53 protein-coding genes and 1 tRNA gene (1 of these 54 running past the window's edge) are annotated in these 57,671 nt (G+C 41.0%); 32 read left to right on the top strand and 22 right to left on the bottom strand.

Going from position 1 to position 57,671, the window contains the following annotated elements; genetic code table 11:
- Positions 1–86, top strand: partial view of a toxin-antitoxin system YwqK family antitoxin gene (locus tag LU635_RS06220; protein ID WP_341482117.1) — the 3' end only. Its footprint begins 268 nt before the window's first position; only the last 86 of its 354 coding nucleotides appear in the window; its start codon lies beyond the left edge, outside the window; its stop codon occupies positions 84–86.
- Positions 87–143: 57 nt separating this feature from the next.
- Here LU635_RS06220 and LU635_RS06215 read toward each other — a convergent pair whose 3' ends face one another.
- From LU635_RS06215 to LU635_RS06200, 4 genes are read right to left on the bottom strand one after another with little or no spacing between them, the layout of a single operon-like run.
- On the bottom strand, positions 144–3,626 hold the full coding sequence (locus tag LU635_RS06215) for an efflux RND transporter permease subunit (protein ID WP_240097278.1): 3,483 nt from the start codon (positions 3,624–3,626) through the stop codon (positions 144–146).
- Complete coding sequence (locus tag LU635_RS06210) at positions 3,619–4,800, bottom strand: efflux RND transporter periplasmic adaptor subunit (RefSeq protein ID WP_240097276.1); 1,182 nt, start codon at positions 4,798–4,800, stop codon at positions 3,619–3,621. The genes LU635_RS06215 and LU635_RS06210 overlap by 8 nt, the downstream gene beginning before the upstream one ends.
- A gap of 25 nt (positions 4,801–4,825) precedes the next feature.
- Complete coding sequence (locus LU635_RS06205; RefSeq protein ID WP_240097274.1) at positions 4,826–6,265, bottom strand: TolC family protein; 1,440 nt, start codon at positions 6,263–6,265, stop codon at positions 4,826–4,828.
- On the bottom strand, positions 6,258–6,860 hold the full coding sequence (locus LU635_RS06200) for a TetR/AcrR family transcriptional regulator (RefSeq protein WP_240097272.1): 603 nt from the start codon (positions 6,858–6,860) through the stop codon (positions 6,258–6,260). Before LU635_RS06200 ends, LU635_RS06205 begins: the two co-directional genes overlap by 8 nt.
- Before the next feature lie 140 nt (positions 6,861–7,000).
- On the opposite strand from LU635_RS06200, the gene LU635_RS06195 reads away from it, so the two are divergent.
- The 3 genes from LU635_RS06195 to odhB all read left to right on the top strand — a co-directional run bounded on the left by LU635_RS06195 (position 7,001) and on the right by odhB (position 12,253).
- On the top strand, positions 7,001–7,975 hold the full coding sequence (locus tag LU635_RS06195; RefSeq protein ID WP_240097270.1) for a polyprenyl synthetase family protein: 975 nt from the start codon (positions 7,001–7,003) through the stop codon (positions 7,973–7,975).
- Between the two features lie 178 nt (positions 7,976–8,153).
- Entirely contained in the window at positions 8,154–10,934 is a 2,781-nt protein-coding gene (locus LU635_RS06190) for a 2-oxoglutarate dehydrogenase E1 component (RefSeq protein ID WP_240097268.1), read from the top strand.
- A 50-nt stretch (positions 10,935–10,984) separates the two neighbouring features.
- Positions 10,985–12,253: a 2-oxoglutarate dehydrogenase complex dihydrolipoyllysine-residue succinyltransferase gene (gene odhB, locus LU635_RS06185; protein ID WP_240097267.1), complete on the top strand. Its 1,269-nt coding sequence runs from the start codon at positions 10,985–10,987 to the stop codon at positions 12,251–12,253.
- Positions 12,254–12,490: 237 nt separating this feature from the next.
- Here the strand turns inward: odhB and LU635_RS06180 are convergent, their stop codons facing one another.
- On the bottom strand, positions 12,491–12,925 hold the full coding sequence (locus LU635_RS06180) for a retropepsin-like aspartic protease (protein ID WP_240097773.1): 435 nt from the start codon (positions 12,923–12,925) through the stop codon (positions 12,491–12,493).
- A gap of 163 nt (positions 12,926–13,088) precedes the next feature.
- Here LU635_RS06180 and LU635_RS06175 point away from each other — a divergent pair, with 163 nt between their 5' ends.
- Positions 13,089–13,817: a CPBP family intramembrane glutamic endopeptidase gene (locus LU635_RS06175; protein ID WP_240097265.1), complete on the top strand. Its 729-nt coding sequence runs from the start codon at positions 13,089–13,091 to the stop codon at positions 13,815–13,817.
- A 109-nt stretch (positions 13,818–13,926) separates the two neighbouring features.
- On the top strand, positions 13,927–14,160 hold the full coding sequence (locus LU635_RS06170; protein WP_240097263.1) for a hypothetical protein: 234 nt from the start codon (positions 13,927–13,929) through the stop codon (positions 14,158–14,160).
- Between the two features lie 74 nt (positions 14,161–14,234).
- Here the strand turns inward: LU635_RS06170 and LU635_RS06165 are convergent, their stop codons facing one another.
- The 3 genes from LU635_RS06165 to ahcY all read right to left on the bottom strand — a co-directional run bounded on the left by LU635_RS06165 (position 14,235) and on the right by ahcY (position 18,222).
- Positions 14,235–14,717, bottom strand: a complete 483-nt coding sequence (locus tag LU635_RS06165) for a YybH family protein (RefSeq protein WP_240097262.1) — start codon at positions 14,715–14,717, stop codon at positions 14,235–14,237.
- Positions 14,718–14,985: 268 nt separating this feature from the next.
- Positions 14,986–16,785: a DUF885 domain-containing protein gene (locus tag LU635_RS06160; protein WP_240097260.1), complete on the bottom strand. Its 1,800-nt coding sequence runs from the start codon at positions 16,783–16,785 to the stop codon at positions 14,986–14,988.
- 120 nt (positions 16,786–16,905) lie between these two features.
- On the bottom strand, positions 16,906–18,222 hold the full coding sequence (ahcY, locus tag LU635_RS06155; protein ID WP_240097258.1) for an adenosylhomocysteinase: 1,317 nt from the start codon (positions 18,220–18,222) through the stop codon (positions 16,906–16,908).
- Between the two features lie 63 nt (positions 18,223–18,285).
- On the opposite strand from ahcY, the gene LU635_RS06150 reads away from it, so the two are divergent.
- The 10 genes from LU635_RS06150 (at position 18,286) to LU635_RS06105 (ending at position 26,501) form a co-directional block, all read left to right on the top strand.
- On the top strand, positions 18,286–18,933 hold the full coding sequence (locus LU635_RS06150) for a 4'-phosphopantetheinyl transferase family protein (protein ID WP_240097256.1): 648 nt from the start codon (positions 18,286–18,288) through the stop codon (positions 18,931–18,933).
- A complete protein-coding gene (locus LU635_RS06145) occupies positions 18,930–19,649 on the top strand; it encodes a phosphoglycerol geranylgeranyltransferase (RefSeq protein ID WP_255749470.1) in 720 nt (239 codons plus the stop codon). Before LU635_RS06150 ends, LU635_RS06145 begins: the two co-directional genes overlap by 4 nt.
- A gap of 299 nt (positions 19,650–19,948) precedes the next feature.
- Positions 19,949–20,335 carry a VOC family protein gene (locus tag LU635_RS06140; RefSeq protein ID WP_240097253.1) on the top strand — a complete coding sequence of 129 codons (387 nt, stop codon included), beginning with the start codon at positions 19,949–19,951 and terminating at the stop codon, positions 20,333–20,335.
- Positions 20,336–20,595: 260 nt separating this feature from the next.
- Positions 20,596–20,856, top strand: coding sequence for a thiamine-binding protein (locus LU635_RS06135; protein WP_240097252.1), 261 nt, complete (start codon positions 20,596–20,598; stop codon positions 20,854–20,856).
- Positions 20,840–21,472 carry a nicotinamide riboside transporter PnuC gene (gene pnuC, locus LU635_RS06130; protein WP_240097251.1) on the top strand — a complete coding sequence of 211 codons (633 nt, stop codon included), beginning with the start codon at positions 20,840–20,842 and terminating at the stop codon, positions 21,470–21,472. The genes LU635_RS06135 and pnuC overlap by 17 nt, the downstream gene beginning before the upstream one ends.
- Positions 21,433–22,011: an AAA family ATPase gene (locus LU635_RS06125; RefSeq protein ID WP_240097250.1), complete on the top strand. Its 579-nt coding sequence runs from the start codon at positions 21,433–21,435 to the stop codon at positions 22,009–22,011. The genes pnuC and LU635_RS06125 overlap by 40 nt, the downstream gene beginning before the upstream one ends.
- Positions 22,001–23,539, top strand: coding sequence for a DUF4301 family protein (locus LU635_RS06120; RefSeq protein ID WP_240097249.1), 1,539 nt, complete (start codon positions 22,001–22,003; stop codon positions 23,537–23,539). The genes LU635_RS06125 and LU635_RS06120 overlap by 11 nt, the downstream gene beginning before the upstream one ends.
- 1 nt (position 23,540) lies before the next feature.
- Complete coding sequence (gene arfB, locus LU635_RS06115; RefSeq protein ID WP_240097248.1) at positions 23,541–23,942, top strand: alternative ribosome rescue aminoacyl-tRNA hydrolase ArfB; 402 nt, start codon at positions 23,541–23,543, stop codon at positions 23,940–23,942.
- Between the two features lie 501 nt (positions 23,943–24,443).
- On the top strand, positions 24,444–24,794 hold the full coding sequence (locus tag LU635_RS06110; RefSeq protein WP_240097247.1) for a hypothetical protein: 351 nt from the start codon (positions 24,444–24,446) through the stop codon (positions 24,792–24,794).
- A 345-nt stretch (positions 24,795–25,139) separates the two neighbouring features.
- Complete coding sequence (locus tag LU635_RS06105; protein WP_240097246.1) at positions 25,140–26,501, top strand: sigma-54-dependent transcriptional regulator; 1,362 nt, start codon at positions 25,140–25,142, stop codon at positions 26,499–26,501.
- Here LU635_RS06105 and LU635_RS06100 read toward each other — a convergent pair.
- The gene (locus tag LU635_RS06100; RefSeq protein WP_240097245.1) at positions 26,491–28,935 is read right to left on the bottom strand and encodes an ATP-binding protein; all 2,445 of its coding nucleotides are present in this window, start codon (positions 28,933–28,935) and stop codon (positions 26,491–26,493) included. The genes LU635_RS06105 and LU635_RS06100 overlap by 11 nt on opposite strands.
- Before the next feature lie 288 nt (positions 28,936–29,223).
- Between LU635_RS06100 and LU635_RS06095 the strand changes: the two genes are divergently transcribed.
- Positions 29,224–31,605 carry a TonB-dependent receptor gene (locus LU635_RS06095; RefSeq protein WP_240097244.1) on the top strand — a complete coding sequence of 794 codons (2,382 nt, stop codon included), beginning with the start codon at positions 29,224–29,226 and terminating at the stop codon, positions 31,603–31,605.
- Positions 31,606–31,670: 65 nt separating this feature from the next.
- Here the strand turns inward: LU635_RS06095 and LU635_RS06090 are convergent, their stop codons facing one another.
- Complete coding sequence (locus LU635_RS06090) at positions 31,671–32,099, bottom strand: Rieske (2Fe-2S) protein (RefSeq protein ID WP_240097243.1); 429 nt, start codon at positions 32,097–32,099, stop codon at positions 31,671–31,673.
- A 256-nt stretch (positions 32,100–32,355) separates the two neighbouring features.
- On the opposite strand from LU635_RS06090, the gene greA reads away from it, so the two are divergent.
- From greA to LU635_RS06075, 3 genes are all read left to right on the top strand, one after another.
- Positions 32,356–32,832, top strand: a complete 477-nt coding sequence (gene greA, locus LU635_RS06085) for a transcription elongation factor GreA (protein ID WP_240097242.1) — start codon at positions 32,356–32,358, stop codon at positions 32,830–32,832.
- A 95-nt stretch (positions 32,833–32,927) separates the two neighbouring features.
- Entirely contained in the window at positions 32,928–33,323 is a 396-nt protein-coding gene (locus LU635_RS06080; RefSeq protein WP_240097241.1) for an HIT family protein, read from the top strand.
- The gene (locus tag LU635_RS06075) at positions 33,320–33,733 is read left to right on the top strand and encodes an acyl-CoA thioesterase (RefSeq protein WP_240097240.1); all 414 of its coding nucleotides are present in this window, start codon (positions 33,320–33,322) and stop codon (positions 33,731–33,733) included. The genes LU635_RS06080 and LU635_RS06075 overlap by 4 nt, the downstream gene beginning before the upstream one ends.
- On the opposite strand, the gene LU635_RS06070 is transcribed toward LU635_RS06075, so the two are convergent.
- Positions 33,730–34,878: a sensor histidine kinase gene (locus tag LU635_RS06070; protein WP_240097239.1), complete on the bottom strand. Its 1,149-nt coding sequence runs from the start codon at positions 34,876–34,878 to the stop codon at positions 33,730–33,732. The genes LU635_RS06075 and LU635_RS06070 overlap by 4 nt on opposite strands.
- 114 nt (positions 34,879–34,992) lie before the next feature.
- On the opposite strand from LU635_RS06070, the gene LU635_RS06065 reads away from it, so the two are divergent.
- The 3 genes from LU635_RS06065 (at position 34,993) to aat (ending at position 36,960) form a co-directional block, all read left to right on the top strand.
- On the top strand, positions 34,993–35,865 hold the full coding sequence (locus LU635_RS06065) for a flavin reductase family protein (protein ID WP_240097238.1): 873 nt from the start codon (positions 34,993–34,995) through the stop codon (positions 35,863–35,865).
- A 5-nt stretch (positions 35,866–35,870) separates the two neighbouring features.
- A complete protein-coding gene (locus LU635_RS06060) occupies positions 35,871–36,242 on the top strand; it encodes a DUF3127 domain-containing protein (protein WP_240097237.1) in 372 nt (123 codons plus the stop codon).
- Positions 36,243–36,321: 79 nt separating this feature from the next.
- Complete coding sequence (aat, locus tag LU635_RS06055; protein ID WP_240097236.1) at positions 36,322–36,960, top strand: leucyl/phenylalanyl-tRNA--protein transferase; 639 nt, start codon at positions 36,322–36,324, stop codon at positions 36,958–36,960.
- Here the strand turns inward: aat and LU635_RS06050 are convergent.
- Genes LU635_RS06050 through LU635_RS06025 form a run of 6 tightly spaced genes read right to left on the bottom strand, consistent with a single transcriptional unit; the run spans position 36,953 to position 40,977 of the window.
- Positions 36,953–37,546 (bottom strand): DNA-3-methyladenine glycosylase I, encoded by a 594-nt coding sequence (locus LU635_RS06050; protein ID WP_240097235.1) that lies wholly within the window; start codon positions 37,544–37,546, stop codon positions 36,953–36,955. The genes aat and LU635_RS06050 overlap by 8 nt on opposite strands.
- A gap of 3 nt (positions 37,547–37,549) precedes the next feature.
- A complete protein-coding gene (locus tag LU635_RS06045; protein ID WP_240097234.1) occupies positions 37,550–38,266 on the bottom strand; it encodes an energy transducer TonB family protein in 717 nt (238 codons plus the stop codon).
- A 22-nt stretch (positions 38,267–38,288) separates the two neighbouring features.
- Complete coding sequence (gene truB, locus LU635_RS06040; RefSeq protein ID WP_240097233.1) at positions 38,289–39,005, bottom strand: tRNA pseudouridine(55) synthase TruB; 717 nt, start codon at positions 39,003–39,005, stop codon at positions 38,289–38,291.
- Positions 38,995–39,789, bottom strand: coding sequence for an undecaprenyl-diphosphate phosphatase (locus LU635_RS06035; RefSeq protein WP_240097232.1), 795 nt, complete (start codon positions 39,787–39,789; stop codon positions 38,995–38,997). Before LU635_RS06035 ends, truB begins: the two co-directional genes overlap by 11 nt.
- A gap of 5 nt (positions 39,790–39,794) precedes the next feature.
- Positions 39,795–40,052 carry a DUF3098 domain-containing protein gene (locus tag LU635_RS06030; RefSeq protein ID WP_240097231.1) on the bottom strand — a complete coding sequence of 86 codons (258 nt, stop codon included), beginning with the start codon at positions 40,050–40,052 and terminating at the stop codon, positions 39,795–39,797.
- Positions 40,053–40,098: 46 nt separating this feature from the next.
- Entirely contained in the window at positions 40,099–40,977 is an 879-nt protein-coding gene (locus LU635_RS06025) for a cell division protein FtsX (protein ID WP_240097230.1), read from the bottom strand.
- 501 nt (positions 40,978–41,478) lie between these two features.
- Between LU635_RS06025 and LU635_RS06020 the strand changes: the two genes are divergently transcribed.
- The 3 genes from LU635_RS06020 to ald all read left to right on the top strand — a co-directional run bounded on the left by LU635_RS06020 (position 41,479) and on the right by ald (position 46,590).
- A complete protein-coding gene (locus tag LU635_RS06020; RefSeq protein ID WP_240097229.1) occupies positions 41,479–42,411 on the top strand; it encodes a ketopantoate reductase family protein in 933 nt (310 codons plus the stop codon).
- A gap of 161 nt (positions 42,412–42,572) precedes the next feature.
- A complete protein-coding gene (leuS, locus tag LU635_RS06015) occupies positions 42,573–45,386 on the top strand; it encodes a leucine--tRNA ligase (RefSeq protein WP_240097228.1) in 2,814 nt (937 codons plus the stop codon).
- Positions 45,387–45,489: 103 nt separating this feature from the next.
- A complete protein-coding gene (gene ald / locus LU635_RS06010) occupies positions 45,490–46,590 on the top strand; it encodes an alanine dehydrogenase (protein WP_240097227.1) in 1,101 nt (366 codons plus the stop codon).
- A gap of 15 nt (positions 46,591–46,605) precedes the next feature.
- On the opposite strand, the gene rimM is transcribed toward ald, so the two are convergent.
- Together rimM and LU635_RS06000 are read right to left on the bottom strand one after the other, a co-directional pair.
- Complete coding sequence (gene rimM / locus LU635_RS06005) at positions 46,606–47,133, bottom strand: ribosome maturation factor RimM (protein WP_240097226.1); 528 nt, start codon at positions 47,131–47,133, stop codon at positions 46,606–46,608.
- A gap of 13 nt (positions 47,134–47,146) precedes the next feature.
- Positions 47,147–47,728: a 30S ribosomal protein S16 gene (locus LU635_RS06000; RefSeq protein WP_240097225.1), complete on the bottom strand. Its 582-nt coding sequence runs from the start codon at positions 47,726–47,728 to the stop codon at positions 47,147–47,149.
- 268 nt (positions 47,729–47,996) lie between these two features.
- Here LU635_RS06000 and LU635_RS05995 point away from each other — a divergent pair, with 268 nt between their 5' ends.
- The 5 genes from LU635_RS05995 (at position 47,997) to LU635_RS05975 (ending at position 54,913) form a co-directional block, all read left to right on the top strand.
- Positions 47,997–48,443: a ferritin-like domain-containing protein gene (locus LU635_RS05995; RefSeq protein ID WP_240097223.1), complete on the top strand. Its 447-nt coding sequence runs from the start codon at positions 47,997–47,999 to the stop codon at positions 48,441–48,443.
- 470 nt (positions 48,444–48,913) lie between these two features.
- Entirely contained in the window at positions 48,914–53,299 is a 4,386-nt protein-coding gene (gene dnaE, locus LU635_RS05990) for a DNA polymerase III subunit alpha (RefSeq protein WP_240097221.1), read from the top strand.
- Positions 53,300–53,420: 121 nt separating this feature from the next.
- On the top strand, positions 53,421–53,741 hold the full coding sequence (gene trxA / locus LU635_RS05985) for a thioredoxin (protein WP_240097219.1): 321 nt from the start codon (positions 53,421–53,423) through the stop codon (positions 53,739–53,741).
- Between the two features lie 82 nt (positions 53,742–53,823).
- Complete coding sequence (locus tag LU635_RS05980; RefSeq protein ID WP_240097217.1) at positions 53,824–54,753, top strand: DUF58 domain-containing protein; 930 nt, start codon at positions 53,824–53,826, stop codon at positions 54,751–54,753.
- A gap of 86 nt (positions 54,754–54,839) precedes the next feature.
- Positions 54,840–54,913 (top strand) — tRNA-Asp (locus tag LU635_RS05975).
- Between the two features lie 200 nt (positions 54,914–55,113).
- Here the strand turns inward: LU635_RS05975 and LU635_RS05970 are convergent.
- A complete protein-coding gene (locus tag LU635_RS05970) occupies positions 55,114–55,452 on the bottom strand; it encodes a hypothetical protein (RefSeq protein ID WP_240097215.1) in 339 nt (112 codons plus the stop codon).
- A 340-nt stretch (positions 55,453–55,792) separates the two neighbouring features.
- On the opposite strand from LU635_RS05970, the gene LU635_RS05965 reads away from it, so the two are divergent.
- The gene (locus LU635_RS05965) at positions 55,793–55,960 is read left to right on the top strand and encodes a hypothetical protein (protein ID WP_240097213.1); all 168 of its coding nucleotides are present in this window, start codon (positions 55,793–55,795) and stop codon (positions 55,958–55,960) included.
- A 704-nt stretch (positions 55,961–56,664) separates the two neighbouring features.
- Here the strand turns inward: LU635_RS05965 and LU635_RS05960 are convergent.
- Positions 56,665–57,408: a LytR/AlgR family response regulator transcription factor gene (locus tag LU635_RS05960; protein ID WP_240097211.1), complete on the bottom strand. Its 744-nt coding sequence runs from the start codon at positions 57,406–57,408 to the stop codon at positions 56,665–56,667.
- The coding region (locus LU635_RS05955) for an ATP-binding protein (RefSeq protein WP_240097208.1) at positions 57,408–57,671 on the bottom strand (264 nt) is incomplete at its 5' end. The genes LU635_RS05960 and LU635_RS05955, both read right to left, overlap by 1 nt.

Below are 57,671 nucleotides of genomic sequence, written 5' to 3'. Positions count from 1 at the left end.
GTGATCAACTTACTGAAGTAGATTATGAAAACAACCGGATCGCTTCCGTAAGGAATTGGGAAACTAAAAACTCAATTCAAAAATGAATAGAAACTAATTTATATTAAAAAATAACCCCCCGAAGTAATACGGGGGGTTATTTTTTAGGCATTTACAAGTTCTTTCTCTTTCTTCTCTTTTCTTTCAATTCTTTTGTCCTTGAGCCTCACCTTTGCCCGGTTAACCAGGTAGAACATCACTGGTACAACTACCAGGGTCAGGAAAGTGGCGAATACCAGTCCGAAGATCACGGTCCAGGCAAGAGGTCCCCAGAAAATCACGTTGTCTCCCCCTATATAGATTCCCGGGTCATAATCCGTTATCAGGCCAAAGAAGTCTATGTTCAGCCCAACAGCTAATGGGATTAGCCCTAATACGGTGGTGATCGCTGTTAACAGTACAGGTCTTAACCTTGATTTTCCTCCGGCAACTATCATATCAAAATATTGTTTTCGGGTAAGGAGATCTTCCTTTTCAATACCCAACTCGATTTTCTTTCTGTCTATAAGGATTTGGGTATAATCTATCAATACGATAGCATTGTTCACTACAATTCCCGCAAGGGAAATAATACCCATCATGGTCATTATGATGATAAAGTCCATCTGGAATGTAATCAGCCCTAAGAAAACTCCAATCATACTCAGAACAACCGCCATAAGAATAATAAAAGGTTTGGTGATCGAGTTGAACTGGGCAACCAGAATAAGGAGTATCCCTCCAATTGCAATCAGGAGTGCCTTGAGAAGGAAGTTCATATTCTTTTGCTGTTCTTCCTGCTCCCCGGTAAATGCCAGGGTCATACTTTCAGGGAGTTCATAATTCTTCAAGGCATTTTGCAGTTGCTCAACAATCTGGTTCCCGTTATAATCCTGAAGCACATTTGAATAAATAGTGATCACTTTCTTAAGGTCCCTTCTTTTGATCGAACTAAATGAAGAGGCAACCTCAGTCTCTATCATCGATGAAATGGGTACCTGCCTTAATTCTCCTGAGTTCTGGTCTCTGAAGGTAATAGGCTGATTAAAAAGTGCATTTTCATTATACCTGTATTCATCGTTGAACCTAACATTCACTTCATAGTCTTCTTCGCCATCTTTATAGGTGGAAACCTCTTCACCATAGATGGCACGTCTTAGGGTCTGGCCGATCTGTGAAGTGGAGATTCCCAGCTGTCCTGCTTTACGGCGGTCTACCGTCACGTCAAGTTCCGGTTTAGATTTATTCACATCTATTTTAAGCTCTTCGATCCCTGGAAGGTTAAGCTCGTTGATATAGGACCGGATATTTTCCGCTTCGGCCAGCATCTCCTCATAATCTTCACCTTTGAGCTCTATATTTATGGGATATCCTGAAGGTGGGCCTGCCGCATCCTTTTCAACGATAATGGAGGCACCGGGGAATTGGTTTACAGCTTCCCGCACTTCACTAAGTACCTGTGCGCTTTCAACACCCCGCCTTTCCTTGAACTCACGCATTACTATGGTTACTTTGCCCTTGTGAGGCATGGCATTCTGCTGGCCGCCATCGGTTTGGGGGTTTCCGGCACCTTCGCCAACCTGTGAAATAACCGACTCAACCATAAAATTATAGCCATCTTCATCTTCATATTTTTCGATAACCTCAAAGATCTGCTGCTCTACTTTTTTCGTGAGCTCATTGGTTTTCTTGATATCAGTTCCTTCCGGATATTCGATATAAGTAATTACCTGTTTAGGCTGGTTTTCCGGAAAGAATAACACGTTTGGCTGAACCACTGCCATCAGAATAAAAGAAAATATCAGCAATCCGATAGTCCCAAAAAAGAATACATAAGATTTTCTGCCTCTAAGGGCGAATTTCAGAAAACGCTCGTAATTGGATTCCAGTTTCTTTAGAGCCTTGAACTGGAAGTAGTCTACAGCCTGTGAGAGTACATATTTATAGAACCACAGGAGGAGTACGGCAAGTAGAAACAGGTTGCCCAATGCTCTTAGCACTCCTAAAGGCAGCACATAGCCTGCAGTAAGCAGGATAAAACCAATCCCGCTCATTATAATGCTTACTCGTATCAATCTTTTCTTTGATATTTTACCTTCTTCAGTCTTCATGAACTCTGAGGTAAGCATGGAGTTGATTATCAGGGCCACAAATAGTGAAGACCCTAATACTATTGAAAGAGTAATGGGGAAGATCACCATGAATTTTCCAATAGTTCCCGGCCAAAGCCCCAACGGGAAAAATGCCATAAGCGTGGTTGCAGTGGAAGCGATGATAGGCCAGGCGATCTCGCCAAGCCCCTGTTTGGCTGCTTTAATCCGTGGCATGCCTTCGTCCATAAGACTGTACACATTTTCCACTACTACAATCCCGTTATCTACCAGCATCCCCAGCCCCATAACCAGTGCAAAGAGCACCATGGTATTAAGGGTGTAGCCCAGACTGGATAAAATGACATACGACAGGAACATTGATAATGGAATTGCAAGACCCACAAATAATGAGTTACGGAATCCCAGGAAAAACATAAGTACCAGGACTACCAGGATCACCCCGAAAATGATATTGTTTACCAGATCGTTCACCTGGTTTCTGGTATCAGTGGAAAGGTCATTGGTAAGGCTTATATGCAAAGATCCGGGCAGGTATTCTTCCTGTTCTTTTGCAATAATTTCCTTAATCTGATCTACCGCCTCGATCATATTTTTTCCACTACGCTTTTTAACATCCAGCATCACCACGGGTTCCCCATATTCCCTTGCATAAGTTGTAGGGTCTTTCTCTTTGAACCTTACCTCTGCAATATCTTTCAAAAAGATATTACCACCTTCCTGTTTTACCACTACATTTTCCAGTTCTTCAGGATCTTCAATCTCACCAATGATCCTGATATTCTTCTGGGTGCCACTGGTAATAATGTTTCCCCCTGAAATAGTACGGTTCTCCGAGCTAACCGCACTTATAATATCATTGAAACTAACCTTGGAAGCCGTCATTTTATAGACATCTACGGCTATCTCCACCTCCATATCTTCAGCTCCGCGAATACTTGCCTCCTTGATCTGGGGCAATAATTCTATTTTTTCCTGAAGATGTTCAGCATAATCCTTAAGTTGCTGTACGGTATAATCACCGGTAAGATTTATGTTCAGTATTGGCTGTTCTTCTGAGATGTTAAGATCGAACACGTTGGGTTCTACTTTCGCCCCGTTATCCAGAGTGGGCCAGGTGGTTTCAGCCTTTACAAGATCCACCTTGTCTTTGATCTTTTGCTTGGCCACATCAACATTTACTTCTTCTTCAAATTCAACGATTACAAGGGAATAATCCTGAAGGGTAGTGGAGGAGATCTCCGTTACTCCCCCAACATCGTTGAATTCTTCCTCCAGTGGTTCGGTGATGAATTTTTCGACATCCTCTGCCGAGTTCCCGGGATTAATGGAGCTAATGTAGATCTTTGTCTCAATGACTTCCGGGAATGATTCCCGCGGCATACTATAGTAGGAAAGCAATCCCCCGACCAGTAATATGGCAACGATGACGTAGACCGTCATCTTATTGTCAATGGCCCAGGATGAAAGTTTAAATTCTCTGTCTATCTTATTCATTATCCTCAGCTCTTTTGGTTCTTACTTCCTGACCATCTCTCAGATTCTTTGCTCCTTCTGTGATGAGAATATCCCCGGTATTAATGCCATTCTTCACCTCAATGCTATCATTATAGGTGTAGCCAACTTCAACGACGGCTTTCTCTGCTGTACCAATGCCGGAATTTCCATTAGGTTTATAAAGGTATACCAGGCTTTCACCCATTGCATTTTTCTGAATACTGCTTTCAGGGATAACAATGGCCGTATCTGAGGTGTAATCGTTCAGTTTTATGGTGGCAATCTGGTTTGGTTTGATCATGCCTTTTTCGTTAGGTACCGAAACCTCAATGCGAAAAGTCCGGTTGTTGGGATTAATATTATTGCCTACCTGGCTAACCTGTCCTTCAAATTCCTTTCCAACCGAAGAGATCTGAACCTTTACATCAGTCCCTTTCTGAATTTTACTCAGATAATTTTCAGGAACCTCTGCTTCAACATACATCTTGTCCAGGCTTATCAGTCTGAACAGCTGATTTTGCCCCGGATTCACCACCTCGCCCTGCTCGCTTATCACATCGTCTATCACTCCACTGAATGGGGCTCTTACCACCGTTTTGGCAAGCTGGGATTTAAGCTGGTTAACGGAACTCTCAAGAGCTTCGTAATTGGTTTTGGCTTCCAGGTACTGGATCTCAGATCCAATATTCTGCTCCCATAATCTTTGCTGGCGCTCATAGGTGGTCTTCGCGAGCCTGGCCTGCGCTTCCATCTGAGCTAACTGGTTCTTCAAACCGCCGTCATCAATCACTGCCAGTATCTGGCCTCTGGAAACTCTTTCTCCTTCATTTACCTTCACACTGGTAAGAATACCTGAATATTCGGGATAAATTATGATGTTCTCATCGGTAGCGACATTGCCCTGAACTTCGGCATAATGCTTGAATTTTTGCTGGTTCAGGGTGTCGATGCTTACAAGTGCAAAATTTCGATTTTTATCAAGTTTCTTAATGGCCTCGTCCAGCTGATCGATCTCTTTGGAGAGCTCGCTCTGCAGGTTGCTCAACTCGGCCTTTTTGGCTCTTATTTCGCTAAGGTCTTGTGTGGATATCACATCTTCTATCGATCTTTCTTCATTGTTCCCACAAGCAACAAAAAGGCCTATGATTCCTGTTAGCAGAATAAATTTTTTCATTGTATGAATTGTATGAAAGGAGTGTTTAGTTTTCATCGTTATAGGTTCTGGTATCAAGTAGATTTTCAAGTTCAACTTTGGCGGTGATCACATCCAGCATGGATTGCAGATAATTTTGCTGCGCAGAATACAGCTGCCGCTGTGCTTCGCTTAGCTCAAAACTGCTGGCGATTCCTTCAAAGAATTTCACCTGATTCTTGGTTTCGATCCTTTCAGCCAGATCGAGATTTCTTATTGCATTCTGGTAATTCTCCAGACTGAACTCGTATTCGCTTTTTGCCATATTTATCTGGCGTTTCACCTCATTTTCTGTCTCTTCCAGTTCCAGGAGAGCCTGTTCGTATTCTATTTCTCTTTGTTTGGTCCTTGAGCTTCTCATCCCGCTGCTGAAAATCGGGATATTCAGACTTACGCCCAGGATGGACTGGCCAAAATATTCCTGCTCGCTGTTAAGGAAGGTGAACTTATCACTGTAACCCTGATAACCATAATTCACAAATCCCGTAAGTGTGGGAAGGGCTTTTGCCTTTTGAAGCTTTACCTGGATCTGAGCAGATTCGGCCGAATTCTTTGCAATGCGATAATCTATGTTCTCTTCTATTGGGATTTCGTCCTGTAACAGGGAAATATCGTAATATTTCATTGCCAGCTCATCAAGATCGTTAGTGAGGGTGACCTTGTTTTCAACCGGAATTCCCAGACTGAGGTTCAGCATTTCATAAGCGATATTGCGCATTCTCTTGCTTCGGCTCATGTCATTTTTAAGGCCCAGCAGTGTGATTTCCAGCTGTTCAACATCCTCCTGTTCCGTAAGTCCGTTCTCATAGATCTTTTTGGTATCCTCATAATTCTTCTGGAGGGATGCAACGTTCTTTTCCAGGATCTCCACGCTCTCTTCTGCAAGGAGCACATTTCCGTAGGCGTTGATGACTGCTTCCTTGATCTGGAGATCTGTCTTTGTTTTGGCATTTTTTGAGATCTGAAGCAGGGTCTTGACAGATTGAATGCCCACTATATAAGAGCCGTCAAAAATAAGCTGGTTCCAGGTTGCCGTGGCATTCATGCTTTGTTTGGTGCCGAAGCGAACCGGGATAAAACCCTCGGGGGCATCTACCGGTACATTATTTCGCTGTACATTTTGAAAATAATCCTGAACAATGTCTATGGTGCTCTGTGTATTGTCAAAGGCAGCCGCAGGTAAAAGTGTCACAGGTTGTTTCAGGTAGTTCTGGTAATCAAGACTTCCATTGATCTGAGGTAGCCCTTGAGCTATGATCTCCCATTTTTGCTGCAGGGCAACATCCACATCCTTCTGGGCAATCTGCGACCTGTAATTATTTTCGATTCCAAATTCTATGGCTTCCTGCAGCGAGAAGGAATATGTTTTAATACTATCATTTTCCTGGGCGAATCCGGTGAAACAGCCAAGTAAAAAGATAAGAAAGGCTTTCTTTAATTTATCCATGATTAATTAATAGTTCTTCCAGTTTTTGAATTCCTTTTTCAGTACAAATAGCTCTCAGATGATACTCCATAAGCTGCTCCATAAGATAAATTTTTGAATATTCTTCAGGAGAGAACAGGTCGGGGTCCTTTATGTTCTGCATTGCTTTAAAGTAGATCTTACTGATAAAGTCTACCGGGATATCTTTGCGATAGCAACCGTTTTTTATCCCTCGTTCCAGATTCGCCTTAACACAGGATTCCATAAGATGGAACTGCTTTGAGGTAAGATCGTTATATATCTTTGGGTAATATTTTTGAAGCTGATATTGTGGTGAGGATTTCTCATCCTTAAGCCGGTGCATTACAAATCTCTTGATCTCAAAGTTTTCTTCAAGGGGATCCTTCTCTGTCGCAATGATCTCATTTATTCCACTTTGAATGGTGTGAAAAATATGAGTTGCCGCATCATGAACCAGTTTGGTTTTGGTGGGGTAATGGTTGTAAATGGTTTTTTTAGACATACCCAGCCTATCGGCAATATCGTCCATGGTCACACTTTTAAAACCATAATCAAGGAACATTTCCGCCGCCGTTATTAAAATCTTGTTTTCCAATTCTCCTAAATTTTGCAGCAAAATTATATCACGGAAACTTTAAAAACAAAAAAAGTTTCCAAAGTTTAAATTTATTTAACGATTGCTTAAAATTTGAATTAGTCTCAATTATGGTATTTTAGCGGAAAAATTTTGACCTCATGCTATCGATTTCCCAGTATAGAGAAGCCATAATAGATTATCTGCACGAAAAGATCAGGGTAAAGGAACCAGCCAATTTATATGAACCGATGGTTTATATCCTTGAACAGGGAGGAAAGCGCTTAAGACCCGTACTCGTACTAATGGCGACCGAAATATTTGACTGCAATTACAGGAAGGCACTCGATGCGGCTCTGGCTATAGAGATGTTCCATAATTTTTCACTCGTACATGACGATATTATGGATGATGCACCCTTAAGAAGAGGTGAGCAGACCGTTCATGAAAAATGGGATATCAATACCGGGATTCTTTCGGGCGATGCCATGCTCATTAATGCCTATCAGCTTTTTGAAAGTTATGAGGGAGATATCTTTAAAGAACTTTCCACGCTTTTCACTAAAACGGCGATACAGGTATGCGAAGGTCAGCAATACGATATCGATTTTGAGACGAGGGATAATGTGAGTATTGATGATTATCTTTTAATGATCGAGTATAAGACGGCTGTGCTTGTTGGGGCTTCACTGCAAATGGGAGCTATCGTTGCCGGGACTTCAAAGGAGTGCAAGGAAGCTATTTATCAGTATGGCAGATTGCTCGGGATCGCCTTTCAGCTTCAGGACGACTACCTGGATGCTTTTGGGGATCCCGAGACATTTGGTAAGCAGGCCGGAGGAGATATCATAGAGAACAAGAAAACCTTTTTATACCTGAAGACTCTGGAACTGGCTGGCAGGAGCGAGTCATTGCAACTGGAACATTTGTATTCCATTAGTCCGGCCGAAAATTCCGGAAAGATAGAGGCGGTAAAAGCCCTTTTTGAAAGCAGTGGTGCTGCAGAACTCACCCGAAAGGAAATAGAGAACTATACCGATAAGGCTTTCAGGATACTGGATAAAATAGAATTGCCTGAAGCTAAAAAGGAGCCGCTACGCAAGTTCGGGCATATGCTTATGGAGCGTCAGGTTTAATATTATTCAGGTATTACACTCATTTTATAGGAAATAGGCATTTTAATCATCATTTTTTTGTCAGTGTTAAAATTCCTATAATCCAATAGATAATTATCATAAAGCCTGCAAGCTGTTTTTTTTAAAAATTGTATTTTTGCTATGTTTTTAAAACAAAAGAAACATTTGTTTCAATTTTATGGATAGATTTTCATTTCTAAATGCTGCTCATACTGCTTATTTCGCAGAACTTTACGATCAATATTTAAAAAACCCTGACAGTATAGAGCCCAGTTGGAGGGCTTTTTTTCAAGGATTTGATTTCGGGATGCAACAAAACGGGGTTTCCGATGAAGTATTGGAGGAAGCGCCTGTTGAATTTACTGAAGGAGAGATACCAGCACATGTTATTAAGGAGTTTCAGGTAATCCGGCTGATAGATGGCTACCGTACCCGGGGGCATTTGTTTACCAAAACCAACCCGGTTAGGGAACGAAGAAAATACTCACCCACGTTAGATATTTCCAATTTCGGTCTGGAAGAAAGTGATCTCAGCACCACCTTTAATGCAGGTGATATACTAGGAATAGGACCTGCCAGCCTAAAGGAGATCATCAGGCATCTGGAACAGGTTTACTGTGATTCGATTGGTATTGAATACATGTATATCCGGAAGCCGGAAGAGATCCAGTGGATTCAGGATAAATTAAATGTAAACGAGAATCATCCCGATTATGATGAGGATCGCAAAAAACAGATCCTTAAGAAACTTAACGAAGCTGTTTCTTTTGAATCGTTTCTTCATACAAAATATGTAGGCCAGAAGAGGTTTTCACTGGAAGGAGGGGAAAGTCTTATCCCGGCTCTTGATGCTTTGATAGAAAAAGCAGCAGAGCTTGGTGTTAAAGATTTCGTGATGGGAATGGCCCATCGTGGAAGATTGAACACACTTACTAATATCTTCGGAAAAAGTGCCAAGGATATTTTCAGCGAATTTGACGGAAAGGATTACGAGCAGGATATTTTTGACGGAGACGTAAAATATCATCTTGGCTGGACCTCCTGCCGTACAACCGATACGGGGAAAGAAATAAATATCAATATCGCACCTAACCCGTCACACCTGGAGACCGTGGGGTCTGTAGTAGAAGGTATCACGCGAGCCAAACAGGATCGCCGGTACAATGGAGATAACTCAAAGGTGCTTCCAATCCTGGTGCACGGGGATGCGGCAATTGCCGGACAGGGTGTGGTTTATGAAATTATACAAATGGCGCAGCTGGAAGGTTACCAAACCGGCGGTACCATTCATATAGTGGTGAACAACCAGATAGGCTTTACCACCAATTATCTTGACGCAAGAAGTTCAACTTACTGTACCGATGTAGGAAAGGTTACGCTTTCTCCCGTACTTCATGTAAATGCCGATGATGCTGAAGCAGTGGTACATGCCATACTGTTCGCACTGGATTTCAGGATGAAATTCAAAAGGGATGTATTCATTGATCTTCTAGGATACAGAAAGTATGGTCATAATGAAGGAGATGAACCTAGGTTTACCCAGCCTAAACTTTATAAAGCGATCGCGAAGCATGAGAATGCGCGTGATATATACTTCGAGAAGCTTAAAAAGGAAGGTGTTGTAGATGATGAATATCTGAAGAAACTGGAAGAGACCTATAAAGCGGCCCTGGAAGAGAAGCTTGAAGATTCCCGAAAAGAAGAGACCACCAGGATAACTCCTTTCATGCAGGATGAATGGGAAGGTTTCGATAATGTCCAGGAAGATAGAATGATGGAAGAAGTGGATACCACTTTCCCTCTTGAAAAGCTGGACAAAGTGGCTGAAGCTGTTTCCAAACTTCCGGAAGACAAGAAGTTTATGAGAAAGATCCAGAAACTCATAGACGCAAGACGTAAGATGTACTTTGAAGATAATAAGCTGGACTGGGCGATGGCCGAGCATCTTGCTTATGGGTCGTTGATGACCGAAGGTTATAATATCCGGATCAGCGGGCAGGATAGTGAAAGAGGTACTTTTTCTCACCGTCATGGCATTGTTAAAGTAGAAGACAGCGAAGAAGAGATCATTCTTCATAATAATATCGAGAACAGGGACGGTGATTTTTTCATTTATAATTCACCGCTTTCTGAATACGGGGTGGTTGGTTTTGACTATGGTTATGCCATGGCAAGTCCTACCACACTGGCAATCTGGGAAGCCCAGTTCGGGGATTTCGTGAATGGGGCCCAGATCATGATAGATCAGTACATCTCTGCAGCTGAAGATAAATGGAAGCTGCAAAACGGACTGGTAATGTTACTTCCTCATGGTTATGAAGGCCAGGGAGCTGAACACTCCTCAGGTAGGATGGAACGGTTTCTTCAGCTTTGTGCAAAGGACAATATGTATGTAGCCGATATTTCAACACCGGCCAACATGTTCCATCTTCTAAGAAGACAGATGAAGATTAAGTTCAGAAAACCGCTTATCATTTTCACTCCTAAGAGTTTGCTTCGTCATCCTAGAGTGATCTCTACCAAAGAAGAGTTTGCTAATGGAAGTTTTCAGCCTGTTATAGACGATTCGGAAGCAAGTGCAGATAAGGTGAAAAGCCTAGTATTCTGTACGGGTAAATTTTACTATGATCTGCTGAAACATAAGGAAGAGAATAATAGAGAAGATGTGGCGCTTGTGAGGGTAGAGCAACTATTCCCGCTGCCAACATCTACGATGAAGGAAATGATGGATAAATATACCAATGCAGACGATATAGTATGGGCTCAGGAGGAGCCCCGAAATATGGGTGCATATAGTCATCTTTTGCTGCATTTTGAAGAAGCGCGAAAATTCAGGGTATGCAGCCGTAAATTTTACGGATCTCCTGCTGCTGGTAGTGCCGTTCGATTTAAAAAACGACATGAGCGTGTGATCAATAGCGTTTTCGATAAAGATCTAAACGAAGAAGAAAATAATTAAGAATCAACGATTTCCTGAAGTTCAGGAACCAAAATAAAACAAGAATAATCATGGCCTTAGAAATGAAAGTTCCTTCTCCCGGGGAGTCCATCACTGAAGTTGAAATAGCTCAGTGGCTGGTAGAAGACGGGGATTATGTTGAAAAAGATCAGGCAATTGCCGAGGTAGACAGCGATAAAGCCACACTTGAACTTCCCGCTGAAGCCAGTGGTATAATCACCCTGAAAGCTGAAGAAGGGGATGTGGTAGATGTTGGAGAAGTGGTATGCCTAATCGATACCGATGCTGAAAAACCCGGGGATAAAGATGAGGAGAAGCCTGCCGAGAAGGAAGAAGAGGAGCGCCAGGAAAAAAAGGAAAACAAGGCAGATAGTGATAAAGCTGAGCCAAAGACCGAAGCACCTTCAAAAAGCAGTACTCCGTCTCAGAAGAAGGATACTTATGCAACCGGAAGTCCTTCACCTGCGGCGAAAAAGATACTTGATGAAAAAGGAATAGAGCCAAAAGAAGTGAAAGGTTCGGGTAAAGACGGGCGTATTACTAAAGAAGACGCTGTTGAAGCCAAAGCTTCTATGGGAACTCCCGGAACCGGAAAACGCGGTGAATCCCGTAAAAAAATGTCGATGTTCCGCCGTAAACTTTCTGAAAGGCTGGTGAGTGCCAAGAACGATACGGCCATGCTTACTACCTTCAACGAGGTAGATATGTCGCCGATATTCGCACTGCGTAAAAAATATAAGGAAGAGTTTAAGGACAAGCATGGTGTTAGCCTTGGGTTCATGTCATTCTTTACCATGGCTGTTGTTCGTGCACTAAGCGAATTCCCTGCAGTAAACTCCATGATTGATGGAAAAGAGGTGGTAAGCTTCGACTATAAAGATATTAGTATTGCGGTTTCGGGACCTAAAGGTCTTACCGTACCTGTGATAAGAAATGCAGAAAATCTAAGTTTCCGCGGAGTGGAGGCAGAAGTTAAACGTCTTGCCATTAAAGCGCGTGACGGAAAGATAACCGTGGATGAAATGACAGGAGGTACCTTCACCATTACGAATGGGGGAGTATTCGGATCCATGCTTTCAACGCCAATTATCAACCCGCCTCAGAGCGCTATTCTTGGGATGCACAATATCGTTGAGAGACCGGTAGCAATTGATGGTCATGTAGAGATAAGACCGGTGATGTATGTTGCACTGTCTTACGATCACAGGATCATTGATGGAAGAGAGTCGGTAGGATTCCTGGTCGCAGTTAAAGAAGCCCTGGAGAATCCTGAGGAACTGTTGATGGAAAATGATGTGAAAAGGGCTCTTGAGTTATAGGGAGTTCAGAAAAATAAATGAATAAAAAAGGTCCGCAGCGCGGACCTTTTTTATTTCTAACAAAATTAAAACAAAACTAACAAACGAACAACGTTTAAAATGAGAGCTCCTATCACCAGGATGGCTAGGATAACAAAGAAGATTTGGGATAGAAGCTTACTTTTGATGATGTATAAATTATTGTAACCATCCAAATCTATTGATAAAAGAGAAGCAGGTCAAAGGGGAATTTTCCCCTTATTTCAGGTAAAGAGCTTTGTTCTTATAATCTATGACCGCTTTTCCCTTTTTAAGCAGGTCTGCACCAATAATTCCATGCACCCTGTCGGCTTTATGGTTAATAAGGGCTTCATTAACATGTTTCAGGTCAAATAATACAAGGTCTACTTTCTTCTTTTTCCAGCCTTTTATTTCAATGCGGTTCTTCTGTGAGATCTGAGTAAGCATATTGGTCGCTCCTGCCCCGGCAGCTTTAATATCGCTATCTTCAGATAAGAGCTCAAAATGCTCCACCGCGTCCAGACCCACACAAGTGCTTGATGCCCCGGTGTCCAGGATAAAATTCCCTTCTATATTGTTGATCTTCGCTACCAGTTCCAGATGATTGGTTTTGGTATGTTTTAGTTTAATACTGTGGTAACCTTTTTCTTTAAGGAGCTTTTTCAAAGACATTTCTTTTTTTTTGTAAATATAAGGAATTCGCCCGGCTGGCATTGAGACTCTGAATATGATCATGCCAGTCAAAATTTTATGTTTCATTCTTTTAATGAATATAGATTTATTTTAAATTCGAAAGATTCAAAAACTTGAATTTAAAATTAAATAAAGACAGATAATGCAGAATAAAGTTCCTGCGCGATTACAAATATATTCCCTGGACCAGAAGAATTTGATAGGCATGTCTGTGTTATTTCTTCTGGCAGCATATTTTACCCTGAATTATATTTCCCATACTTTTTACAGTGGAGAATTGCTAGACAAAAGCAGTCCGGGTAATTGGTTATACTGGCTTAATTCCGTTCTTATGGCCGCAGTTGTATATTTCAATAAAAGGATCTTCAACTGGTCGTGGAGTGATCTGGGACTGGCCAAACCTGCTAACTGGTGGCAGCCGGTTCTGGTGGCGTTGGGATGTTTCGCATCTGTTCTTCTTTACTCTGCCATTATAGCTCCCTGGGTGAAAGAAACCTGGGGTGATCTAAACATTTCTCATTTATACGTATTAAAACAGAATTTACCTGAATTAATATCCGCGCTCGTTTCGGTGTGGATCACTGCCGCATTCCTGGAGGAACTTGTATTTAGAGCCTTCTTTATAAATTCTCTGGAAATTCTTTTCGGACCGGGAAAATGGTCTGCATTTATAGCAGTAGCAATAAGTGCTTTAATTTTTGGGGGTATTCATGCCTACCAGGGGATAAGTGGAATAATTACCACCACAATTATCGGGATAATATTTGGTATCGCATATATAATTAACGGGCACCGTATCTGGCCACTAGTTCTTGTGCATGGTCTTGTTGATACAATTTCACTTATTAGTATTTATAATATGTCTGTGTAACTATATTTAATTCGGCTAATAATTTTAAAATAGCTTTGTCTCGCAATAGGGAATCACTTAAACCAAATTTTTTCGTATCTTTTATATAACTAACTAAAACCAAAAAGATATGAAAGGCTCATCGGGAAAACGCAGGCTGGTAAAGAAATACGTGTCTGATTTCATCTTTTCTGAACGAACTCGTTTTGTACTTGATGGAACCAACTACAATCTTTCCGGCGATGATCAGGGAAGTAAATTCATCAAATTTCGCTTTGAGAAAAAATCCTTTAAACCAAAAAGGAAGTTTGTTTTCAAGTGTATTTACAAGATGATGAAGAACTTTCAACTGTCACTTAACTAGGCTGTTTAAGAATTCAGTAGAAAAAAACCCTTTCCTGTCAGGAAAGGGTTTTTTAGTTAAAATCATTTTTTTATTTATTCGTCATTTTCAGTGGAAGTTGTATCGCTGTGCTTCTCGGTTATGTTCATAAACCGCACCTTCCAGTCATTATCAGCCCGTTCCCATATTACCGTATAGGTTCCTTCATGAGGGGTGTTGAGACTGTCTTCTTTCACCATATGGCGGTAGGTTCCAACTTCATAAGCAATACTGTCACTTGAGTATTTAAGCTCCGGAGAGGTATTAAGATCTCTCATCATAGGAGCGCTGTTCTGGTACCAGGCACTTATACTATCTGACTCGAATGCCTCTCCATCCATATAAAGCACGGCATTACTGGCTGTAAGGCTCTGGAGCTTATCCGGATCATTAGCGTTCCAGGCGTCCATCCATTCCTTATTAGTTTCGGAAGGATCACGGACCTCCATTTCTTCCATATCGTCTGCTTCTTTTTTAGAATCATCACATCCTATAAAGCATAGAAGCGCGAATAAGGGGATTAACTTTAAAAATTTCATAGGTTGATTATTTTAAATTTACACTCTAAATTACTGATAAATAGTTAAATGAGTGAAAAATTATGATGATTTTAAATTATATGTTGAGAATCTGTTAATGATTTAAATCGGAAATCAGGATGGGCGTATACGGTGGGAGTTCTGAAAAAGGGAAGGGCAATAATTAATTTCAGACCGAAAAATACAATTCCTCCTGTAGTGGCCCTGCTTTAATAAGCTTATATAAAAATAATAGCCCTTACTATGTAAGGGCTATAACGATGTTTCTTCAGGATTTTTGCTCATTTATCCACCGGTCTATCTTATCTTCCAGTAACTTTAACGGAACACATCCTGTTTCCAGTACCTGTTTGTGGTATTCCCTGATATCAAAGTTTTCCCCCAGTTCTGATTTTGCTTTTTCCCGTAATTCCTGAATTTTCAGCTGACCGATTTTATAAGAGAGGGCCTGACCGGGATTAGCCATATATCTTTCAATCTCAGAGATCACACTGGCCTTAGGTTCGGCTTCGTTGTCCAGTGAATACTGGATCGCTTCTTCGCGGGTCCACCCCTTACTATGTAAACCGGTGTCAACCACCAGCCTTATAGCCCGGTGCATTTCGGCTCCAAGCATCCCGAAATACTGATATGGATCTTCAAAAAGGCCCAGTTCCTCTCCAAGGGATTCCGAATATAAAGCCCAGCCTTCACCATACCCGCTATACCAAAGGGTTTTTCTGAAATCTGGCAAATCTTCATTTTCCTGTGTAAGGGAGATCTGGTAGTGGTGCCCTGGTATGGCCTCATGCAGGAACAGGGATTCGTCACTGTAAATATTGTAGGCAGAAGCATCGGGAATAGGAACATAGAAGATCCCCGGTCTTGTACCGTCCAGGGAACCGGGATTGTATTCGGCGCTGGAAGACTCTTCCCGGAACTCTTCAGTTCTTCTAACTTCAAAAGGAGTTTTTGGCGTTACCTTGAATAATTTATCAATATTAGGCTTCATACGCTCATGAATTTCATTGAAATGAGCAATTACCTCCTCCGGACTGTCATATGGCATCAGTTCTTTGTTCTCTCTAACATAATTGAAGAAAGATTTAAGATCACCTTCATAGCCTACTTCTTCCTTTACTTTTTCCATTTCCCTTGAAATCCTCTCCACTTCGTCAAGACCTAACTGATGAATCTCTTCTGCTGTCATATTGGTAGTGGTATACAATTTTATCTGATGCCTGTAATATTCTTCCCCGCCGGGGATACCGGTAATTCCACTGGTCTCACGTCCTTTAGGAAGATATTCATCTTTCATAAAGGCATGCATTCTTTTATAGGCAGGGATCACTTTTTCAGTGATCATTTTTTCATATTCCGTGGTGATCCTTTCTTTTTCTTCTTCTGAAAAATCTTGGGGAAGCTTATCCAGGGGGCCATAGAAAAGGTGACTTTTCACATCTTCATTTGTCATAGCCTCCATTTGGGGAATCACTTTTCTAATAAGAGAAGCGGGAAGTACATAACCCTGCTCCATTCCTTCTCTCATGTTCTTTTCAGCAGATTCCATCCAGGTTAGAAAACCATCCACTCTTTTCAGCCAGTTTTCATAGTCCTCCATTGTTTTAAAAGGTTGCGCACTGGCTCCGCTGGCAAGTTGTCCCATAAACAGGTTTACCGACCACATCTGGTCTATCGGCATATATTTTTCCTTATTGAATTCCAGGGTTTCCAGATTCATCTCGCATTCCCATAAAAGGATCTCCTTGCTCATCCTTTCGCTTTCACTTAGATCTTCATCATTAATTTCTGAGACCTGATCTCGATAGGAGGTATAATAATTTCTCAGGCTGTCTTCATATTCTTCGGAAAGGAAATCAGGGAATTGATCGTTATATCGCATGTCCCCTGAGGTAGTGGCGCTTATCGGATTAAGCCGAAGCCCATCTTCATAATAGTTCTCAAGTATACTGTCAAACCTGGCACTTATGGCTGCCTTCTCATCGGTTTCCGCTGAACCTGACTTTTCATTTTTACATGCAGTTAAAGCTGAAACAAGAACGAATAGGAATAGAAATCTTTTTAACATGGCTGAAGCTTTTAAGGAATTCCTAAGATAAGGAAAACTTTATTCAGTTAAATCAATAAAAAAAGCCCCCGCAACAGTGGGAGCTTATTAATATCTCAAATCTAATTACCTTAATCTTTATTAGTATCTGTAATATTCGGGTTTGAAAGGTCCTTTTACTTCCACTCCTATATATTCAGCCTGATCCTGTTTCAGTTCGGTAAGCTCCACACCAATTCTTTCCAGGTGAAGTTTCGCAACCTTCTCATCAAGATGTTTTGGAAGCATATAAACCTTGTTTTCGTATTGATCGGTATTCTTCCAAAGTTCTATCTGAGCCAGCGTCTGGTTGGTGAAGGAGTTACTCATCACGAAGCTGGGATGACCTGTGGCACATCCAAGGTTTACCAGACGGCCTTCAGCAAGTAAGATGATGTCGTTTCCATTTACGGTATACTTGTCAACCTGTGGCTTGATCTCCACTTTGGTATTTCCATGATTCTCCTTTAACCAGGCGACATCAATCTCATTGTCAAAATGACCTATATTACAAACGATCGTCTTGTCTTTCATCGCCTCAAAATGCTTTCCGGTAACTATATCCTTATTACCTGTCGCAGTAATTACGATATCGGCCTTTGGAAGCACGGTTTCCAGTTTCTTAACTTCATAACCATCCATAGCTGCCTGAAGCGCACAAATAGGATCGATTTCAGTAACGGTAACTATAGAACCGGCACCTCTAAAAGAAGCAGCAGTTCCCTTACCAACATCTCCATATCCGCAAACCACTACACGTTTTCCGGCCAGCATTACATCGGTGGCACGGCGAATAGCATCTACCGAGCTTTCACGGCATCCGTATTTATTGTCAAATTTCGATTTGGTAACGGAATCGTTAACGTTGATGGCAGGCATAGGAAGGGTTCCATTTCTCATACGCTCATAAAGTCTGTGAACCCCGGTGGTAGTCTCTTCAGAAAGACCTTTGATGCCTTTCCCTAATTCAGGATATTCATCCAGTACCATATTGGTAAGATCTCCTCCGTCATCAAGGATCATATTCAATGGCTTACGTTCTTCCCCGAAGAAAAGAGTTTGCTCTATACACCAGTTGAATTCCTCTTCGGTCATTCCTTTCCAGGCATAAACAGAAATACCTGCAGCAGCGATAGCGGCGGCGGCATGATCCTGGGTAGAGAAAATATTACATGAACTCCAGGTGACTTCTGCACCAAGCTCTACAAGGGTTTCAATAAGAACCGCCGTTTGAATGGTCATATGTAAACATCCGGCAATTCTGGTTCCTTTTAAAGGCTTGGATTCTCCATATTCTTCACGAAGTGCCATAAGTCCCGGCATTTCGGCTTCTGCGAGTTCTATCTCTCTTCGTCCCCATTCAGCCAGGGAAATATCTTTTACTTTATACTTAGTATAAGGCACTGTTTTAGTCGACATATTATTATATTTGAATATTAGCGTTTAATCAGCTGCAAAAATACGGAAACTCTTAGAAAATTTATGCCTCTTTACAAAACAATAACAGTAAACAAGCATACTAAAGCCTTCATTTGGAAGGTGGAAGAACCTTACGAATGGCTCGCAGATGGAATCAGACTTACCCCGCACTGCCAGAGGCGGGTAGATGGAATGAAATCTGAGATCCACCGCCGCGGATTTATGAGTATCAGGCATCTAATGGCAGAAGCCGGATATGTAGATGAGGATCTTTATTATGATGATCTGGGCAAACCGCATCTTGTAGATAATAGATATATTTCTATCACCCATTCTTTCAATTTTACGGCGATCATTGTTAGTGATGATCATGTTGGGATAGATATTGAAAAGCAACGGGAGAAGATACTCAAGATAGCCAATAAGTTCACCCCGCTTGACGAATACCATACCCTGGCCAATGAAGATGCCCTTATAAGAAAACTTACCATTGTCTGGGGGGCGAAAGAATCGGTTTATAAACTTCTGGCCCAACCCGGGATCGGCTTTCTTCAACATATAAATGTGACCGATTTCGACTTTGACGATTCCAAAACCACCACCCATGTTAGATATAATGGAATTGATAGCTGGTTTGATATAGAATTCCTGGAATTCGAAAATTTCACCTGTGTATATGCCCTTCCTTCCGGCAATAACGGCGATTCATGATAACTGATGCTAACCTATGTTTGGCCGGGATCATAAGCGAGGTCAATATGAAACAGAAACTTTTGGCGGTGCTGATAGACCCCGACAAATTCGATGAAAATAATGCAAGTGGTTTTCTAAGCAATTTACCGGAAGTCACTACCCATATTTTTGTTGGCGGAAGTGTTGTTGCCGAAGGCCGGACCTGTGAAGTCGTAAAAATACTGAAGGACATAACGGAACTTCCTGTGATCCTGTTTCCTGGAGATCACAGCCAGATTTCGGGCCATGCTGATGCACTTCTTTTTTTAAGTCTTATTTCAGGAAGAAATCCGGAATATTTGATAGAGCAGCAAGTGAAATCTGTCAAAAAAATTAAAAATACCCAGCTGGAGATCATACCCACAGGGTATATACTTATCGATGGCGGAAAGAAATGTTCGGTCCATAAAGTGAGCAATACCATTCCTTTATCTCAGGATGATATCGAGAATATTGTGAATACCGCACTGGCAGGACAGTATTCAGGAAAAAAACTCATCTATCTCGAAGCAGGCAGCGGAGCTGAAACACACGTGTCTGAAGAGATTATCCGGTCGGTTAAGTCGGCGCTTGAGATCCCGTTGATCGTGGGAGGGGGTATTCGCAGCACTACGCAACTTCAGAATGCCTATAATGCAGGAGCCGATCTGGTTGTGATTGGAACTGCTTTTGAAAATGGTAGTTTCCGGGAATAGGTTCCTACTCTGCCCGGTCTGAAATATTTAATTCAAATTTCTTATTATTGGTTACCTCGCTTTTTAAGCACTTTGACATTCTCAATACCACAGTTGTCAACCTGAACTGTTTTCGGGGTCTACATAATAAGATACCCAATCATTTTCCGAGGTAATTATTTCAGTCATCAAACACAATGAGAGATCTCTACAACTTTATTTGCAGGTTTTTATTACTTTTTTGAGTTATGACACTTATAAGTGTTTGAAATTCAGTAAAGAGTATTAAATTTAAGGCTCTAACTTTGAATCAATTAATTATGAAAACTGAAAATCCCGTTGTTTGGTTCGAGATTTATGTGAATGATATGGACCGGGCGAAATCCTTTTATGAAAAGGTATTTCAGGTAGAGCTCTCACAGTTGTCCGATCCAACTGAAGAGGCCTTAAAAATGTGGGCCTTTCCAGGTGATATGGAATCTAAAGGAAAAACTTCAGGAGCTTTGGTACAGGCTCAGGGAGTGGAAGCCGGAGGGAATAGTACGATTGTATACTTTGCCAGTGAAGATTGTAGTATCGAAGAAGCCAGGGTGGAGGATGCCGGCGGCAAAGTGGAAAGATCTAAAATGTCTATAGGTGAATACGGTTTTATCAGCCTGGCGAAAGATACTGAAGGTAATATGATAGGAATACATTCAATGAAATAGCGATGGCTAATCTGTAAGGGTTTAATAACTTCAATTTTAAGGCTCAGTACAGGTTATGCTGAACTGGTTTCAGGGCCTTTTTACTTTCAACCTGCTTTATTAGTTCTTTCGAAATCATTGAGAAATCCAGGCTGGGACTTTTTTCAATCAGATTTCCCTGGCGAGGCCCTCCGTCGAAATGATCCGGTGCTTAAAACCTTTTTTCAGGTATGCATTTTCAATTCAGTTTTGGCTAACTTTGGACGGCAAAACAGAATTCCATGAACATTTCAGTAGAGCTCACCCTTAGTCCGCTTCAGGATGATTTTGAACCGGCGGTGACCAATTTCATAAAAAAAATGCGTGAATCGGGGCTTAAAGTAAAGGAAAACCCCCTAAGTACCCAGGTCTATGGCGATTATGATGAGGTAATGGGTTTGCTGAACAAAGAAATTAAAAATACGTTTGAGGTTATTGACCGGGGACTCATACATGTCAAAATCGTAAAATCTGATCTGAGCGACTATGCAGCCGATTTTTGATTTTTTCTTTGATCAGTATTCCGGGTATCCAACTTTTTTCATCGTTCTTGAGATCATCGCCGTGATCTTCGGATTTTTATCAGTCTGGTATTCCAAACAGAATAACATTCTGGTCTATCCAACCGGGATAGTGAGTACGCTAATCTTCGTTTATCTTCTCTGGCAGTGGGAACTTCTGGGAGATATGATGATCAACGCCTATTATTTTTCCATGAGTATATATGGCTGGTATATATGGACAAGGAAAGTGGATCCCACCCATTACACACCAATTACTTCTACCACGCACAGGGAGAAATATCAGTCGGTTTTCATATTTATCGCCACTTTGATCTTTGTATTTGGCGTATATGAATATTTCGATAAATGGAATAACTGGACGGCTTATGTAGATACGCTTACCACTGCTATTTTCTTTGTTGGAATGTGGCTTATGGCCAAAAGGAAACTGGAGAACTGGATCTACTGGATCATAGGTGATCTAATCTCGGTTCCTTTATATTTCTATAAAGGCCTTACCTTTACCAGCCTGCAATACCTGGTATTTACCATTATTGCCATTTACGGTTACAAAGCATGGAAAAGGAACTTGCGCAACGACCTGCGCCCTGCATAAAGATCGTCCTTTTTGGACCTGAATCTACCGGAAAGACCACTTTGTCTGAAGATCTTTCCGCATATTTCGGAGTGCCTCTTGTAAAAGAATACATGCGGAAATATCTTCAGGAGAAGTGGAATGCGGAAAAAGGATTGTGTGAGTCCAAAGACATTCTTCCCATTGCAAGAGGGCAGATGGAAACTGAAAACCGGCTTTCCGGCGAAGCCGAAGAACTTCTTATCTGTGATACCGATCTCCTTGAATTAAAAGTGTATTCCGAAGCCTATTATGATGGATGGAGCGACCCCCATCTTCTTAAACATGCGTTAAACAACCACTACGATTTATACTTTTTAACGTATATTGATGTTCCCTGGACTCCTGATGATCTAAGGGATAAGCCTCACGATCGTGAAGGTATGTTTCAGAGATTTAAAAATGCACTGGATCAGCATCAAAGACCTTATTTTATACTGAAGGGTAACAGGGAAGAGCGCCTGAATAGCGCCGTTAAAAAGATTAACCAACTATTAAAAGAAAATAACCGTGAATTTTAGTGAGAAGGATATACTGCAAATAGATGAAAAAGGACTTTCTACCAGGGAAGTAGAAGAACAGATAGAGATTTTTAAAAGAGGTAATATAAAAGTGAATATTACCGAGGCTGCAACCATAGGAAAGGGAATAAGCCAGATTGATGAGAATGAAAAGAAAGAGCTGATAAGTTTTTACGATTCTGAAAAGGATGATCATAGCATTCTGAAATTTGTTCCTGCCTCAGGAGCAGCTACACGAATGTTCAAGGCCCTCCATAACTTTGCAGATGAGTTTCAACCCGAAAAACAGGGGCTGAGAGCCTATCTTGATGAGAAGGGAGATAATGATCTTCAAAGATTTTTTAATCATATGGAGAAACTTCCTTTTTATGACCATGCACTGGAAAGAACTAAAAAGAACCATCCGGATTATGATTCCCTGTCTCATGACGAACAACATAAAATATTGGTTAAGACCATTCTCGAATCTGACGGACTTTACCTGAGCAATCTTCCCAAGGGGCTGGTGCCTTTTCATAAATATGATTCACATATTGCCACGGCTTTTGAAGAACATCTAATCGAAGCGGCAAAATATATAAGTGTGAAAGGTGTGGCCAAATTGCATTTTACGGTTTCCAAAGGAGATAAGGAGAAATTTCAGGGCGAATGGAAGGAGATCAGGGAGAGAGTGGAGGAGAAGACCGGGATTAAATTTGAAATAGAATATTCCTATCAGGACCCTAAAACCGATACCATAGCGGTTGATAATGATTTCAGACCTTTTAGAACTGAAGAAGAGGATCTTTTCTTCAGGCCGGGAGGTCATGGTGCCCTGATCGAGAACCTGAATCAGCTTGAGGAAGATATCGTTTTTGTTAAGAATATTGACAATGTAGTGACTGAAGATCAAATCCAGCTTGTGGTTGACTTTAAGAAAATGCTTGGGGGCAAGCTTTTCAGAGTTCAGAAAAAGATTTTCGAATATCTTGAAGTCCTTGACTCAGGCCACGTTACGGAAGATAAGCTTCAGGAGATACAGAGTTTTCTAAACAAAGAACTCTTTGTTAAGGAGACTTCCGGAGACAATGCTTCTGAAGATTATCTCAGAGAAAAACTTCACAGGCCGTTACGCGTTTGTGGAATGGTAAAAAATGAAGGAGAACCTGGAGGAGGACCGTTCCTCGTTAAGGATAAGAAGGGCACGATCTCACTTCAGATTATTGAAGGCGCACAGATAGATAATGAAAATCCGGAGCAGGCCAAAACAGCTAAGGAAGCAACGCATTTCAACCCGGTAGATATCGTGTGTAGCCTGAGAGACCATAATGGTAAAAGCTATGATCTTCACAGATATGTAGACCAGGAAATGAGTTTTATAGCTGATAAGACCAAAGACGGCAAGCCTTTAAAGGCACTTGAGCGACCGGGTCTCTGGAATGGAGGCATGGCAAAATGGAATACTATTTTTGTTGAGGTGCCGGTGGAAACCTTTAACCCCGTGAAGACGGTCTCCGACCTGTTGAAGGAATCTCACCAGCCTGGCTAGTATGGATCAGGACCTCATCCTCAGAGAGCTTGAGTATAAGGCAGTTCGCAGTTCCGGCCCTGGTGGCCAGCATGCAAACAAGACCGCAACCAAGGTGGAACTGGGCTTTGATGTTTTAAATTCAGAAGGTCTTTCAGAAGAAGAAAGGAACCTGTTGCAAAGGAAACTTTCCGGAAGGATAAATAAGGATGGGATTCTGAAGATGAGCAGCGAGGATTCCAGGAGTCAGTCTGCAAATAAAGAGACTGTAACCCATACCTTTTTTAACGAAGTGAAAGAGGCGCTTAAAAAACCTAAGAAAAGAAAGAGGACCAAACCTACTAAAGCTTCAAAAATCAAACGCCTGAAAGAAAAAAGAAAAAAGTCGGAGCTCAAGGCAAACCGGAAAGATCCGCTGAAATAGAAAACCGGGGATAATTTCCCCACTTTTTATGGGGAGTCTACAATTTTTCCGGCAAAATTCCACACCTCTAAAAATCTTATAATTTAGTTAACTATCTATTAGTCAGAGAACAATAGGTTTTGAATGTGCTTTTTTCTTACTGGTACGGTTTTTACAATGATTAAGATAGGTTAGTATTGGGAATGGAATGAATTGCTGACTGGCAAATTTATTCTGTTTTATAATTTAGATTTTCGGATTGAAAAGGCTCCAAACGGAGCCTTTTCTATTTATATACTTCAATTAAGGTTATAAGATCACTTAGTGCCTGCTAAAGATGAGGATGAATTTCCACAGATTCTGATGAAAATCTTTCAAACTTCTACATAAAATTTTGTGAAAAGATCAGATGGATATGTGTTAAGGTGTTGATTATTAAGCATTTTGTGATAATTGAATCAAAACGGCATAATTATTCCTCTATTACTAGTAATAAACAATATCACTAAAACTTAAATTATTATGAAAAAGTTTGCACTAAGTATCATGGCCCTTGGAGCTATGTTCTTCGCAACCCAGAACTTACAGGCTCAGGAAGAAGAAGAGATTGAAGAGATTGAAACCGAAGTTGAGGTGGAAGTGGAACAGGAGGAATTTGCTTCTGTAGATGTGACAGCTTTGCCACAGGCCGTAAAGGATGCTCTAATGACAGATTATAATGGTGCTGTAGCAACTGAGGCATGGGTAAAGACTAAAGACGATAAGAAAGTTTATAAGTTAAAGATTGATGTGAATGGAGAAATCGAAAAGGTCTATATAGATCAGGACGGTAAGTGGCTGGAAAAAGATGATAAGACAGACAGCGACAAGTAAATGCCCGGCAACGGAGAAACCAACTCCAGGGCAGCAGATCAATGAAAAATTTTGAAGGTATATCTATATCTACCCCGGTAAACTTGCAAAAAAGTGGCACATTTCAGGATGCATCCTGATTACTAACGACCAAAAACTAACACTAAAAACGCCGCTTTTTTGCTCGTTTATTTCAATAAGGAATTTCGGAAATCTGCAAAATGGAATCTAATTACAGACAATTTTTTATAAATTTAAATTTGTCAGGAAGAGAGGTTATTTTTAACCTCTCTTTTTTTATGTTTTCTTTTAAAAGTTAATGATTTAAAGATTATTACCTTTGTTTAGCTTTATTAAAATTGATGTATGTCTAAAGTTCTGGTAGTTGAAGATGATGTGGCATTTGGGACCATGTTAAAAACTTTTCTTGAGAAAAGGGATTATAAGGTAAAACTGGTCTATAATGCTTCCGAAGCCTTCAAGAAAATAGCCTCAGATAAATTCGATCTGGTCCTTACCGATGTTCGTTTACCTGATAATGATGGGCTTGATGTTCTGAAGAATGTCAAATCTGAAAATCCGGCTACCCAGGTAATAGTAATGACAAGTTATGCGGAGATAAGTATGGCTGTTGAGGCAATGAAGGAAGGAGCTTTTGATTATGTATCCAAACCTTTCAGGCCGGAATCCATTTTACAGACTATAGAAAATGCCCTGGAAACCAATGAAGTTGCTCCGGTGAAACCTAAAAAGGCCAAACCGGCGAAGAAAGAGAAAGGTGTCCTGAATGAAAATGAAGATCTTGTAAAAGGAGTAAGTGAACCATCCAGAAGACTGAACGATTATGTAGAACTGGTAGCCCCAACCAATATGTCGGTCTTAATTACAGGGGAGAGCGGGACGGGAAAGGAGCAGATAGCCAAGAGCATTCATTTGCAAAGCAAGCGGCATAACGCACCTTTTATTGCGGTAGATTGCGGGGCAATCCCCAAGGAAATAGCATCAAGCGAGTTTTTTGGACATATTAAGGGTTCCTTTACCGGAGCTATCAATGATAAAACAGGTCATTTTGAAGCTGCCAATGGAGGTACCTTGTTTCTGGATGAAATAGGGAATCTTACGTATGAACTTCAGGTACAGTTGTTAAGAGCGCTTCAGGAACGCAGGATTAAACCGGTGGGTAGCAATACCGAGGTTGATGTGGATATAAGGGTGGTTACTGCCACAAATGAGGACCTTGCAAAAGCTGTAAAGGAAGGAGAATTCAGGGAAGATCTCTATCACAGGCTAAATGAATTCTCTATCAAGGTGCCTGCGCTTAGAGAAAGAAAAGAAGATCTTATGCTGTTCGCAAACCAGTTTCTTAATGAGGCTAATGCCGATCTGGAAAAGAATGTGCTGGGCTTTACAGATGAAGCAATTCACGCCTTTCGTAATTACAATTGGCCTGGTAACTTAAGGGAACTGAAAAACATGGTAAAACGTGCCGTTCTTCTTACTAAGGATGAGCTTATTCCTCTTAAGGTATTACCTCATGAGATAGCTACTGCTACCCGTAATAATAATAATGAGAATGATTACGGATTATTCAAAAATAAGAATGAAGAACAGCTTATTCTGGATGCACTTGAAAAGACCGGGGGAAATAAAAGTAAGGCTGCACGTATGCTTTCCATAGACAGGAAAACGCTTTATAATAAACTGAAGCAGTACGGGATTAAGCTGTAGTGCCGGCCTCCAGGCTTGCCATTAACTCTCTGATATTCTTCCGGAACTTTTCGAATTCGGTTGAACTTACCGGTTCGTGATCTTCCATTTTTATTAGGACAGAGACCACTTCATTTGCCTTCATCTGTCGCAGCATAGGCAGCATCCGGTGGGCGAGTTTACCCATCTTATCTGTATCCTTTTCTCGGTAGGCGGTTTCCAGTTCGTTCAGACTGCTGCCGGCTCCTTCAAGAAATGCCTGTATGATGGTGTGCATTGCTTCTTCATCGCGTCCTGAAAATTCATAAATATCACGCAGATCATAATTTTCAGATCTAAGTTTTCCATTTTTTAAACTGTCGTCTTCCGCCTCAGATTTGTACTTTATGTGGAGATATTCCGCAATGTTTTTCTTTAATTCTGCTGGCTTATAGGGTTTTAAAAGATTGTTGTTAAAGCCGGCTTTGTTATAGGTCTCGCCCTTAACATCGGTACGTCCGGATAGCGCAATAACCGGGAGTTTTTCGAACTCCTTATTTTTCCGGATTTTTCTTATGAGCTCAAAACCATCCATAACAGGCATTTGTATATCGGTTAGAACAATATCGTAATCATCTGTTTGGAGTTTTTCCAGGGCAATCTTTCCATTAACAGCAGTACTGGTCTCCAATCCTATAGATTTTGCCAATTCTACCGTGAGGGATAATTGTCCCGGTTCATCATCTACTATCAGGGCTTTCATCCCAGCGTTTTCAATCTTCTCAGGCATGATGATTTCTTCTTCAGTGTTCTCTTCTTTTTCAAGATCCTCTCTTGCTTCAGAGAGCTTTTTCACCGGAATGGAAATGAGGAATTCACTTCCTTCTCCCGGTTCGCTTTCCACTTTTATTTCACCTTTTAAAAGTTCCGTTAGTCTCTTAGTTATAGCAAGACCCAGACCAGAACCACCAAATCGTTTTTCTATGCTGCTGTTTTCCTGAGAGAATTCTTCAAAAATATTGTCCTGCATTTCCTTTGAAATACCAATCCCGGAATCTTTTACGCTTATTTCCAGAATATGTTCATCGGTATGTAGCTCCCTGAGTTTTGCACTGATAATGATACTTCCCTCTTCTGTGAATTTCCAGGCATTGGAAATTAAATTAGCCAGTATCTGCTTGATCCTAAAGGGATCACTTTGTATCTGTGCATTGGTTTCCGGCGAAGTATTTATTTTAATGTTCACCTCTTTATTCTTCACAGCCGGGATGATATTGTTGACAGTATCTTCGATAAGTTTTCTTGGATTGAAAGAAATTTTTTCAACCAGCATTTTTCCGGCTTCCAGTTTGGATAGATCTAAAAGGTCGTTCACCAGCCTTAAGATAAATTCTGAAGATTTTCTGATCTGGTTAAGATAATGCTTCTGCTTTTCGTTAAGATCTGTTTTTCTGATGAGATCGGTATAACCCATCACCGTAGTAAGAGGACTTCGCAGGTCATGGGTTATCGCTGCCATGAACTGTTCACGCCGGGCCAGAAGTGATTCGGCAAACTCCTTGGCATCTTCCAGCTGAATCCTGTAACGCTGGCTTCGGGTAACATCACCAAGAATGTTAATAATGAAGAAAATGATGATAACCCCAATGATCAATCCTCCGATGATTACAATATTCGAGGTTTTATCCAGCATGCTCTGAAAGAGCTCTGCCCGCTCTACCGAATCTTCCCGTTCTTTCTTTTCCAGGCTGGAAAGTACATTACGCAGCTGCTGATTCAGGACCATATCATTGTTCAGCAGTTCATTTTCTTTCTGGATCACTTCATTTTGAAACTGCCGGTTGGCGAATTCCAGGTCGGTTAGGACTCTTTTAACCGATTTCACCAGGGAATCAAGACGTTCGGTGGTAATGCGTTCAGCATTGTCTTCTCTGGAATATTCCAGCCATTTTACCAGTACATCCTTCTGGTAGGGTTTAAGGTTCCTGAACCGGTTTTCGTAGTTATAATCTTTGAACGAAGCGTCAATATTTCTAAGCTCGGCAAGCGCCTTGGCATAATAGTTCGTATTCCTGTCGCTATCCCTTAAAGCAACCAGCTCCTTAAGGTTTTCTGTCTTTTGATCCAGCAGTTTGGAAATACTGTCCGCTTCATATTCCAGATCTATATTCTCATAACTGGCTTCCAGTTTTTCCAGTTTTGATTTTATAGAGTCTATCTGGGCGTTGTATAGCTCCAGTTCCTCCTCATCACCTGTCTGGATCAATCTCCGGCTGGTATTCTCAGATTCATTGAGGTCTGTGGTAACCTCACTAACCAGAATAAGCTGCTGGTTATTTTCTGTGTTGGATTGCGCAATTTCAGAATATGCTATTACCTGGTTGTGAATATACCAGACAGCAATTCCTGCCAAAATGGCTACGATTACATATCCGGCAACTACTTTAACGGTAATGGAGCGTCTGGAATTAAGCATTGTTTAAATTTATCTAAAATTAAGCCAATTCTTTCAAATCTCTTCAAATGTATTGGTTTTCTAAAAAAGCATCTTACATTTGCATCACAATCTCAAAAAGGGGTGCCGGGCTTAGGCGTGGCTGAGATCATACCCAATGAACCTGGGCAGGTAATGCTGCCAAGGGAATTGCGCTAAAGCGCAATGTAGGTACTCCTGATTATTGCCATAAAGGCATGTCAGGATTTTTTTATTTATAAACTTAAACCAGGAATAATCGCCCCTTTTTATTCGTAAAATTCATTACGGATGAAAAATGTATTATTTTTTTTGGGCCTTCTAGTACTTTCCATACAGGCCTATTCACAGGAATTCAAACTATCAGGAAAAGTTTCCGAAAACGGAGAGCCTATTGAAGAGGCTTCAGTCTATGTAAAGAGCACGGGTGCCGGAACACTTACCGATTCAAATGGAAATTATAGCCTGAGTCTTGAAGAAGGAACCTATACCATTGTATTTTCCTTTGGGAATCGGTTGACTAAAAAAGTGGTTTTAAATTCTAACAAAATAGTTGATATTGACCTTGCAGATGCACAGGAAAGCCTTGATGAGGTTTTTCTTTCTTCGGTTCGTGTCAATGCACAGTCGCCTATAACTTACAGTAATCTTACCAATGAAGAGATTGAGGATCGCAATCTGGGCCAGGATATCCCTGTGCTCATGAGCTATATGCCCAATGTGGTGACTACCTCAGATGCGGGAGCAGGAGTAGGTTACACCGGGATAAGAGTTAGGGGGAGTGACGCGACCCGGGTGAATGTTACTATTAATGGTGTTCCTTATAACGATGCGGAAAGTCAGGGGACTTTCTGGGTAGACCTTCCCGATTTCGCTTCTTCGGTAGAGAACCTTCAGCTGCAAAGAGGGGTTGGTACTTCTACCAATGGAGCGGGAGCCTTTGGTGCCAGTCTTAATATTCTCACAGATTCGTATAAGAAAGAGGCACAGGCAGAGATAGCGAATAGTGTGGGGTCTTATAATACGTTCAAGCATACAGTTAAATTCAGCACCGGTCTTATTAATGATCACTGGGAGATGGCGGGAAGAGCGTCTAAAATTCGCAGTGACGGGTATATAGACCGTGCAAGCAGTGATCTGAAATCCTATTTCCTTCAGGGAACTTATGTAGATGAGAATACTCTGGTTAAGGCCCTTGGTTTTGGAGGAAAAGAAAAAACTTACCAGGCATGGTATGGAATAGATGCGGAAACCCTTGAAAATAATCGCACTTTCAATCCTGCAGGGATCTATTTTGATGAAAACGGCACTATGAAATTCTACGATAACCAGACTGATAATTACACTCAGGACAATTACCAGTTATTGTGGAATCAGGATTACGGAACTAACTGGTCTTCGAATATTGCCGTTCATTATACCTATGGAAGGGGTTATTATGAGGAATTCAACGAAGATGCCGGCTTAACTAATTTTGGTCTTCAGTCTTTTGAGGCAAATGGGGAAGAGATAGCCTCTTCTGATCTTGTAAGCCGGAAATGGCTGGATAATGATTTCTACGGATCGGTTTTTAGTCTGAATTACCAGAACAGTAACTGGGATGTGACCCTTGGGGGTGGCTGGAATAAATATGAAGGCGATCATTTTGGAGAAGTGATATATACCAGGTTTGCCAGGAACAACGATCCTTATGAGCCGTATTATTTTGGGACTTCAGATAAGACAGATTTCAATATCTATGGAAAGGCCAATTTTGCAATAACCGAAAAGCTGGCGGGTTATGCCGATCTTCAGCTTAGAACGGTGCATTATGAGACAGATGGGATACTGGATGATGGAAGCCAGTTCCTGAATGACGATAATTTTAGCTTTTTCAATCCGAAGGCCGGACTCACCTATGAATTCAATCCGGCTAACCAGCTTTACTTTTCCTATGCAAGAGCGAACCGTGAACCGAGTCGTGCCGATTACAAGAACGGCGATCCCGAACCGGAAGAACTGAATGATTTTGAGCTTGGCTGGAGATTCAACAAGCCTTCGGTTCAGATCAATTCTAACCTTTATTTTATGGATTACCGTAATCAGTTAGTGTTAACAGGCGGAATTGATGATGTTGGGGCTTTTATACGGGAAAACAGTGGTAACAGTTACCGGTTAGGTCTGGAAGTGGATGCAACCGTCAGACTTTCAGATAAAATCACGTTAAGACCCAATATAGCCATTAGCCGGAATAAGAATGTTGATTTCGTTTCAACCTTTAATGGAGAACTGGTTGAGTATGGTGATACCGACATTTCTTATTCTCCGGGAATAGTTGCCGGTAACATTTTTAGCTATATGCCGACAGATGGTTTGGAACTGAATTTCTTCTCGAAGTATGTGGGAGAGCAATACATGAGTAATATAGAGACCGAAAACTCTAAGCTGGATGACTATTTCGTGAATGATCTTAATATTCAGTACAGCTGGGAGGGAGCCTGGTTGTTTCGAGAAGTTGTTTTAACCGCATTGGTGAATAACATTTTTGGGGAAGAATATGTCTCTAACGGATATTATTATACTTTTGACATTCCCAATGAAGATTTGCCTTCAGGAGTTCAAACCCTTGATGGAGCGGGTTATTATCCGCAGGCAACCACTAATTTTCTGCTCGGGCTTACTTTGAAGTTGTAAGTGACTTTGAAGCCTGTGAGCAGTAGCCTCCTTTTCATAAAGTAGGGTTTGAAAAGGGGGCTTTTTTAATTCCAGACCTCTATAGTATTACCAGACCTCTGGATGCGATAGGGCTTCATGGTGTATTGACCTTCTCCTTCGGTAAGTTCACCAGTGATTACATTATATTTATTATTATCACAACCACAGCTGGCTATCACGCCGTTCACAGTCATTCCCGAACATTCATTTGGCGGGTGGTTGGGATCGCTAAGTTCAAAAGCTGCATACTGCGAATTATTGATATTGTAGATAACTATCCCTTTAACCCCGTAATTATAGGTAGCATACGAGTTGCCGGCAAACTGCAGATCGTTGTATTCAGGAAAGTTCAGGTTTAACTGAAACCTGAAATTGAGATCTGGCAGGTTGGGGTTATTCCTGTAATTATCATCAGAGCTGGAACAGGCTGTCACCAGTATAAAGACGAATAAAAAACTTAAAAAATTTTTCATAAAAAGTTGAGTTGCAACGAAAATAATATAATTGTACCTAACGATTAAATTTCTTACATTTGTTTAAAGAAATCCCGCTATAAATGGGATTTTTTCAGTTAATGATGCAATAGTTTAATCCCGGAGGGCTAAACCTTTATATCCGGGCAATCCTGTATCCAGGGATTTTATTTATTACTAAATCATTATAAGGTATTTATTCAGGTACAGGGAATTTTTCCTCCTTGAAGCCCTGAATTATTAAAACGAGAAAGTTATGAGTAAAGTATCTTATTATACCCCAGAAGGGTTGAAAAGGCTTAGAGATGAACTCAATCATCTTAAAGATGTGGAAAGGCCTAAGGCTTCTCAGGCGATAGCGGAAGCAAGAGATAAAGGAGATTTAAGTGAGAATGCAGAATATGATGCAGCAAAGGAAGCTCAGGGTCTGTTGGAAATGAAGATCTCCAAACTTGAAGAAGTTGTGGCGAATGCAAGAGTTATAGACGAGTCTCAGTTAGATACGTCTAAAGTCTTGGTGCATTCTCATGTTAAAATAAAGAATCAAACGAACGGGGCCGAAATGGAATATAAACTGGTGGCCCAGAGCGAAGCCGATCTAAAATCCGGGAAAATTTCAGTAGATTCTCCTATTGGTAAAGGTCTTTTAGGAAAGAAGGTTGGGGATACGGCCGAGATAGAAGTTCCTAATGGCACAGTAAAATTTGAAGTGATAGAGATCTGGAGGGAATAAGCTTTCGTTTAAGTCAAAATTTAATCCTTTTCTTTCATCTGTATTTTCGGATTTGAGAAAAGGATTCTTTAATTTTATTAAAAACCAACCAGATTATGTCAACATTATTTACAAAAATCGTAAAAAAAGAGATACCGGCCTATAAAGTTGCTGAAAACAGTCAGTTTTTAGCATTTCTGGATATAAATCCCAATACAAAGGGCCATGTTCTGTGTATTCCTAAAAAGGAAATTGATAAGATCTGGGACCTGGAGTCAGATATGTATCATGAACTGATGCTTTTTACAAGGTGTGTTGCTCTTGCACTTGAAAAAACGGTGCCTTGTAAAAGAGTAGGGATGGCTGTTGTAGGCCTGGAAGTCCCGCATGCGCACGTTCATCTTATTCCGCTGAATAAGATGGGAGATATGGATTTTTCGAATAAAGTTGAGATGAGCGATGAGGAATTTAAGGAACTTGCAGCCAGTATTAGTTCAAAAGTTGAACTGTGACCGATTTATCCGATTTTAAATTAAGCCTGGAGATTCGAATCGATTGGAGTGATCTAGATATGTATGAGCATGTGAACAATGTTTCTTACATGCGTTACCTTCAAAGCGGACGGGTGAACTTCTGGGAAGCTTCCGGTATTCATGACTTCTATAGAGGTTCCAATCAGGGGACCATGCTGGTTTCCACCAAATGTGATTTCAGAAGACCGCTTTTTTATCCTGGTAAGGCAGTGATCAAAACCAAACTGGATTTTATCGGGAATTCGAGCTTTGGTTTAAAACATATTATTCTTAATGAAAAGGATGAAATATGCGCTGAAGGCCAGGATGTGGTGGTTTGTTTTGACTTTGATCAAAATAAAACCTTTCCTGTCCCTGAATGGCTCCGGGAAAAAATTTCAGAATTCTAAACTTTTTTGAGGCTTATCTGGAAAGTTGAGCCTTTATGGATCTCACTTCGGGCAACTTTTATCTTCCCGCGGTGGTATTCTTCTATGATCCTTTTCGCTAGAGACAGACCTAGTCCCCAACCTCTTTTTTTGGTGGTCTGGCCAGGTTCAAAGATTACCCGGAATTTGTTTTTGTCGATTCCTTTACCTGTATCGGTAATATAAATGTGGGCCTGTCTTATATCCTGTTTGATCTCAACACTCAGAGATCCCTTGCCTCGCATGGCATCTATCGCATTTTTCACGAGGTTTTCAATGGTCCAGCTGTATAGTTGCTCGTTGAGCATCACATAAATAGGCTGTCGTGGGGCTCTGATGCTGAACTCTATAAGGTTGGAACTTCTGGATTTCAGATATTCGAAGCTTTCTCTGGTAGCTCTTACAATATCGGTCTTCTGTAAATTTGGTAAAGACCCGATCTTTGAGAATCTCTCGGTAATGGTCTTAAGCCTTTCTATATCCTTTTCCATCTCTTCAACATAGGAAGGGTCGATATTTTCTGTTTTCAGGATCTCTGTCCAGCCTATCAGAGAACTCAGCGGGGTGCCAATCTGGTGCGCCGTTTCCTTGGCCATTCCAGCCCATAATTTGTTCTGCTCACTGCTTTTCGTTGTGGTATAAAAGAAGTAGACAACGCCGATGAATAGAAAACCAATTAGAGTGAGACCAATTGGATAGTATTTCAACTTATTGAGAGCAGGTGAATTTCCGTAATACAGATACTGGATTTGTCCGTCACCAAGATCAACAGCGATGGGCTCATTCTCATCTTTAAGGTCTTCGAGATATTCCTGAGTTCGCTCGGAATCTTCTAGGATGGTAGGGTCTATGTTTGTGGTATAGGCGACCTCCCCATGTTCATCGGTATGGATTATAGGAATGCTGGTATTGTTGTTCAGGATCTCAAGAACAAGGTCAAGATCGGCATCTTCTGGAGCATTTGCCAGTTCTTCCTGCGCCCTTGCCCAGATATTCATCTTGGCCCTTTCATCTTCCTTCAGCCGCTGAAAAAATATACTTGTGTTCCAGAGCACCAGTATGATGACCACAAGACAGGAAATAATGATAAACCAGCGGTTAAAGCTGCGCTCGTCGGGTAAATGCATGAATTTTTCCGGCTTTTAATCGGAATTAAATATAAGCGTTTTAAATCTATTTTTATTGTGAGGCATTGCTTTTCATTCCTTCCTCGTTTCTTTATCTTTGACAAAAATTAACCTATGTTGAGTATAGAACCTAAGGATGTTAGCGTTGGGAAACTGCATCAGTATCTGCTCGGAGCGATCGGCCCAAGGCCCATAGCTTTTGCCAGTACTCTTGATGAAAATGGCAGACCCAATCTTTCACCTTTTAGTTTCTTTAATGTTTTTGGTTCCAATCCGCCGGTGCTTATCTTTTCTCCGGCCAGAAGGGGAAGAGATAACTCTACCAAGCATACTTTTGAGAATGCCAGGAAAACCGATGAGGTGGTGATCAATATTGTCAATTTTGATATGGTTCAGCAAATGTCACTTTCCAGTACTGAATATGCTGAAGGAGTGAATGAGTTTGAAAAGGCCGGACTAAGCATGCTGAAATCTGACCTGGTAAAGCCTTTCAGGGTAGCTGAATCACCCGTGCAGTTTGAATGTAAGATCAAAGAGGTTGTAGAGACAGGTTCTGAAGGAGGAGCAGGAAATTTGGTGATTTGTCATGTTGTAAAAATGCATATCAAGGAAGATGTCCTGGATGAGAATGGTTTTATAGATCAGTATAAGATAGACCAGGTAGCCCGGATGGGTGGTAACTGGTATACCAGGGCGCGACTTGGAATGTTTGAGGTGCCAAAGCCTCTTTCCACACTTGGGATAGGAGTGGATTCCATTCCACAGGAGATAAGAAACAGTAAGGTACTAACCGGGAATGATCTTGGAAAACTTGGGAATGTTGAGACATTTCCGGAAAATGGTGAAATAGAGGAGTTTTTGAAGAATAATCCAGAAGACGCACAACTGATCAAAAATTGTGATCAGGAGGAAATTCATAAAAAGGCACAGGCTTATTTAGAAAAACATCAGCCTGAAAATGCCTGGAAAATATTATTAGCAAAATAAACGAAATGGAAGTACAAGGAAAAATTAAGCTTATTGGAGAAACTAAGACCTTTGGAAACAATGGTTTTCAGAAGAGGGAACTGGTAATAACTACAGAAGAGCAGTATCCACAGACCTTAATGATAGAATTCGTTCAGGATAAGACCGGTTTACTGGACAGCTTTCAGGTAGGGCAACCTGTTAAGATCGGGATTAACCTTAGAGGCCGTGAATGGGTAAGCCCGCAGGGTGAAACCAAATATTTCAACTCTATCCAGGGCTGGAGAATTGAAAATCTTGCAGCACAGCAGCCTGGTGATCAAAATGTGCCGCCACCAGATCAGTTTGAGCCGGCGAACGATCTTAATGAAGAAGATTATGATGATCTCCCTTTCTAGTTAAAAAAGGATAAATTTTTATAAAGTCCGGTGCTTATGTATCCGGACTTTTTTATTTTAAGATATTAAATTTCATCCATTGTATTTTATAGGTCCATTAGAACAGTTTCCACCAGTAATTTTAGCCGACGAGGACGGGCTTCTTGCCGTTGGAAGGGATATTAGTCCTGAAAGGCTCAGGGAAGCTTATTACAAGGGAATTTTTCCATGGTACAATGAAGATCAGCCGGTTCTCTGGTGGTCACCCGATCCCAGAATGGTCCTTTTTCCGGAAAAGCTCAAAATCGCAAAAAGTATGCGGCCATTGCTGAATAAGAATAAATTCAGGGTAACTTTTAACCAGGAGTTTGAGAAGGTGATGGATACTTGCGGGCAGATTGACAGAAAAGGACAGGACGGCACATGGATCACAGAAGAAATAAAGAAAAATTACCTTCATCTTCATAACGAAGGGCTTGCTTTTTCAACCGAGGTGTGGGATAGGGATGAATTGGTGGGCGGACTTTACGGAATATATCTCAGGGATAAACAAATGTTCTGTGGAGAAAGCATGTTCACGAAGGTTAGCAACGCCTCTAAATTTGGCTTTATCAAGCTGGTGGAAAAACTTAAAAAGGAGGGAATAAAGCTAATAGACTGCCAGGTATATACCAGGCACCTTGAAAGCCTGGGTGCCGAAGAGATTCCTCGCAGCCAGTTCCTTGATTACCTTAAATAGAAACTTTCTTTCCCAGTTCCTTTACCTCCTTATGCCTGAAGCAATCTATTTGATGATCGTTCACCATTCCGGTAGCCTGCATATGGGCATATACCACGGTTGATCCTACGAACTTAAAGCCTCTTTTTTTAAGGTCTTTGCTTAGCTTATCACTGATCTCGGTTGTTGCCGGTGCTTCATTATAATTTTTGATCTTATTCTGAATGGGTTCTCCATCCACAAAATTCCAGATATACTGGCAAAAACTGCCAAATTCATCCTGAATCTTCATGAATTCCCTGGCGTTGGTCACAGCTGCCCTAATCTTCATCTGGTTTCTGATGATTCCGGAATTCTGCATCAGTTCAGTGATCTTGGCATCCTTATATTGCGCGATCTTCTGGTAATCGAAATTATCAAATGCCTGCCTGAAATTATTCCGTTTTCTTAATACTGTGATCCAGCTTAGTCCTGCCTGAAAAGTTTCCAGAGTAAGGAATTCGAATAATTTTTCATCATCCAGCACGGGTACGCCCCATTCGAGATCATGATAAGCCTCGTATAAAGGGTCGCCAACACACCAGCCACAACGTTTAACTTCTTCCATAGTTTAAGATCTAAAATAATAGGTAATGGTTCCGGGTTGTGAATCCCTGCCAGCAAGTTTGCTAAATCTGGCTCCTGCAGAATATTCCAGCGCCCTGTCGGTAAGACATTCATTGTTAGTTGTTGAACTGCCACGGTTTATAGAGGTGTCGATCACATATCCATTCGCATCCACGGTGATATTCACTACAACTTTCCCTGCCTTATCACAGGTATATACTGGATTGGGAATCCTTACGGCACGTCTTCCCTTTAATGAAAAAGAAATCGAACTATAATCGTAAGCTGCGGATTTTTGAGAAGTCTCTTCTGAAGAATCATCTCCATCAGACCGTTGTTTTTTTTCCTCTGAATTTTTTCTGTTTAGCGCATAATTGCCTTCCGAAGATTCATTATCTTCATTTTCAGTCTCTTCCTGTTCAGCACTGTTCTTTTCAAAGATCTCGTTAAGTTTATTCTTGAAATCGGCTTCCCGGGTTTCTTTATCCTGGTTGTAAGCCTGGTGAGTCTGAACATTTCTGCGATTGGGTTGCTGCTGTTCCTTAGGCTCTTCGGGCTCCTTTTCCTCCTGCTGTTCTAATTTAATCTGATCCAGCTGCACAAGCATCTCGCTTACCTCGTCGTTATTAGAGGATAGCTTGAAATTATACAGCCCCAGCATCAGTATCGAAAATAAGAGCGAAGTGATGATCAGGGCTTTATGCCTGTCGAAAAAATCCATACTTTATTAACAGTCAATAAACTTAATTATTCTCTCGTGAAGGTAGCAAATTTTCGAAATACTCGATATCCATTGCATCATCTACAGAATACTCCCCAATCCCGGTGCGTCTTAATTCTGAAAGATGTGCGCCGCTGTTCAAAGCCTGACCGAATTCATGAGCAAGACTTCTTATATAGGTTCCCTTGCTGCAAACTACTCTGAAGTGGATCTTTGGAAAATTTTCTGTATCTATCTCGAATTCCGAAATTTCCACCTTCCTGGATTTTACTTCAATTTCCTTGCCTTCCCGGGCATATTCATAAAGTCTTTTTCCTTCTTTCTTCAAGGCTGAGAAAACCGGCGGAGTTTGTTCGATCTCGCCAATGAATTTTTTCCTTGTTTCCTCAAGGAGCTCCTCCGAAATATGTTCTGTGGGGAAATTCTGGTCAATTTCGGTCTCCAGGTCGTAAGAAGGAGTGGTGGATCCCAAAGTTATGGTGCCTGTATATTCCTTGATCTGTCCCTGAAGCTCGGGAATACGTTTTGTGAATTTTCCGGTACAGATGATCAGCAAACCTGTAGCTAGTGGATCCAGAGTTCCGGCATGCCCCACTTTGATCTTTTTAATATGGCATCTTTTCCTGATGAGCCATCTTACCTTATTGACCACCTGGAAAGAAGTCCAGTTCAGCGGTTTATCAAAAAGAAGTATTTCTCCGGTTTTGAATTCTTCGAGGGTAAATTCCTTATTGCGCATATGCAAAAATAATAGCAGCCAGTCCCACTACAAAACAATAGATCGCAAACCATGAAAGTTTACTTTGTCTTACCAGGGATATCATCCAGGTGCAGGCTACCAGGCCAGCGATGAATGCCGTTACGAACCCAATAGCTAAAACAGAAAATTCAGTGGAACTCTGTGCCAGGTCTCCGCTAAGAATATCCTTTGCGATCTTTCCGAATATAAGGGGCACCACCATTAAAAATGAAAATCGAGCAGCTTTTGTCTTGTCATTTCCTAACAGCACAGATGTTGAAATCGTTGCCCCGCTCCGGGAAATTCCCGGTAACATGGCAATCGCCTGAGAGACTCCAATCACAAAGGAGTTCATGTAGCTTACTTTTTTTCCAGTATCCCTGGCTTTATCTGCAAGCCAGAGTAATAATGCTGTGATAAGAAGCATGAATCCAACGAAGATGATATTACCACTGAACAAAGCTTCCAGCTCATCTTCAAAAAGCACACCTATGATCACAGCCGGCAACATGGAGATTATGATCTTTAAAGAGAATTTTGTCTCCTCATTCCATTTGAACTGAATGAGTCCTCCAATCATCTCAAAAATATCCTTTCGAAAGACAACTATTGTGCTAAGAGCGGTGGCAAAATGAAGAACTACTGTAAAAAGAAGAGATTCTTCCGGTACGCTGGTATCTCCAAGTATAGCTTTTCCAAGTTCCAAATGACCGCTGGAAGAAACAGGTAAAAATTCAGTGAGTCCCTGGATCACCCCAAGGATGGCAGCATCAAATGCGTTCAAGATTCTTATTTTTTACTGGGATTCAACAAAATGGCGTATACCTCGATCGCAAAACCAATGAGTACCAGTGCCGGTGCCAGCCTTATTCTTTGAAAATTATAAATAGCATCGTTGAATTCGTTTGGATCCTCACTTCCGCCACCAGACATAAGTATGAAGCCCAGGGCTATCACTGCAAGGCCTATGAACATAAAGGTATAGTTCTTTTTGCCAAAAACGAATCCTGTATTAAAACTGCCTTTTTGATTGTTTTCTTCTTTCATTTTTAAAAGTTTAAGCTGTAAGCTTATCGCTTTAGGCTTTTAGCTATCAATAATAAAGCTCATCGGTTTTCAGGTTAAGAAAACGAGAGGTCGCAAAATACGTACTTATCCATGTAATCACAATTCCCATAAGGAAGATTCCGATGAATAAAGTGGCCAGCATTTTTACATCACCTAAAAGATCAAGTTCTCTGAAACTGTTGTTCAGATAATAGAGAACTCCTGCCATCCCGATAAGAGCTACAACGGCCCCGATAATTCCAAGTTTAACACTCTGCCATATGAAGGGTCTTCTTATAAAGCCCTTGGTCGCACCAACCATTTGCATGGTTTTGATTATAAACCTTTTGGAGTATACTGCCAGTCTTATGCTACTATTGATAAGGAGAACGGCAATAAATGTAAATACCGAACTTGCGATCAACACCCAGAGGCTTATTTTTTTTACATTATCGTTGAGCAGGGCTATAAGGGGTTTGTCATAGACCACTTCATCTACAAAACTTTTTTCGGTAAGGTCTGCAGCGATCTTATCTACCTGTTCCGAGGAAACAAAATCTGCATTCATATAAACGTCTATAGAGTTCTGTAAAGGATTATATCCCAGAAACTCCATAAAATTTTCACCTATCTCTTCACTGTGCGCCTCGGCTGCTTCTTCTTTGGATACGTAATTGGTCGATTTTGTATAATCGGCCATGGCCAGGCTTTTCTTCAATTGCTCGATCTCAACCTCCTTCGCATTATCTTTCAGATATACGGTAAGGGCGATCTGTTCCTTGAAATGATCGGCCACCTTTTTGGTGTTCAAAACCAAAAGTCCCAGCATTCCTAAAAGGAACAATACCAAAGATATACTTATAACTACTGAAAAATATGAGGATATGAGTCGGCGTTTCTGATACCTTTCAAAAGATGTGGTCATAGAGTGACTTCAGATTTTTTGTAAAAATAAGAAAGTTCGGCTTTCTCGTTATTTAAAACGCTTAAAGTTTATAAAATATTGGGAATCTCCTAATCTTATTCAATTTGTCATGCTGAGCACGGGAGAAGCTAATTTTCGAAGAGTTGCACTTCAACAAGCTCAGTGCAACACTGGTTTCTTGGTCTGAACATGTTTCAGTATCTCCATATATACTGAAATAAGTCCAGGAAGATTTTTTCGATTGAAACCTTAAAGTCAATTCGAGCAAAGCGAGAAATCTATTGAAATTAAAATGAATTCTCAGTCGATATACTCCTTCGAAATGACTCATCCTGAATATTCCATAATGCTGAACGGAGTCGAAGCATGATTTACAGAATGTTAAATGTCACATTTCGACTGCTCTCAATGTGCCACCTGATCTGATAATTAAAACAAAGTCATTCCGAGCGTAATAAATGAATCTCTATATAGTTTCCTAAATTTGAAAAAATTCGATTCATGGAAATACTGGTATATGGAATTGGCGGAGTAGGGGGATATTTTGGCGGAAAGCTTGCCGAGGCAGGTCTAGAGGTTAGCATGATCGCGCGAGGCGAACATTTAAAAGCAATCCGGAAACATGGGCTTGAAGTGGAAAGTATCAATGGGGATTTCAAAGTAAGGCCAAAACTCGCAACCGATGATGTTAGTGAAGTTCCCGAACCCGATCTGGTGATTCTGGGTGTGAAATCCTGGCAGGTACCTGCGGTTGCGAAAGAGTTAATGTCTGTGATTGGAGAAAACACCCTGGTGCTACCTCTTCAGAATGGTGCCAATAATATGGAAAAATTGCTTGAAGTTTTGCCGGAAAAAAATGTGCTTGCCGGTCTGTGTTTTGTAGTTAGTTTCCTTGAAAAGCCTGGTAAGATCAAACATATTGCTTTTGACCCCAAAATCACTTTCGGAGAGATAGATAATTCAAGATCCACCAGAATAGCTAAAATCAAAGGTATCTTTGACCAGGCCGGTATAACCAATACTATCCCGGAAAATATTCAGCTTGAGATCTGGAAAAAATTCCTGTTTATCTGCACCGTGAGCGGTATTGGTGGCTTGACCAGGGTATCTATCGATAAGATAAGGGAAAGTGAATTCCTCTATGATTTAATGAGGAAAACTGCGAAGGAGATGAAAGAAGTGGCAAATGCCAAGGGGATTCCTTTGACCGATAAGCATATCGATATGGTGTTTGAGATCATCAACTCCCAGCCTAAGGGCAATACAGCTTCCACACAACGTGATATTATGCAGGGAAAACCTTCGGAACTTGAGAATTTGAATGGCTATATAGTGAAGGAAGGTGAGAAATATGGTATTGAAACTCCTATAAACCGATATATCTATGAATGTCTGAAACCCATGGAGGCTGAAGCCAGAAAAAGCCTTGAATAGACACCTGAATCATTCCTTATAAGTCCTTTAAAATTGTATTTTTGCAGGCAATTAGTGATTAAAGTCACAGCGAGTGAAGAGACGCAGTCTCATTTAGATTGCTTCCTCATTTCATTCCTCGCAATGACTCCTATGATAACAGGATAATAGTAAGAAAGAACATGAGTTACCACTTTAATAAGATCGAAGAGAAATGGCAGAAATACTGGGCAGAGAACCAGACTTTTAAAGCCTCAAACGATTCTGATAAACCGAAGTATTATGTGCTGGACATGTTCCCCTATCCTTCGGGGGCTGGCCTTCATGTTGGGCATCCGCTGGGATATATTGCCAGCGATATTTATGCTCGTTTTAAACGTCATAAGGGTTTTAATGTGTTGCATCCGCAGGGCTATGATAGTTTCGGGTTGCCAGCAGAGCAGTATGCCATTCAAACCGGTCAGCATCCGGCGGTAACTACCGGAAATAATATTAATCGCTATAGAGAGCAACTTGATAAGATCGGGTTTTCTTTTGATTGGAGCCGCGAAGTTAGAACCAGTGACCCCGATTATTATAAGTGGACTCAGTGGATCTTTATCCAGCTTTTTGAAAGCTGGTATGATCAGGAGGCTGAAAAGTCAAGACCCATTACCGAACTGGAAGAAATTTTTGCTTCTGAAGGGAATACCAGGGTGAACGCAGCCTGTGATGATGACACCGAAAGTTTTTCTGCAGATGAGTGGAATAAATTTTCGACAGATGAAAAGGAAGGGATTTTATTGAAATACCGTCTTACCTATCTGGCTGAAGCCGAAGTGAACTGGTGTCCCCAACTGGGAACCGTTTTGGCGAACGATGAGATCGTGAACGGAGTTTCTGAACGTGGAGGTTATCCAGTGGTAAGAAAGAAAATGACGCAGTGGAGCATGAGGATCTCTGCTTTTGCAGAAAGATTGCTTCAGGATCTTAATGAAATAGACTGGACCGAAAGTCTTAAAGAGAGCCAGCGTAACTGGATCGGGAAATCGGTAGGAGCTCATGTAGATTTTAAAATCAAGGATACAGATCATACAGTGGGGGTTTTCACAACCAGACCTGATACGATCTTTGGCGTGACCTTTATGACGCTTGCCCCCGAACTTGAACTGGTAAAGGAGATAACAACGTCCGAGCATCGCGAAGAAGTTGAAGCCTATATAGAAGCGAGCGCAAAGAGAAGTGAACGTGAACGTATGGCCGATGTGAAAAGCATTACCGGTGTATTTACCGGTGCTTATGCTGAACATCCTTTTACAAAGGAATCAATCCCGATCTGGATTGGGGATTATGTGCTTGCGGGTTATGGAACCGGTGCTGTAATGGCGGTGCCATGCGGGGACCAGCGTGATCATGATTTTGCCAGGCATTTTGATCTGCCAATCAAAAATATCTTTGATAATGTGGATGTTTCTCAGGAAGCTTATGCGGGTAAGGAAGGTACGGTGATCGCTAATTCAGATTTTCTTAGCGGACTTGAATATAAAGAAGCACTGAATAAAGTGATCCTTGAACTGGAAAAGACAGGTCAGGGTTATGGTAAGACAAATTACCGCCTTAGAGATGCTGTTTTTAGCAGACAGAGGTACTGGGGAGAGCCATTCCCGGTATATTATGTGAATGGATTGCCTAAAATGATAGACACGCAGCACCTGCCGCTAAGGTTGCCAGAAGTTGAAAAATATCTTCCCACCGAGACAGGGGAGCCTCCATTAGGCAATGCGACTGACTGGGCATGGGATATAAAAAAGAATGAAGTAGTCTCCAATGATAAGATCGACGACGAGACTATATTTCCTTTAGAGCTGAATACCATGCCGGGATGGGCGGGTAGTAGCTGGTATCTTTTCAGATATATGGATGCCGGGAATGCTGATCGTTTCGTTTCAGAAGAAGCTCAGAAATACTGGGAGAATGTTGATCTGTATATAGGGGGAAGCGAGCATGCCACAGGTCACCTTCTGTATTCGCGTTTCTGGACCAAATTCCTTCATGACCGTGGATGGTTAACAGTGGAGGAGCCATTCAAAAAACTGATCAACCAGGGAATGATCCTTGGAACAAGTGCTTTTGTTTATAGACTTGAAGGTGAGAACGTATTTGTTTCGAAGAATCAAATTAATGGAAATGATGTTCAGCCTATTCATGCAGATGTTTCTTTAGTAAACGCTTCTGATGAGCTTGATATTGAAGGTTTCAAGAAATGGCGTCCGGAATTCGCAGAAGCTAAATTCCTTACTGAAGACGGGAGATACATTGTTGGACGGGAAGTAGAAAAAATGTCCAAATCCAAATATAATGTGGTGAATCCCGATGAAATATGTGCAAATTATGGAGCAGATACCCTAAGGATGTACGAAATGTTCCTTGGGCCACTGGACCAGGCGAAGCCATGGAATACAGCCGGGATCACAGGGGTTCATAGTTTCCTTAAAAAGCTGTGGAAGTTGTACCACAATGGAGAGGAATTTTTAGTTTCAGATCAAAAAGCTTCAGCTGACTCTTTAAAGACACTTCATAAAACCATTAAAAAGGTAACAGAAGATATTGAAGAGTTCAGTTTTAATACTTCGGTTTCAACCTTTATGATCTGCGTTAATGAGCTTACAGCTCAAAAATGCAACAGCAGGGAAGTGCTTGAGCCTCTGGCTGTTCTTATCGCACCTTACGCACCGCATATTGCTGAAGAGCTATGGGAGCGCCTTGGAAACTCAGAATCGGTTTCCACTGCGAAATATCCGGAGTATGAAGAAAAATATCTTGTAGAGAGCACCAAGAATTATCCTGTTTCCTTTAACGGGAAAATGCGATTTACGATGGAATTGCCTTTGGATTTAGCCAAGGATGAAATTGAGAAAACAGTGCTTGAAGATGATCGAACAAAAAATCAATTATCAGGATCAACCCCCAAAAAAGTGATAGTGGTGCCTGGTAAAATTGTGAATATTGTAATTTAACCCCCTAAAAAATATCATGATAGGGGTCAAAATGTTATTTTTTACATTTTGACCCCTATTTTTATTTTCTTTGATTATTTTTCGGAATCTAAAAACTTCAACTATGAAAATCGGGATTCCCAAAGAGATCAAAAACAATGAAAACCGGGTAGGGATGACACCTGCAGGTGTCCTGGAACTTTCCAAGCTTGGGCACGAAATTTTTGTTCAGTCTAGCGCTGGAGAAAGCAGTGGCTTTGACGATGAAGACTACTATGTTGCAGGTGCGAAGATCCTGCCCACCATAGACAGGGTCTATGATCAAAGCGATATGATCATTAAGGTTAAAGAACCTATTCAGCAGGAGTATGAACTTATAAAAGAAGATCAGGTTATATTTACCTATTTTCATTTTGCTTCCAATCAGCAGCTTACCGAAGCGATGATGGAGCGAAAGGCGGTTTGTGTCGCATATGAGACCGTAGAGGAATCTGATGGCACTCTTCCTCTCCTAACACCAATGTCTGAAGTAGCAGGTAGAATGGCCATTCAGCAGGGGGCAAAATATCTTGAAAAACCCGTGAAGGGAAAAGGTTTATTGCTTGGCGGGGTTCCGGGCGTTCCTCCGGGGAAGGTGCTGGTGCTTGGTGCGGGGACTGTAGGAGTGCAGGCTGCAAAAATGGCTGCCGGACTTGGAGCCCAGGTTACAGTGCTGGATGTTAACATGAACAAGCTGCGCTATATAAATGATATAATGCCGAGCCATGTGGTCACAGAGTTTTCAAATGAATATAACATTCGTAAACATATAAGAACCAGTGACCTTATTGTTGGGGGAGTCCTTATCGCAGGAGCCAAATCTCCCAAACTTATCACCAGAGATATGCTTAAGCAAATGCAGCGCGGGGCGGTTATAGTGGATGTCGCTGTGGATCAGGGGGGATGTGCTGAAACTACCAGGCCAACTACTCATGAAGACCCTGCTTATATTATAGACGATGTAGTACATTATTGTGTGACCAATATGCCGGGAGCTGTGCCGCATACATCAACGATCGCTCTTACAAACGTTACTCTTCCTTATGTGCTGAAACTTGCTGAAAATGGTTGGGAAAAGGCATGTGAAGACGATATGGCGCTGGCCAAAGGACTCAATATAGTAAATGGTAAAATCGTTTGTAAGCCTATACTTGAGGCTTTTGACTGGAATAATGCTTTTGTTTAGTGGGGATACTTTAGACTAACCTAGATATAGATCGATAAGGCCTTCCGGGGTAGTAACCTGGATGGTCTTATTTTTTTTATCCACTTTTTGGATGAACTCATCATTCATGGGAATAAGGATCTGCTTTCCGTCTTTTTCGATCTCAAAAAGTGCCTGGGCAGTAGAATCGTTCACAGATACTATTTTGCCAATATTGCCATGTTCCGCATCCTTGACATCAAAGCCAATGATCTCGTGGAAGTAGAATTTATCTTCAGGGAGGTTGGGTAATAAGGTAAGTGGAAGATATAGCCGGGCACCTACCAGGTCTTCGGCATCATCTTCGGTGTCTATATCTTCAAATTTCACCCGAAGTAAGGTGCTCTTCTGTAGTGAGGAGCGCTCTATAAAAAATGGAACCAGATTTTCATTGTATTCAATGAAAACTGATTCCATTTCAGTGTAAGTTTCAGGTTCATCGGTATCCAGTTTTACCAGTACCTCCCCTTTAAAGCTAAATTTGCCAACGATATTTCCCAGGTAGAAGCATTCTTCCTTAGTCATCGCCGGTAGCTGTTTAAGCGTCTTTTTTGTCTTCAGTTTTAGCTTCTTCTGCAGTTGCAGCTCCCGCTTCTTCTTCAGCACTTTCTACAGTAGCTTCGTCTGTTGCCTCTGCAGCTTCAGCAGCGGCAGCAGCCTCTGCTTCTTCAGCTTCCTTGGCTTCAGCTTCACGCTTAGCGTTCGCTTCTCTTTCAGCCTCAAGAGCTTTAGCTTTTTCTTCTTCTTTTGCTTTGTCTAAAGATTCTTTCTTAGCACCTATCTTTCCTTCTTTTTCTTCTAACCAGGCTTTGAATTTCTCTTCAGCCTGCTCTTCAGTCAAAGCACCTTTTTGCACACCTACTGCTAGGTGTTTCTTAAGAAGTGCTCCTTTATAAGAAAGAATAGCACGAGCGGTATCTGTTGGCTGGGCACCATTTTGCAACCATGTAACAGCTCCGTCTACATCAAGTTCGATAGTAGCTGGATTGGTGTTAGGGTTATAGATTCCCAATTTATCCAAAAATTTACCGTCTCTTTTTGCGCGTGAATCCGCAGCAACGATCCAGAAAAAAGGTTTTCCTTTTTTACCGTGTCTTTGTAATCTTATTTTTACTGGCATAAAAATTAAATTTTGGGGTTCTCGACCCCGGTTATTAATAAGTGCGCAAAGATACTACATTTTTCTAATTTTCAAGTATTTCTGCTTCTATTTTACTTCTGGGATAATAATAGTGGGTCTGCACCGGTAATTTGTAATATTAGGAAGAAATTTCGTTAAAATTGGAGTCTCTTGTTAAAAGTGGTTAATTAGTGCTAAACCCTGTTAAATAGATTGTTAGGAAGGGAGTCGGAGTTTATATTTACGCAAAGGAAAAATAAAAAAAGCTATGAGTTATTCTGAGGAAATTTCCAGTATGCTTAATGAATTGCTAGAGAAAAATTATGATGCTGAGAAAGGATATAAACTTGCGGCCGACAAAGTAAAAGATAAGAATCTTCAGAATTTTTTCGCGGCACGGGCGCAGGAAAGATATGATTTTGGACACGAATTAAAGTCTGAGATCCGGAATTTTGGGGAAGCTCCCAGCGATGGATCAAGTCTGGCCGGAGATACCCACAGATCGTGGATGAATCTTAAAGCGAGTCTTTCTAACGATACGGATGAAGCTGTGCTCGAAGAAGCCATACGCGGTGAAAAGGCTGCGGTTGAAGAATATGAAAAGGTGCTTAAGAAGTCGGAAATTCCGGCATCGACAGGAAATATACTGATGAAACAGAAAAATGCGATTGTAGCTGCATTGAACGAAGTCAAAACGCTTGAGAAACAAGCTTAATTGTGCTACTATGGAACGTCTTTCGGGAAATCACCCCAATGACATTATACTGAAGGAATGTAAACACACAGATGCGAGCAATGTTTGATTGAAGTAGTAGTAGTTTTTAGTGTTCGTATCACAGGCCTCACAGGATATCTGAAATTTCAGGTTGCTGTGAGGCTTTTTCATGTAAAATTTTCAAAAATAAATCCAGGTTGTTGCGCCTCTTATTTGGGAGAGGGCGGAACTGGTTTTCTCAGTTCCGGGGAGGTGAAATAAAAATTTGGTTTTTTGGAGTTAGGAATAAAATTATTAAAAGAGTCAGCCATAGAATCGAGTCAATACAGTCCATTACCCAAATTTCTTTATTGGTTGATAAATCCTGAAAACTAAGTTTTAATTCAGCGATAAAGTTCCTTATTTTAGCCGGGATGCTTTAAGTTTGCAGACCATTTATTATTCTTCATAAAGGCTTAAAAAACAAAGGAATGTACCTTATTTTTGATACTGAAACCACCGGTCTTCCCAAGCGCTGGGATGCTCCCTTAACCGATTCTGACAACTGGCCGCGTTGTATACAGATCGCCTGGCAGTTGCACGATGAGATGGGGAATTTAATTGAAAGTCAGGATTACCTGGTGCAACCCGATGGTTTTGATATTCCTTATGACTCAGAGCGAATCCACGGCATTTCAACAGATCTAGCCAGGGAGGAAGGTGTTTCTCTTGACGAGGTCCTGGAAAAATTCAATGAAGCCCTTAAGAAATCTAAATTCGTAGTGGGCCAGAATGTTGGTTTTGACATCAATATAATGGGTGCCGAATTCATAAGAAGGGATTTTGAGAATTCCCTTCAGGAAATGCCTGTTCTGGATACCTGTACCGAAACTACTGCAGAGCTCTGTAAGATTCCCGGGGGACGTGGTGGTAAATTCAAATTACCTACACTTACTGAACTACACGAATTCCTATTTGACGAAGCCTTTAATGAAGCGCATAACGCTACAGCTGATGTTGAAGCTACTACACGTTGTTTCCTTGAATTGATCCGACAGAGAATATACACTGTTGAGGAACTTGATGTTCCTTCAGGTTATTTTGAAGAATTTTCGGAAGCTAATCCGCAGCGCATCGGTCTGGTTGGTCTGAAACATATCAACCTTAAAAAGGCTTCAGACCAGATTAGGAAAAGACTGGAAAAGCAACAGCCTTCAGATGATATTTCCCATGAGGAAATCCAGGAGAACCTGGAAAAGCTGGATGAGGTCCCCTTTGCTCATTTACATAACCATTCTCAATTCTCGGTATTACAATCAACGATTAGTATTCCTGATCTTATAGCGGCGGCGGCAGAAGAAAATATGAATGCCGTGGCCCTGACCGATCATGCAAATATGATGGGGGCCTTCCATTTTGTTAAGGAGGTAGGTATATATAATGGAAAGCTCAAAGCGCATAATGCCGAAGCCGAAGAAAACGGGGAGCCATTAAAGCAGCCCATGAAAGCTATCGTTGGTTGCGAGTTCTTCGTTTGTGAGAACCACGCCGATAAAAGCCGCAAAGATAATGGCTACCAGATTGTGATGCTGGCCAAAAATAAGAATGGTTATCATAACCTGGCCAAGATGTCTTCCAAGGCTTATACAGATGGATTTTATTATGTCCCGCGTATAGACCGGGAGATCATCAAACAATATAAGGAGGATGTAATAGTTCTCACCGGGAACCTGTATGGAGAAGTTCCAAGCAAGATCCTTAATGTTGGAGAAAAACAGGCTGAAGAGGCTTTGTTATGGTGGAAGGAAGAATTTGGCGAAGACCTGTATTTAGAGATCATGCGTCATGATCAGGAAGATGAGAACAGAGTAAATCCAGTCCTGGTTGAATTTTCAAAAAAACATGATATAAAACTGGTAGCGACCAATAATACGTACTACTGGAAGCAGGAAGATGCCAATGCCCATGATATTTTACTGTGTGTAAAAGACGGGGAGAAGCAGGCGACCCCAATTGGTCGGGGCAGGGGGTACAGGTACGGTCTTCCAAATCAGGAATATTACTTTAAGAGCGGTGATGAAATGAAGAGTCTTTTTAAGGACCTTCCGGAAGCCATTAGCAACATCCAGGAAATAGTTGAAAAGGTTGAACCCTTCGAACTGGCCCGGGACGTTCTGCTTCCTAAATTCACCATTCCGGAGCAATTCCAGAGTGAAGAGGACCTTGTTGACGGGGGAAAAAGAGGTGAAAACGCTTATTTAAAACATATCACCTACGAGGGCGCAAAGGTTCGCTATGGCGACATAACCGAAAGTATAAAGGAGCGACTGGACTTTGAATTATCGGTAATTGAAAATACCGGGTATCCTGGTTACTTTCTTATTGTGGAAGACTTCATAAGGGCCGCCAGGGAAATGGGAGTGTCGGTTGGTCCCGGACGTGGATCGGCTGCCGGATCTGCAGTGGCCTACTGCCTTGGAATTACCAACATCGACCCTATCAAGTATGATCTGCTTTTCGAGCGTTTCCTGAATCCCGATCGTGTGAGTATGCCTGATATTGATATCGACTTTGATGATGAAGGCCGAAGCCGCGTTATGGATTATGTGATCAAGAAATACGGGGCTAACCAGGTGGCTCAGATCATTACCTATGGAACCATGGCTGCGAAGTCGTCTATTCGGGATACTGCAAGGGTGCTGGATCTTCCTTTAATGGAGGCCGATAGAATTGCTAAACTAATCCCGAATACTAAACTTGGGAAGCTTTTCGCGATGGACGAAAAGACGATCAAGTCAAAATTCCGCGGGGATGAAATTGAAAAAATAAACGAGCTTTTAAATTTAGCTGAAGGCGATGATCTGGAAGCCGAAACGGTGAACCAGGCCCGTATTCTGGAAGGTTCAGTTCGAAACACCGGTATTCATGCCTGCGGGGTGATCATTACACCCGGCGATATTACCAATTATGTGCCTGTTTCGGTTGCTAAGGATTCCGACCTGTATGTGACTCAGTTCGACAACTCGGTAGTGGAAAGTGCCGGTCTGCTGAAGATGGACTTTCTGGGTCTGAAGACCCTTACCTTAATAAAGGATACGGTAAAAATTGTAAAAGGCCGTCACGGAATCGATCTCGATCCGGATAATTTTCCGCTGGACGATGAAGAGACCTATAAGCTTTTCCAGAGAGGAGAAACCATTGGGATATTCCAGTACGAATCTCCCGGGATGCAGAAGCATATGCAGTCCTTAAAGCCTACGGTTTTTGATGACCTTATCGCTATGAATGCGTTATATCGTCCCGGGCCTATGGAATATATCCCCAGTTTCATTGCCCGTAAGCATGGAGAAGAAGAGATCTCTTATGATCTTCCGGAAATGGAGGAATACCTTGAAGAGACCTACGGAATTACCGTTTACCAGGAGCAGGTGATGCTTTTATCGCAGAAACTGGCGGGGTTTAGTAAAGGTGAAGCAGATATGCTTCGAAAAGCGATGGGTAAAAAGATCGCTGCCCTTTTGGCACAATTGAAGCCAAAGTTCATAGATGGAGGTAAAGAAAAAGGCCATCCTGAAGAGGTGCTTGAAAAGATATGGAAAGACTGGGAGGCTTTTGCTTCCTATGCTTTCAACAAGTCGCATTCCACCTGTTATGCCTGGATCGCTTACCAGACAGCCTATCTGAAAGCGCATTATCCTGCAGAATATATGGCAGCTGTACTTTCCAATAATATGAACGATATCAAGCAGGTCACCTTCTTTATGGAAGAATGTAAGCGTATGAAGCTTAATGTTCTTGGGCCTGATGTGAACGAGTCCTATTATAAATTCTCTGTAAATAAAGATAACGCGGTTCGCTTTGGAATGGGGGCGATAAAAGGAGTTGGAGCTGGAGCTGTGGCTACTATCGTTGAAAACCGAAAAACGAAAGAAGGTCCATATAGATCCATTTTCGATATGGCAAAAAGAATAGACCTGAGAGCTGCCAATAAAAAGGCTTTTGAGAACCTTGCTTTGGCCGGTGGATTTGACGGTTTTGGAGGGACACATCGTGCGCAGTATTTCCATGATGATGGCAGCGGAATGAGCTTCCTGGAAAAAGTGGTAAAATATGCGCAAAAATTTCAGGAGAATCAGAATTCCTCACAGGTTAGCCTTTTTGGCGAAGCCAGTGAAGTTCAAATCCCCGAGCCTGAAGTGCCGCCATGTGAGGAGTGGGGCACCATGGAAAAACTTCGTCGTGAGAAAGAAGTTGTTGGGATCTATATATCGGGGCATCCGCTGGATGACTTTAGGATTGAGATGAATTATTTCTGTAATGGTAAAATATCCGATTTCAGGGACCTGGAGTCCATAGTGAACAGGGATCTTACGATTGGAGGTGTTGTCGTAGATGTGCAGCACCGCGTTTCCAAGAATGGTAAAGGCTGGGCAATCTTTACTGTGGAGGATTATGATGAGTCTTATGAGTTTAAGATCTTTGGGGAGGAATATCTAAGAATGAAGCACTTTTTTGTTTCTAATAATTTTATACATATGAAGGTCTTCGTAAAAGAAGGCTGGACCAATAAAGATACAGGGAAGAAAGGAGACCCAAGAATACAGTTCAGGGAGATGAATTTATTGCATGATATCATGGATAAATATGCGAAGAAACTTACAATTCAGCTGAACATCGATGATCTACATAGTGAAAAGATCGAATGGCTGAAGGATACTTTTATGTCTCATAAGGGGGAAAGCCATCTGAATTTTGTGGTCTATGAAATGAAGGAGCAGGTAAAATTGCATATGCCCAGCAGGAAACACAAGATCAGGATATCCCAGGAACTTATTGAAATACTCGAAAAGGAACAGTTTATGTATAAATTGAATTAATACCCCAAAATAAAAGCAACCAATATGCTTATAGTCAAATATAATATTGGTGATGTAAGGAATAATTATTTTATTGACTACTTTTACGAATCAAATTAAGAATTTAGAAAAATAACATATTATGGCTATTGAAATAACTGACGCGAACTTTGAAGAACAGGTACTTAAAAGTGATAAGCCTGTAATGGTAGATTTTTGGGCTGCATGGTGCGGACCATGTAGAATGGTTGGACCAATCATCGATGAAATCAGTACGGAATATGACGGGAAAGCCGTTGTAGGAAAACTGGACGTTGATGCTAACCAGGAATTTGCCGCTAAGTATGGTGTTAGAAATATACCTACCGTACTGGTTTTCCAAAACGGTGAGGTTGTAGGTCGCCAGGTTGGAGTAGCTCCAAAGCAGACTTACGCTGACGCTATCGATCAATTGTTGCAATAAAATTTAGAAAAAAATAATTATTCAAGCCACGCATTAGCGTGGCTTTTTTAATTCATAAAGTATAGGTAATTTAATACCTGCTATGAATATTGAAAAAGAACTTCATGAAACCGGCGGATTTTTAAATCTTGACCTCCTCGCAAAACAGGTGGTGGAAGGTTATATCTCCGGGATGCATAAGAGTCCGTTTCACGGGTTTTCTGCCGAATTCGCCGAGCATAAGATCTATAATAGCGGGGAGAGTACCCGGCATATAGACTGGAAGCTGTTTGCGAAGACCGATAAGCTTTATACAAGAAGATATGAGGAGGAAACCAATCTGAGGTGTCATCTGATTATTGATAATTCGGCTTCCATGCATTATCCGAAGATGAAGGGTCAGAGTCTGGACTCTCTTAATAAGATAGGATTCTCGGTTCTGGCCTCGGCCTGTTTGATGCATATTTTAAAACGGCAGCGCGATGCCGTGGGAATAAGTATCTATAGTGATGAATTTGAGTTCTATGCTCCCGAGAAATCCAGTGAGCGGCATCATCATATGCTTTTGGATAAACTGAACAGTATACTGAAAAATCCTGCGAAACGGAAAAATACCGATACCTATACGTACCTGCATCAGATCGCTGAAAAATTAAAGAGGCGATCCCTGATCTTTCTGTTTACAGACATGTTTCAGGCCGACACCGATGAGGAGAGACTTTTTGAGGCTTTAAGGCATCTGAAATATAACCGGCATGAGGTGATCCTTTTTCATGTGATCGATGAAAAAAGGGAACTTGATTTCAATTTTGAAAACACCCCTCGCCGCTTTACCGACGTGGAAACAGGGATGGAGGTTGACCTGTATTCAGATAACATCAGGGAGAATTATAAAAAGGCCGTAGAGGAGTACCTCGATAACTTAAAAATGCAATGTGCCAAATACCGTATAAAGTATGTGGAAGCCGATATCAATAAAAATTTTGACAATATTATGACCGCATATTTACTTGAGAAACAAAAGTTTGGATAGGGGGCTTATTTTTCGTGCTAAAAATATTTAAAAAAGGTTTGGTGAAATTAAAAAGGGTAGTATATTTGCCCTCGCAATAAAGCAACGGTCTGGTAGTTCAGTTGGTTAGAATACCTGCCTGTCACGCAGGGGGTCGCGAGTTCGAGTCTCGTCCAGACCGCAAAATTGCAAAAAAGCTCCTACGAAAAATGGGGGCTTTTTTTGGCACTAATGATTAGTTGTGTTGTTTGTCCCGACTTGTCGGGATGTGTAGTTAGCACTGAGAGGTGCTAGCCAATGAGAAGCTTTTTTCCGTTGATTCGGGAAGAGGCTTTTTTGTTTTTGGAGTTTTTCGTTCCATCTGATTTCACTTTTGGTAATTCAAAGAAATTGATGGCAATTGTTGACAAAAGGCCTTTTAGCCATACCTGAGAAATTCTTTCCTGAAAAATTAAGCCCGGATATTTCAATACACTCGTTCCCACTTTCATCGAAAAGAGCACTGATGCGATCATACTCTTTTTCTGTAAGCTGGCTGTAATTAACTTCACAATTGGGCTCTTCATTTACCAGGCATTCACATGTTGAAGCTACTTTTATATAAGAATAGAACTCACAATCCAACTGTTCATCAATCCAATCCTTTGAACAACCTGATGAAAGAAAGATCAGGTAAACGAGTAAAGCACCAGCTGAACAATAGTTTATTAAGTTTTTCATGATGCTTAATTTTTAAAATTGACTCTTTAAAAATATAGCCTTCAATTAGAACGAATGTCCAGTATCATGTTTCCTACAGGTTTTCGGACAAATTTTTTGATGGCATTTATTGTGAAATAAACTTGAGGGAAGTTAAGAGATGTTTATGGCTGATTTATAATCTAAGTGTCGCAAGTATTTTGGCTAGCCAATGAGAAGCTTTTTTCCGTTGATTCGAGAAGAGGCTTTTTTGTATTTTAGGATTCTTATTTCATATCCTTTAATGACGTTACTTAATAATCTATTCTAGTTCTTTCATTATGAAAAAAATACCTTCAAAAAGGTATTTTAAAAGATTTTAATGAATGATATATTTGTAGATATTGATGTGTCAATGAAAGAATTAGTCGAAAAAGATCAGGATTTTAAAAAAGAATACTTAGCTGCTAAAGAAAGCATTTTAATTATAAGTATGTCCATCATAGCCATTTCTTCAGTCTTAATAACATTACTTATCATGTTATTATAGTTCCACCTTTTCTCCCCTTTTATACTACCAAAAATAAGATGTGTGAGGAGCTGATTAAACAATCAGAGGCTTTTTTTCTTGTATTATGGAAAGAGATTTTTTGTTTTTAGATTTTAATTGTAAATAAAACTGTGCCGAAAGGATATCAGGCATTAGATGATTGGGTATAAAACTGAATCATCAAACTCTTTTACGAATTCTTTAGATTTCATCTATAGCCCAAAAACCCTGGACTTTTTCATAATTACCTTTAAAACTGGCCCCCCAAGCCCAGCAAATGGTAAGTACTCCTAAATCTTCGGGTTTTTCAGGCTTAATAGATAATTTTTTATTAGAGATGCTTAACCGGATCTTTCTAAAAGAGAGACCGGCTTATATTAATACTTTCAGCCTTTTTCAACTATTCTAATTAGGATTGATGAATGACCTAACTATATTTAAAATTACAATGATGATGGATAGAGCTTGTTGATAAACTGTTGTGATGACTGTAAAGATTCTATCCTTGATAATTCAAATAAATTAAGGAGGATTATTATTGTCTAGTTAAAAAAGGCTGGTAGTATTGTTTTCATAAGATGATTTTTGATTAAATGATTTTCTTTAATAAGTCTAAATAACTAATAATCAGTGGTTAAAATAAACGATGTGGGACGAAAGCATCGATATGTTGTCCGGGTAAGAAGATTTACTGAGCAAGGCGATCAAATGGTTTGTAGTCGCTTGAGCAATTCCTTTTTTAAAGGTTTACTAATGGGAATAGCTTTCCTGCCAATGACGATATGGGTGGTGGCTATCTCTGTGATTTGAGAAATATTAATGATATAAGACCTGTGGACCCTTAAAAAGGGTTTGGACGGTAACTTCTTATCCATCTCTTTCAGCGTCATGACAAGGAGATATTCCTTGTTGCTGGTGAAGATGCGGCAATAATTCCGTTCGGCTTCAATGTAAAGTATGTCTTTAATATTTACTTTTACCATTGAATTTAGATGCCGCACAAAAATACAGTCATTTAAGATGAAGGCTTCATCTTCTTTAGTTTTGGAATTAGAATTGTTTTCATTTTTAAAGCCTACTTGGGAAACAGTCAATTCGATTGCCCGTTGCAGATCTAATTTTTTGAAAGGTTTGGCTACAAAAGCGTAAGGATGTGTTTCCTTTGCCCGGTTGAAATGTGCTTCGTCTGCATTTGCGGTTAGATAGATCACAGGGATATCGTGAGTTTTTTGCATTTCCAGGGCGGTCTCTATTCCATCTAAAGATCCTTTGAGGTTGATGTCGAGCAGTAATATATCCGGAGTTTCTGATTTTATATGCATTAAAGCTTCTTCTCCTCTGGGAACAATACCGGTAACCTCATATCCTAGTTCATTTAACTGTAATGAGATATTAGCCGCGATGATCATTTCATCTTCCACAATAAGTATTTTTATTTTTTCACTCATTATGCGCTTTTGCTGATTAAAAAGTCAAATTCAATATGAGTTCCTTTATCATTACGTTCTGTCATTGTTCCATTGAGTTGTCGGGTTAGTAATTTCACCAGTTGTGAGCCAAATCCTGTACCTTTTGGCGCAAGACCATTTGTTTTCCCAACCCCGTTATCTATAACCTTTAATCTCAAATTTTGTTCAGAATCTTTCTGCAGGCTGATATTAATAACGCCTTGTTGTTCTTGCGGGAAAGCATATTTAAGCGCATTGGTAAG

The organism is Christiangramia crocea (assembly GCF_022410465.1).
In the GTDB taxonomy this organism is placed as follows: Bacteria; Bacteroidota; Bacteroidia; order Flavobacteriales; family Flavobacteriaceae; genus Christiangramia; species Christiangramia crocea.
This window is presented reverse-complemented; position numbering and strand designations above follow the sequence as displayed.

Bases quoted from the DNA above. Each gene is read 5' to 3' on its own strand.
- LU635_RS06215 (WP_240097278.1), bottom strand. From the start codon at position 3,626: ATGAATAAGATAGACAGAGAATTTAAACTTTCATCCTGGGCCATTGAC.
- LU635_RS06210 (WP_240097276.1), bottom strand. From the start codon at position 4,800: ATGAAAAAATTTATTCTGCTAACAGGAATCATAGGCCTTTTTGTTGCT.
- LU635_RS06205 (WP_240097274.1), bottom strand. From the start codon at position 6,265: ATGGATAAATTAAAGAAAGCCTTTCTTATCTTTTTACTTGGCTGTTTC.
- LU635_RS06195 (WP_240097270.1), top strand. From the start codon at position 7,001: ATGCTATCGATTTCCCAGTATAGAGAAGCCATAATAGATTATCTGCAC.
- LU635_RS06190 (WP_240097268.1), top strand. From the start codon at position 8,154: ATGGATAGATTTTCATTTCTAAATGCTGCTCATACTGCTTATTTCGCA.
- odhB (WP_240097267.1), top strand. From the start codon at position 10,985: ATGGCCTTAGAAATGAAAGTTCCTTCTCCCGGGGAGTCCATCACTGAA.
- LU635_RS06180 (WP_240097773.1), bottom strand. From the start codon at position 12,925: ATGTCTTTGAAAAAGCTCCTTAAAGAAAAAGGTTACCACAGTATTAAA.
- LU635_RS06175 (WP_240097265.1), top strand. From the start codon at position 13,089: ATGCAGAATAAAGTTCCTGCGCGATTACAAATATATTCCCTGGACCAG.
- LU635_RS06170 (WP_240097263.1), top strand. From the start codon at position 13,927: ATGAAAGGCTCATCGGGAAAACGCAGGCTGGTAAAGAAATACGTGTCT.
- LU635_RS06165 (WP_240097262.1), bottom strand. From the start codon at position 14,717: ATGAAATTTTTAAAGTTAATCCCCTTATTCGCGCTTCTATGCTTTATA.
- LU635_RS06160 (WP_240097260.1), bottom strand. From the start codon at position 16,785: ATGTTAAAAAGATTTCTATTCCTATTCGTTCTTGTTTCAGCTTTAACT.
- ahcY (WP_240097258.1), bottom strand. From the start codon at position 18,222: ATGTCGACTAAAACAGTGCCTTATACTAAGTATAAAGTAAAAGATATT.
- LU635_RS06150 (WP_240097256.1), top strand. From the start codon at position 18,286: ATGCCTCTTTACAAAACAATAACAGTAAACAAGCATACTAAAGCCTTC.
- LU635_RS06145 (WP_255749470.1), top strand. From the start codon at position 18,930: ATGATAACTGATGCTAACCTATGTTTGGCCGGGATCATAAGCGAGGTC.
- LU635_RS06140 (WP_240097253.1), top strand. From the start codon at position 19,949: ATGAAAACTGAAAATCCCGTTGTTTGGTTCGAGATTTATGTGAATGAT.
- LU635_RS06135 (WP_240097252.1), top strand. From the start codon at position 20,596: ATGAACATTTCAGTAGAGCTCACCCTTAGTCCGCTTCAGGATGATTTT.
- pnuC (WP_240097251.1), top strand. From the start codon at position 20,840: ATGCAGCCGATTTTTGATTTTTTCTTTGATCAGTATTCCGGGTATCCA.
- LU635_RS06125 (WP_240097250.1), top strand. From the start codon at position 21,433: ATGGAAAAGGAACTTGCGCAACGACCTGCGCCCTGCATAAAGATCGTC.
- arfB (WP_240097248.1), top strand. From the start codon at position 23,541: ATGGATCAGGACCTCATCCTCAGAGAGCTTGAGTATAAGGCAGTTCGC.
- LU635_RS06110 (WP_240097247.1), top strand. From the start codon at position 24,444: ATGAAAAAGTTTGCACTAAGTATCATGGCCCTTGGAGCTATGTTCTTC.
- LU635_RS06105 (WP_240097246.1), top strand. From the start codon at position 25,140: ATGTCTAAAGTTCTGGTAGTTGAAGATGATGTGGCATTTGGGACCATG.
- LU635_RS06100 (WP_240097245.1), bottom strand. From the start codon at position 28,935: ATGCTTAATTCCAGACGCTCCATTACCGTTAAAGTAGTTGCCGGATAT.
- LU635_RS06095 (WP_240097244.1), top strand. From the start codon at position 29,224: ATGAAAAATGTATTATTTTTTTTGGGCCTTCTAGTACTTTCCATACAG.
- LU635_RS06090 (WP_240097243.1), bottom strand. From the start codon at position 32,099: ATGAAAAATTTTTTAAGTTTTTTATTCGTCTTTATACTGGTGACAGCC.
- greA (WP_240097242.1), top strand. From the start codon at position 32,356: ATGAGTAAAGTATCTTATTATACCCCAGAAGGGTTGAAAAGGCTTAGA.
- LU635_RS06080 (WP_240097241.1), top strand. From the start codon at position 32,928: ATGTCAACATTATTTACAAAAATCGTAAAAAAAGAGATACCGGCCTAT.
- LU635_RS06070 (WP_240097239.1), bottom strand. From the start codon at position 34,878: ATGCATTTACCCGACGAGCGCAGCTTTAACCGCTGGTTTATCATTATT.
- LU635_RS06065 (WP_240097238.1), top strand. From the start codon at position 34,993: ATGTTGAGTATAGAACCTAAGGATGTTAGCGTTGGGAAACTGCATCAG.
- LU635_RS06060 (WP_240097237.1), top strand. From the start codon at position 35,871: ATGGAAGTACAAGGAAAAATTAAGCTTATTGGAGAAACTAAGACCTTT.
- LU635_RS06050 (WP_240097235.1), bottom strand. From the start codon at position 37,546: ATGGAAGAAGTTAAACGTTGTGGCTGGTGTGTTGGCGACCCTTTATAC.
- LU635_RS06045 (WP_240097234.1), bottom strand. From the start codon at position 38,266: ATGGATTTTTTCGACAGGCATAAAGCCCTGATCATCACTTCGCTCTTA.
- truB (WP_240097233.1), bottom strand. From the start codon at position 39,005: ATGCGCAATAAGGAATTTACCCTCGAAGAATTCAAAACCGGAGAAATA.
- LU635_RS06030 (WP_240097231.1), bottom strand. From the start codon at position 40,052: ATGAAAGAAGAAAACAATCAAAAAGGCAGTTTTAATACAGGATTCGTT.
- LU635_RS06025 (WP_240097230.1), bottom strand. From the start codon at position 40,977: ATGACCACATCTTTTGAAAGGTATCAGAAACGCCGACTCATATCCTCA.
- LU635_RS06020 (WP_240097229.1), top strand. From the start codon at position 41,479: ATGGAAATACTGGTATATGGAATTGGCGGAGTAGGGGGATATTTTGGC.
- leuS (WP_240097228.1), top strand. From the start codon at position 42,573: ATGAGTTACCACTTTAATAAGATCGAAGAGAAATGGCAGAAATACTGG.
- ald (WP_240097227.1), top strand. From the start codon at position 45,490: ATGAAAATCGGGATTCCCAAAGAGATCAAAAACAATGAAAACCGGGTA.
- rimM (WP_240097226.1), bottom strand. From the start codon at position 47,133: ATGACTAAGGAAGAATGCTTCTACCTGGGAAATATCGTTGGCAAATTT.
- LU635_RS06000 (WP_240097225.1), bottom strand. From the start codon at position 47,728: ATGCCAGTAAAAATAAGATTACAAAGACACGGTAAAAAAGGAAAACCT.
- LU635_RS05995 (WP_240097223.1), top strand. From the start codon at position 47,997: ATGAGTTATTCTGAGGAAATTTCCAGTATGCTTAATGAATTGCTAGAG.
- dnaE (WP_240097221.1), top strand. From the start codon at position 48,914: ATGTACCTTATTTTTGATACTGAAACCACCGGTCTTCCCAAGCGCTGG.
- trxA (WP_240097219.1), top strand. From the start codon at position 53,421: ATGGCTATTGAAATAACTGACGCGAACTTTGAAGAACAGGTACTTAAA.
- LU635_RS05980 (WP_240097217.1), top strand. From the start codon at position 53,824: ATGAATATTGAAAAAGAACTTCATGAAACCGGCGGATTTTTAAATCTT.
- LU635_RS05970 (WP_240097215.1), bottom strand. From the start codon at position 55,452: ATGAAAAACTTAATAAACTATTGTTCAGCTGGTGCTTTACTCGTTTAC.
- LU635_RS05965 (WP_240097213.1), top strand. From the start codon at position 55,793: ATGAATGATATATTTGTAGATATTGATGTGTCAATGAAAGAATTAGTC.
- LU635_RS05960 (WP_240097211.1), bottom strand. From the start codon at position 57,408: ATGAGTGAAAAAATAAAAATACTTATTGTGGAAGATGAAATGATCATC.